Here is a 55,742-nt window from a genome sequence, read left to right as displayed (position 1 = left end):
AATTCGCATACATCGAAGTGCGTGATGACGGACGAGGCCTTGATCCGGAAAGAATAAAGGCCAAGGCGCTGGAAAAAGGCCTTGCCGACCCGGATACCGAATACACCGAAGATGAAATTCTCCAATTCGTGCTCATGTCCGGGTTCAGCACTGCGGAAAAGATCACGGACGTGTCCGGCCGCGGCGTGGGCATGGACGCGGTGGTCAACGCCATCCGCGTATCCCTTGACGGCGACATCACCATCGAAAGCACGCTGGGCAAGGGCGCGGCGTTCATCATCAGCATTCCGCTCGACCGCTCGGCCAATGAAGGCATCGTGGAAGCGCTGGTATGCAGGGTCGGTGGAGAAACCTTCATCATACCCAGCCGCGACGTGGTGGAAATCTACGTGCCCAACACCAACGAAGTGGTTGAGCTTCCCGACGGACGCGAAACCGTGGACGTGCGCGGGGAAGTGCACTCCCTGCTGCGCCTCGGCGACCATCTGGGCATCGTTCCCGAGATTCAGGACGTGGACAAATCCCAGACCGTGGTGGTCCGCACCGGCGACTACAAGGCCGCCATCATGGTAGACGACGTGATCCGCCAGCAACAGGTGGTCATCACCCGCTTCACCGTGCCCGTGGAAGAAGTCTTCGACGTACCCCTGCTCGGCTACGGCATGATGGGCGAATCCGACGCCCTGGTGGTGGATACCGAAGAATTGCTGCAAAAGATGGATGAACGTTCCTCGTAACTTGACACCGTTCACCCCCCTTGAATACAACGGCTCTGCTTCAGGTGTCCGCAAGGACTTGATAGGGAATCCCGTGTGAATCGGGAGCGGTCCCGCCGCCGTAATCCTCGACAACCTGTTTTCTTCGTATGCCACTGGGGTTTCCCCGGGAAGGCCGAAAACAGGGAGGGAAGCCGGAAGACCTGCCCGAAGCCTGTCCGAGGAGAGTTCGACGGCAACGGGGCAATTGCCGAACGGACACATCAGTGCAGGCGCAGTCTTTACGCCTTTTCCTTATGCACACTTCATTCAACCAGCCCCTCCCAACAGTCGGAGGAATCAATGCACAACTCATGCAAACGGCTTCTGGTCACACTGATGGCTCTGAGCCTGCTGCTGGCGGCTACTGCGGCAAACGCAGGCCACGGCAACGAAAAAGGCTCTGGCAAAAAAGCCATTGTTCTTACGGCATTCGGAACTTCCTACCCCGAAGCCATCACTTCCATTCTGGCCATTCAGAAAGCCGTGCAAAAGGCTTTTCCCAACGTGCCGGTCAAGCTGGCCTTCACCTCCAACATCATCCGCAAAATCTGGATCGAACGCAGCCAGGACAAGGCGTGGCAAAAGACCAACCCCGGCATTCCGGCCGAGGTGCTGCACGTGAGGACCCCGCTGGCCACCATTGCGGACCTGCAGAACATGGGCTACCGCGACATAACGGTCCAGTCCCTGCACGTTTTTGCGGGCGAGGAATTCCACGACACCGTGACCCTGCTGGCTGGCCTGCGCTCCATTCATGCGCTCAAGCCCCGACACACCCCGTTTGCCCGGCTGGCACTGGGCAGACCGGCACTGGGCATGCCTGGTGAAGGCCACCCCTACAAAACCGACCTGGCCGTGGCCGCCAAAGCCCTGAAAACCGACGTGGAACAGGCCAGAAAAATGGATGCCGCACTGATCTACATGGGCCACGGCAACGACTTCTTCTCCACGGGCATTTATGCCGAGTTCCAGTCTGTCCTGCAGCAGGAATACGGCTGGCCCGTGATCATCGGCTGCGTGGAAGGATTCCCCGGATTCGACGAGGCTCTGGCCGCACTCAAGGCTACGGGCAAGAAAAGCGTGCTCATGAAACCGCTGATGATCGTGGCCGGCGACCATGCCAGCAACGACATGGCCGGAGCCGAGGACGACTCCTGGAAGGTCATGCTGACCAAGGAAGGCTTCGACGTGCACACCGAGCTGCGCGGACTGGGTGTTGTTCCCGAATGGGCGCAACTCTATGTGGAGCACCTCAAGGACGCCATGGCCCGATAGGCCATTCCAGAGGACAATGCATATGACCGCTCCCTGCATCGCCGCCGGAAAACCCGTATTCTGGGTCGCCGTCCTCTCGGGTACACTGCTGTGCCTGATGGTGGCGGCCACGGGCATGGGCTTCATCCCCGTTGAACCGGCCACGGTTCTTTCGGTGCTGGCGGAACGCGTGTGGGGAGCGGAACCCTTTTCCAACCCCATGATTTCGGAAGTGATCTTCAATGTGCGGCTGCCGCGCATCATCACGGCGGCAGCCGCGGGCTTCGGCCTTGCCGTTGCAGGAACAGCGTTTCAGGGCGTGCTGCTCAATCCGCTGGCCGAACCGTTCACGTTGGGCGTTTCCTCGGGAGCCGCGTTCGGCGCGTCGCTGGCCCTGCTGCTGGGGCTGGATTTCGCGGGAGTATGGTCCGTGGGCGCATGCGCCTTCATCGGTGCCGCCACCACCCTGCTGGGGGTCATGGCCATTGCCGGCAGCACCCACAGGCTTTCACCCACCAACCTGATTCTTTCCGGCGTCATTGTCTCGGCCATGCTCTCGGCGGGCATCAGCTTCATGAAGTACATGGCCGACGAGCGGGTTTCCGTGATCATATACTGGCTCATGGGCAGTTTTGCGGCCAAAACATGGGCCGAGGCGCTGCTGGCCGTGATCGTGGCCGGGGTCGGACTTGCGGCCTGCCTTTTCCTGGCCCGGGACATGAACATCATGTCCATGGGCGACACCACGGCCCGCTCGCTGGGCGTGAATACGGAAATGACGCGTGCCGCGCTGCTGGGCATCGCCACGTTCATGGCCGCGGCCTGTGTGGCCGTATCCGGCATCATCGGCTTCGTGGGCCTGATCGTGCCGCACCTCATGCGCCTTGCCTGCGGCCCGGACAACCGACTGCTGCTCCCGGCCTCAGGGCTGGGCGGGGCCATACTGCTGCTGGGTGCGGACACGCTGACCCGCGCCGTGCTCCCCCATGAAGTTCCGGTGGGCGTGCTCACAGCCCTCATCGGCGGCCCGGTGTTCTGTTTCATATTCAGCCGCAAACTGGCCCGGAGATAACATGAACGGTCCCGCCTATACCATCCGCGGTCTGCACTTCGGCCACGGGCAACCGCTCTTTGACGGGCTGGACCTGACCATTGCAAGCAAAGCGTTCACAGCCGTGGTCGGCCCCAACGGCAGCGGCAAATCCACCTTGCTGGACCTCATGACCGGACAGCGCAAGCCGCAATCCGGCTCCATAACCCTATTCGGTTCACCCGTGTCGGCCATGAACCCCCTTGAAATGGCGCAACGTACCGCGCTCATGCCGCAATTCCACAACGTTTCCTTTCCTTTCAGCGTACGCGAAACAGTATTCATGGGGCGACACCCGCACATTCCACGCTTTATGACCCCGGACTGGACCGATCAGGCACTGACCGACGAGGCCATGCAAACCATGGACGTCGCCCAACTCGCTCAGCGGCGCATCACGGACCTTTCGGGCGGCGAACGCCAGCGCACCATGCTGGCCCGCGCACTGGCACAGGACACGCCGGTCCTGCTGCTGGATGAACCCACGGCCAATCAGGACATCCGCCACACCCTGCGCACCTTGCAGGCCTTGCGCACATTGGTCCGCAGGGAAGACAAAACCGTGGTGGCCGTGCTGCACGACCTCAACCATGCGGCGGCCTTTGCCGACAACATCGTGTTTCTGCACAACGGATGCGTCCATTCGTCCGGGCCGCTGGCTCAAACCCTGACCACGCAGGCCGTGCGCGAAGTCTTCGGCGTGGACTGCCGGGTGTACCGGGACGAATTTTCCGGCTCGCTGGCCGTGTCCTTCAAACAAAAGGCTACGCCATGATCCGTATGCGCGTGGCAATTCTTTTTCTGGTGGCCATACTGCCGATCATGGTCGGAGAGGCACGTGCGCACACCGTGGTCACGGACTCCGTGGGCAGAACAATCGCCGTGCCCAAGCCGTTTACACGCATCATCTCCCTGTACGGCGCACACACGGAAAATATCTGCTCGCTGGGACGCGCAAACGCGCTCATCGGCATATCGCGCAGCGACGACTATCCGGCGCAAATCACCACGCGGCCGCGCTTCAACGCCCGCGACGGCATCGAACGCTTTCTGGCCGCCCGGCCCGACCTCGTGCTGGTGCGGCCCATGCATTGGCGTGCCTATCCGGCATTATGGCAAGGACTGGAAAAAGCGGGCGTGACCGTGGCCGCGCTCCAGCCCATGGGCATGAAGGCCACCTACGACTACTGGCGAACCCTCGGCACGCTTACCGGGGCAAGGCAACAAGCCGAATCCATGGTCACAAACTTCAAGACCCGGCTGGCCGATTTGAAAAAAGCCACTGAAACAATCCCCATGCAACAGCGGCCCACAGTCTTTTTCGAATCCATCCACCGCAAGCTGAGCACTTTTTCACCGGATTCCACGGCCATGTTCGCCCTTGCCGCGGCCGGAGGCATCAACGCGGCACAGGATGCAACGCCGAGACATGGCACCAACATCGCCGAATACGGTGCCGAACGGATCATCGCCCACGGCGCGGATATCGACGTGTATCTGGCCCAGACCGGAACCATGAACAGGACTTCATCAGCGGACATAAAACAAACGCCCGGGTTCGCAGCGGTCAAGGCCGTGCGCGAAGGACGAGTATATACGGTCAGCGAGGACATCGTGTCGCGCCCCACCATGCGGCTGCTTGAAGGCATCGCCACTCTGCGCTCCCTGCTGCGCCTGCCCGCCAAGACCGAACAATGAAAAACATCACACTCCCTGAACAAACAGGCATAAAGGACAAACCATGACAAAGCCCGGCATGCTGCACGGCATCGGTGTCGGCCCCGGCGACCCGGAACTGCTGACCTTCAAGGCAGTCAGAATGATCCACAACGCGAATGTGGTATTTGCGGCCGCATCCACCAAGAACGATTATTCCACGGCCCTGAACATCGCCCGCCCCCACATGCGCGAAGACGTGCGCGTGGTGCAACTCGGCTTTCCCATGACGCGGGACAAGGCCGTACTGCAAAGCGCGTGGGAAGCCAACGCCCGCATCGTGGCCAGGGAGCTGCATGCAGGAAACGATGGGGTTTTCCTTACCCTGGGCGACCCGCTGACATACAGTACCTTCGGCTACCTGCAAAACATGCTCAAACGGCTGGAACCCGACCTGCGCATCGGCGTTGTTCCGGGCATCACCTCCTATCAGGCAGCAGCGGCGCGCGTGGGGTTCGTGCTGGCCGAGTCCGAGGAAAGCCTTGTGCTCACATCGGGCGTGTGCAAAAAGGAACGGCTCAAGGAACTACTGGACAAAGCGGACAATGCCGTTATCCTGAAGGCCTACAAGAACTTCGCTGAAATACGCGACACATTGAATGAATTGCGCCTGAACGACAGGACCGTGCTGGTTTCACGCCTGGGCATGGACAACGAATCCATACTCATGGACATCAAGGACGCCCCGGAACGGCCGCACTATTTCAGTCTGGCGCTGGTACGCAAAAATACGCATGAATAACGCCATAATACTTGCCTCGTATGGTTCGCGCCACCAAAACTCGGTGGCCGCACTCGACCATATGGTCGAACGCGTCCGGACCGCATGGCCGGGCGTACCCGTACTCAAAGCCTACACATCCCGGACAATACGCGGACGCATGACTCGAGCAGGCGAACAGGCCGACTCCGTGGCCGAAGCACTGCAACGGTTACTGCAGCTGAATGTGCGGCGCGTGGCCGTGCAGTCCCTGCACATGATCCCGGGCTCGGAATTTCACGACCTGCTGCCACTGGCCAGCAAGTTCATGCTGCGCGAAAACGGCTTTGAACGCGTGGAGGTGGGCTTTCCCCTGCTGGCCGGGGAAGAGGACATCGAACAGGTGGCCGGGGCCATACTCTCGGTGCTGCCCGCGCACAGGAAAAAACGCGAGGCCGTGCTGCTCATGGGGCATGGGACCCTGCACCCCGGCAACGTCTACTACGAAGGGCTGCATCACTGTATCCAGCTGCGCGACCCGGACGTGTTCGTTGGCGCGCTGGAAGCCGAGCCGGGTATAGAAAAAATACGCGACACCCTGCTGGAGCGCGGTGTGGAAAAGGCGTTTCTGCTTCCCTTCCTGTTCGGCGCGGGGCATCACGCATCCAAAGACATGGTGGGCAAGGCCGACCATTCATGGAAAAACGTGCTGGAGCGGGCCGGAATCGCCTGCGAGGCAGTGCTCAAGGGAGCCGGGGAATACGATGTTCTGGCAGATATCTGGCTGGCCCATCTGGACGAAGCCATGAAGCGACTGGACCGGCGTTAGGAATACATCCTGCGGCGCTGTATGGGAGCGCCCGCCACAAGACGGCGGGTCACGATGCGCTGCAGGGACTGGGCCTGCCCACGGGTCAGGTCCACATAGGAACAGCGGGCGTACCCCTTTTCATAGTGCACCACCTGCACGCGCAGGTTGCTGGCCACGGGCACTTCGCCGCGGAAGATATACACGCTGAACTGCATGCCCACGGTGAGCCTTCCCTCAACGGACAACCCGAGCGATTCCACGGAAATATCGCGCACGCCAAAGGCTACATCCTGATTCGCAACCTTGGCATACAGGTGAAAACGGGTGGCACGGTACAGCCCCTGCCGATCATCGTGAATATCTTTCATTTCCGGCCTCTCAGAATGGGGTATTTATCACCACTTCTATATTATTCCAAGACGTTTTTGCGAATCGCAAAGTTTACACCCTGTACAGCTTGCTGTAGCATACCTGTTCAGGCTTCAGGCAGGGAAAAGAATGACTGATATATCAATAACCACCGCCAACGGCGAGATGATGACCACCCAATGCGTGCCGCATGTCTCGCTGGCCAGAACCATCTTTTTGCTTGGCCTGTGGCAGGATGTTCCCCTGTGCTCCGGTTTGGGAAAATGCGGCCTGTGCGCGGTGCGTTTTCTGAGCGAACCACCCACCCCGCACCCCGAAGAACACAAACGCTTTTCCGGGGAGGAACTGGCGGACGGGTGGCGATTGGCCTGTCTGCACGATTCCGTCCCCTGCTCGCTGGAACTTCCCCGGCCCCGGACAAGCCCGGCCACAAAAACACGCACAGGGCAATCCGGCGGAAATTTTCTGCTGGCCGTGGATCTGGGCACCACCAGCATCCACTGTTCAGCCCTTGTGAATGGGAAACGAACCCTGCTCCAGACCGGGCTGAATCCGCAAACCGGATTGGGCAGCGAGGTCATGTCGCGCCTTGCCCTTGCCGCCGACCCGCAACACGCCCGAACCCTGCGTTCGTTGGTGATTCGCCGCCTTGAAGAATACGCGGCCTCGGCCCGGAAAACATTGGGGGGCCAGTGTATCGGCATGGCCATCTCCGGCAACTCGGCCATGACCTACATCCTGCTGGGGCTGGAAACGGCCACACTGGCCCATGCGCCCTACTCCCTGCCCTATGCGGGCAATGACACGCGCACCATATCCCCGAACCTGCCCCCGGCCTTCATCCCCCCGTTGTACGCGCCCTTCGTGGGGGCAGACATCAGCGCCGGGCTGGCGGCCATACACTTTTCCGAAAACGAGACCTTTCCGCACCTGTTGGCGGACATGGGCACCAACGGCGAGTTCGTGCTCAGCCTTTCCGAAACCGAGCGTATCTGCGCCAGCGTGCCCATGGGACCGGCGCTGGAAGGCGTGGGCCTGCGCCATGGGCAAACGGCCGGTCCGGGTGTGATCTCCGCATTTGCCGCCACTCCGGCGGGCATTGCACCGCAACGCATCCCGAACAGCGAAAACCCCGGCGACACCACGCCGCACAAGGCCATGACCGGCACCGGGTATCTTTCCCTCGCCGCCCTGCTGCTTGCCAACGGCGTGCTTGACGAACACGGGCATTTCCGGTCAGGGTGCACACCGCTCGCCATGAAGCTCAAAACACGCCTGACCCAACTGGGCGACGAGCCAGCATTCGCGGTCATGCCCGGATTGATCGTACCGGCCTCGGACATGGAGGAAATCCTCAAGGTCAAGGCCGCGTTCAATCTCGCTGTGAGCGAGCTCCTGCAAAATGCAGGACTGGCTCCGGGCGACTTGGCCGCCGTGCATGTTGCCGGTGCCATGGGCGAGCATGTTTCCCTTGATGATCTCGAAACCCTCGGATTCCTGCCGCATGACGCGTGCGCCCGCACAACACGAGCGGGCAACACCTCGCTGGCCGGAACCGAACTGTTGCTGACCCGGCCCGAGGCGCGCCTCTGGCTGGCCGAAACGCCCGAATCCATGCGGGTGCTGGACCTGACCGACGATCCGTCCTTCGGCAACCGATACGTGGAAAGGATGCGTTTTACCCATGTTGATTAAAAATCTGTTCCCCCGCCCGGAAAAGGACACGCTGGCCATGCTGGACCGCTTTCACGCGACCCTGTCCAAGACGTTTCCGCTCAAGGGCAAACACCGGGAAGTGCTGCACAAAAACGTGCGAGACCTGTCAGACAGCCTGACCTCGGACCGCGAGTCACTGAAAAAGGACTATATGGGCGACGCCCGGCTGCTGGGCGCCTACCTGCACTATTTCCTGCCGTGGAACCTGTATCGCATGTCCCGGCTGTTCAGTGGCATAAACCCTTCGGTGCGCGACAACGGCACCATCATAGACCTCGGTTCCGGCCCGATGACCGTGCCGTTGGCCATGTGGATGTCCATGCCCGCCCTGCGCGATCGCAAACTGACCTTCGTATGCGTGGACCGTGCGCCCAAGGTCATGAACGAAGGCCGCAAGCTCTTCGACCGTATTGCCGGACCCAAGGCTCCGTGGCGCATCGTCACGGTCAAGGGCTCGCTGGGCATGAAGCTGCGCGAAAAGGGCGACCTTGTTGTGGCGGCCAACACCCTCAACGAACTGAACCTGAGCGCGCGCGGCAAGCAGCAGGACCCCATGGGCAAGCTGGCCCGCACCCTGCGGCAATACATGGCCGAAAACGGTCGCCTGCTGCTGATCGAACCGGGCCTGCGACGTTCCGGCGAAACCCTTTCCGCCCTGCGCGGCTTGTTGCTGGAGCAGAGGCTGAGTCCGCTGGCCCCGTGCACCCACGCCGGGGAGTGTCCCATGACCGGGCTGGGCAAGTCGCCATGGTGCCATTTCAACTTCGGCATTGAAGGTGCGCCCGGAAAACTCATGAACCTGACCCGCCGGGCGCGACTGACCAAGACCGGGCTGAGCCTGAGCTTCCTGTATATGACCGAAGGCGAAGCCGAGCATGCCGAGGCCGTGCGCGTGATCTCCGAACCCTTCCCCCTGCCCGAGGGCCGGGGCCAGTACGGATGCAGCGACCGCGGCCTGACCCTGCTGCACTATCCGGCGACTGGCCCGCTGCTCTATCCCGGCCAGTTCATCGTGCCGCAATGGCCCGAGGAAACCGCAACCGACGCCAAATCCGGGGCCGTGGTGCTGCCGGTGGCCATCAAGCAGGGCAAGAAAAAATGAATATCGTAGACCTGGGACTCATCGACTATAAAAAAGCCGAAGCCCTGCAGCTGGAACGCTTGCAGGCGGTCATCGACGGCCGGGAGGACAACACCCTCTTTTTGCTGGAGCATCCCAAGGTCATCACCTACGGCAGGCAGGGCGGCGGCGAAAACCTGCACGTGGGCGAGGAATTTCTTGCCCAGCAAGGCATCACCCTCGCCCAGACCACCCGGGGCGGCAACATCACCTGCCATTTTCCGGGCCAGCTCGTGGGCTACCCCATCTGGCGGGTGGAAAAACGCCCGGGCGGCATGCGCGCTTTTTTCCACGACATGGAAAGCGCGGTCATCAACACCTGTGCCCGCTTCGGGGTCACCACCGCCCGGCGCGAGGGGCATCCCGGCGTATGGGTGGACCACAGCCGCAAAATCTGCTCCATGGGCATCGGCGTCCGCAAATGGGTCACCTATCACGGGTTGGCCCTGAACGTGGGACCGGACGTCAGTCTCTTCAACCTCATTACCCTGTGCGGCATTCAGGGGGCCTCGCCCACATCCCTGAGCATGGAGGCCGACAGGGAAATCACCGTCCGGGAAGTAAAAGATGTCTTCCGAGAAGAATTTGAAAAAGCCTTTGCGCATACCGCCGTGGCTGCGCATTAAACTGCCGCGCGACGCCACGTTCGCGGGAACCCGCGACCTGCTCAAGGATCTGGAACTCAACACGGTCTGCCAAAGCGCCAAATGCCCCAACTGCTGGGAATGTTTTGGCAATAAGGTGGCCACATTCCTGATCATGGGCAACGTGTGCACCCGCAACTGCGCGTTCTGCAACATCACGCCCGGCATCACCGAGCCGCTGTCCGCCACCGAGCCGGACCGCGTGGCCGAGGCTGCGCGCAGGCTGGAGCTCAAGCACGTTGTCATCACCTCGGTGACGCGCGACGACCTGCCCGACGGCGGGGCCGCGCATTTCGCGGCCACCATCGAGGCCGTGCGGCGCGTGCAGCCCGGTTGCAGCGTGGAAGTGCTCATCCCCGACTTTCTCGGCGACCGCGACGCACTCAAGACCGTGCTTGATGCCAAGCCCGACATCCTGAACCACAATCTGGAGACCACGCACGAGCTGTACGATGCGGTCCGGCCGCAGGCCGACTACCGCCAGAGCCTCGACGTACTCGTCAATTCCAAGCAGATTGATCCGTCCATCCCCACCAAGAGCGGCATCATGGTGGGCCTTGGTGAAAACGACTCGCAGGTATTGCGCGTGCTGGATGACCTTGCCGCCGTGAACTGCGACATCGTGACCATCGGCCAATACATGCAGCCCTCGCGCCAGCATCCGCCGGTGCAGCGCTACGTGCCACCGCCGAGCTTCGACGAATACGCCGCAGCCGGAAACGCCAAGGGCATACCGCACATGTTCAGCGCCCCGCTGGTGCGCAGCAGCTACAATGCCGAACAATTCGTAAAACGCTGATCGGAGGCTTTCATGGACATTCTCTTTTCCGAATCCGCCGCAGACCAGCGGCAAGCACCGGCCCTGCTCGTTTTTGCCACGCAAACGACCGAACCGCTGGCAGCCCTTGCCGCCGACTCCATGCCGGACTGGCTGGCAGCCCACCCCGCACTCAGGGATTTCACCGCCGCCAAAAACCAGACCGTGATCCTGCACGGGCCTGCGGAATCGCACATTCAACGGATCATTGCCGTTGGGCTCGGCAAGCCCGAAAAAATGGATGCCCAGCGCATGCGCCATGCAGCAGCCACCGGGGTGCGTTGCTGCCGCTCGCTCAAGCTGGAATCCTGCGCCGTGGCATTGGAAAACCTGACCACAATCGGCGATGCGCTTTCCCCGGAACAACTTTGCGAAGAAATCATCTATGGCTCCCTGCTCGGTCTGTACGCCTATGACCAGCTCAAGACCAAAGACAAGGACCCGCAGCCGCAGGAACTGACGATCTTCACCCCGGCCTCGCCCACGCAGGCCATGCAGGACGCGGCCCTGCGCGGCGAAGCTGCGGCCCGGGGCGTCATGCTGGCGCGGGACCTTTCCAACGGCCCGGCCAACATCGTCACCCCGAGCCATCTGGCGGCAACGGCACAGGAGCTTGCCGAGCACTACGGATTCTCCACAATCGCCTTCGGGCGCGATGAAATCGCGGCCATGGGCATGGGCGGGCTGGAATCCGTTGCGCGCGGCGCAGAGGAAGAGCCGAAATTCATTGTTCTGGAGCACGCTCCCGAGGGCACCGAAGATCACAAGCCCATCATTTTCGTGGGCAAAGGCATCACCTTTGACACGGGCGGCATCTCCCTGAAGCCGAGCGCCAACCTGCATGAGCTCAAGGACGACATGGCCGGGGCCGCCGCAGTGCTGGGCCTGTTCGAGGCCTTGGGTCGCACCGGCTATGAACGGCGCGTCATCGGCATCATGCCCTGCACGGAAAACATGCCGGACGGCCGTGCCTACCGGCCCGGCGACGTGGTCACCACCATGAGCGGCAAGACCGTGGAAATCATCAGCACGGACGCCGAAGGGCGCATGGCCCTGTGCGATGCCCTGACATGGGCGCAGCGCGAATACGATGCCGAGGCCATTTTCGACCTCGCCACATTGACCGGGGCCTGTGTGGTTGCGCTGGGCCACGAGGTGGGCGGCGTTTTCACAAAGGACGAGGCCCTGAGCCGACAGGTTTGCGAAACCGGGCAGGCCGCAGGCGACCGCTTCTGGCCCCTGCCCATGTGGGACCTTTATTTCGAAGGGTTGAAATCGGACGTGGCGGACATGAAAAACTCTGGAGTACGGCCGGGAGCCGCATCCAGCGCAGCCCAGTTTCTGGACCAGTTCATCGAGGACGGCACACGCCATGCGCATCTGGATATTGCCGGACCTGCCAGCGGAGCCAAAAAAACGCCGGTGTACGATGGTGGTGCCACCGGATTTGCCGTGCGCACGCTTCTGGAACTGGTGCGCACCGGGGTGGCAAAACAATAGCTTTGCCTCCGGCGGCTCAAGAACCTTTTTGGAAAAAAGGTTCTTGAGCATCTCCCAAAACTTTTGGCGCTGCGGCCCGCCCTGCTCTCGCAGGCCGGGCCGCAGTTATTTTTGGAGTATCTCTTCCAAAAAGATGGGACCAAAGAAAGAGTGGAAAGCAAAGCGCAAAATGAAAGCGACGAGCGGCCCCGTGTATTTTCTCACACATTCTTACCGCCCCGCATCCAAAGAATGCGGGACAAAAAAGGGTCAAGGGACGTGTCCCTTGCCGCCGGAGGCGAAATCCTGTTGATCAATGCCGCCGCAGGCGGTCACAAGCTTTGTCCTTCTCAACAGACTGAGGCCGGACACAATGTCCGGCCTCAGCCACGTTGGAGGTGGAAAACCCGTTAGGAGGACGGGAATCAGTTGCAAAGATAATCGCTGAACACCACGCGGTCCGTGTATTCGGCCTGCTTGCCCTTGTTCCAGCGGGAAACCGGGCGGTAGTAGCCCACGATGCGGGTATAGACCTCGGCTTCCTTGCCGCAGGTGGGGCATTCGAAATGCTCGCCCTGAATGTATCCATGTTCCTTGCAAATGGAGAAGGTCGGCGTGATGGACACATAGGGTATCTTGGTCTTGGTGAATGCCTTGATGATAAAGCTCTTGAGCGCGGCAATATCCGTGACGGCCTCGCCAAGGAAGGTATGGAATACCGTGCCGCCCGTATACAGGGGCTGCAGATTGTTCTGGTGTTCAAGGGCGTAGAGGACGTCGTCGGAAATGCCAACGGGCAGGGCCGTGGAGTTGGTGTAGTACGGCGTGCCGTTGCCCTGTGCCTGAATGTCCGCATACAAAGCCTTGTCGATCTTGGCCAGACGGTAGCTGGTGCCCTCTGCAGGCGTAGCCTCAAGGTTGTAGAGGTTGCCGGTCTCTTCCTGGAAGCGGGAAGTGACCCGGCGCAGATGGTTCAGGGCGCGACGCATGAACCGGATGCCCGACTCGGTTTCAATGCCCTTGCCCAGCATGTTCAGGCAGGCCTCGTGGCCGCCGATGAGTCCGATGGTGGAGAAATGGCCCTTGAGGCCGTTCTTGAGGTAGCGCCGCGACCACGGGAACATGCCCTTTTCCAAATTGTCCGTGACCACCTTGCGCTTGAATTCCAGCGAATCCTTGGCCAGCTCGGCGTACTCGGTGAGCATGTCCAGGAACTCGTCCTCGGACTGGGCCAGGTAGGCCAGCTTCGGCAGGTTCAGGGTAACCACGCCGATGGAGCCGGTCAGGTCGCCCGCGCCGAACAGGCCGCCGGTCTTGGTGCGCAGTTCGCGGATGTCCATCTGCAGACGGCAGCACATGGAACGCACGTCTTCCGGGTTGAGGTCCGAATTGATGAAATTCTGGAAATAGGGAACCCCGTACTTGGAAGTCAGCTTGAGCAGCAGCTCGCCAATCTCGGAATCCCACGGAAAGTCCTCGGTGACGTTGTAGGTGGGAATGGGAAACGAGAAGATGCGGTCATGGTAGTCGCCGCCGAGCATGACTTCGATGAAGGCCTTGTTGATCATGGCCATTTCTTCTTCAAAGTCGCCATAGGTCAACTCGTCGTGGAACTTGCCGCCGATGATCACCGGCTCCTTGGCGATGTGCTTGGGGGCCACAAGATCAAAGGTCAGGTTGGTAAACGGCGACTGTCCGCCCCAGCGCGAGGTGGTGTTCAGGTTGAACACGAATTTCTGCATGCACTGGCGGACCTGCTCGTAGCTCAGTCCGTCGAACCGCACCAACGGTGCCAGATAGGTGTCCACGTTGTTGAACGCCTGCGCACCGGCCCATTCGTTCTGGAGCGTGCCCAGAAAATTGTTCATCTGGCCGAGCGCGGTATCAAAATGCTTGGCAGGCCCGGCCGAGGCTCGGCCTTCGAGGTTGAACCCCTCCAGCAAAAGGTCCCGCAGTGACCAGCCCGCGCAATATCCGGCAAGGCCGAAAGAAAGGTCATGAATATGGAAATAGCCATGCTCATGGGCCAGCCGCACTTCTTCGGGGTACTTTTCCAACGAATAACGGGCCTGAACCGTGCCGGAAAGATGCAGCATCATGCCCTGAAACGAATGGGTCATGTTGGCATTTTCATTGACGCGCCAGTCGGCCTTGCCGAGGTATTCATCAATGACGCCCATGACGTCCAGCACGGCCTCGCGCTGGGAACGAATGGCGCGGCGCTTTTCGCGATAAACGATGTATTTCTTTGCCACATCGTATTGCCGCGCTTCCATGAGCACCTGTTCAACGGTATTCTGGACGTGCTCCTGCTCGGGAATGTCCACGCCATCGAGCTTCTGCTCGACTTTTCTGCCCAGACGCTTGGCCAGGAGCGGGTCCTTGATGCCGTTGGCGTTGAGCGCTTTGAAAATGGCTTGGGCGATGCGGTCAGTCGACCACGTTTCCAACCGCCCGTCGCGTTTCATTATCTGGCTGGGCATCCTCGGTCCTCCTTCTGGGTGGCACAAAATCCTGAAGTTTCAACTCAAAACCTTCCGGCAGGTAGCTGCGGGCCTCTTCAATGTCGGCATCCGTAATGCCGGGCACTTTCGTCAGCCGGAAATAAAATGAATCCGGATGCTGGCGAGCCATGGCAAATATTTCTTCGAGCCGGGTGCGTGCCGTCACTTCGGACACCGCATGGCCGGTCAATTCAGGGTATTTCGAATATGGTCCTTTCACATCCACGGCAAAGACGTCTGCAAGGCCGGCATCGAGAATGTCGCGCACGACTTCGGGCCGCATACCGTTGGAATCCATCTTCACCGGCAGGTCGAATTTCCTGATTTCATAAAGGAGTTCGCCAAGACCGGGTACGCAGGAAGGCTCCCCGCCTGTAACGGTCACGCCGTCAAGCCACTTGGCCCTGTCGCGCAAAAAGATGCGCAGGTCGTTTTCCGGCACCACGGGCACTTCATTCATATGCCATGCGAGCTTGTAATTATGGCAGGTGGGGCAGCGAAGATTGCAGCCGCCAAGAAAAAAAACACAACTTGTTCTACCGGGCCAGTCACACAGGCTGAAATGCTCAAAACCGCGGACATAATCCCATACGCTGGATGTAGTACCCATCATTCCCTCGTCCGCAAAAACACGCGCGGACAAACGTCATTTTGAAGTTATGGATGATCGAATGCAGACGAGGCCGGGGGCACCGGCCGAGCCGTCCGAAACAGTCGCGTTCTCTGCCCAGAATCACACTGTTGCGTGCGGTCGTCCGTATTCGATTTTCGAGTGCAATCGCCGCCGTGAGGCAGCGTCCGAACCATGAGGGGCACCATAAACCACCACCTGTTTTTTGTACAGGGGGCTCTCGGTATTTTTTTGCAAACTTCGTCTTAAAATGGCGATTAGAGACAACTAGAGGTGTTTATCGACAACACAAAAACTTTTTCCACAATTATAATTCTGACATATCCGTGAAAATACAGTGCTTTTTCTAGAGCAAGTTTAGAAAAAAAATTGCATAACTCTAGACCAAGGTATGTTTTCGACAACAGGGGGGATTGAAAGAGAAAAAAAACGGTGTGACAATCGAGTAAACTCTTGTAGCACAAGGGCCTCTGATTGAAAACACAAATCATCCAATATTCCACACAAAAAACCGGGACTTTCTCCCGGTCGGCCCCAATGCCACCGCAAAGCCCCGCCAGTTCGGGCTTGACGGAAACAGGCGAAAAAAACAAGCGCCCCCCGCGCATGGCCCAACCACATCAGCCACCTGATTTCATTCATCACAAATGAAGAAATGAACACACGTCGACAGCCCGAAAAAAAGGGACGGCCTCATTGACCGTCCCTTTGCAAAGCTTTGTCCGACCTTTCGGCCGCAACTAGTACTTATCGAACTCGTCTTCGGCCTCCAGAGCAGGAACAGCCTGTTGCCCCACCGCCCGGACATTCGCCGCACGCAGCGCCCGCCGGGCCTCTCCGGAATCCGTATTGAAGAAGTCCATGGTCTGGCTCAAATGAGCGGCCTGCGCTGCAAGCTCTTCGGACGTGGACGACATTTCCTCCGCAGCAGAAGCGATCTGCTGAATCACCGAGTCGAGCTGCTGGATGGCCCTGTTTACGGTATCAGCGCCGGCATTCTGTTCATTGGTTGCGGCTGTAATTTCCTGAATCAGTTCAGCGGTCCGACGGATGTCGGGCACCATGCGGTCAAGCATCTCTCCTGCGGATTCTGCCACAGACACACTGGAATCCGAAAGCTCACTGATCTCCGCAGCGGCCAGCCCCGAACGCTCTGCCAACTTGCGCACCTCCGCGGCAACCACCGCAAAGCCCTTGCCATGTTCACCGGCACGCGCCGCCTCAATGGCCGCATTCAGGGCCAGCAAATTGGTCTGGCGGGCTATCTCCTCGACCACCGAAATCTTTTCGGCAATCTGCTTCATGGCGTCCACGGTTTCCCGAACAGCCTTGCCCCCTTCCTGTGCGTCCTTTGCAGAAGCCAATGCCGTTTTTTCGGTTTCTCTGGAATTTTCCGCTGTCTGCCGGATGTTGGACAGCATCTCCTCCATGGACGATGAGACCTCTTCCACATTGGCGGCCTGTTCCGTGGCCCCCTGTGAAAGCGTCTCCGCAGTGGAGGAAAGCTCTTCCGATCCGCTGGCCACGCCGTCCACGGCAGTACGGACCTTTCCGACGACATTTTGAAGCCTGCCGCCCATTTCACGCAGGTCTCCGGCCAGCATGCCGACCTCGTCCCTGCCCTGGTGCTGTATGTCTGCGGTCAGGTCACCCTGAGCAATGCGCTTGGCAAACATGCCGCTCTCCACGATGGGCGTGCTCATGGAAGAAGCTACCCGCCATCCGGCAATACCGAAAAGCACCGCAACGATCAGACCGATACTCACGGTACGCAAGGTGGCTGAATGGGCGGGCCCCATGATTTCATCCCGTTCACTCAGCGTGACCAGCTTCCATCCGGTATTCTTCGAGACCAGTACGCTGGCCATCATGTCCTTTCCATCAACCGTCAGGTCCGCAACAATCCCCCCTTCACTGGAGGCCACAGGGGCAAGCATGCCGCCGCCCACTTCGCTGACGTTCTTGAACAGGTAATCCTCATGCAACGGATCGGAAAGAATGGTTCCGTCCCCCTGCACCAGCATGGTATACCCGGTCCGCCCCAAGCGGATGGAAGAAGTAAGCTCGGTAAGCCCCGCAAGGCTGATGTCGATGGCGGAAACACCGATTATCTTGCCGGAACTGTCTCGAATCTTGGCTGTCACGCCCGAGTCGGGGACGCCTTCAGTCGTGATGTATGCCGAAAGCAGGACCACATCATCCGCCGAGGCCATGGTTTCCTTATACCACGGCCGCTTGCGGGGGTCATAGCCCTGCATGCCATCGGCACCGGGCGCCTGGTCATATCCGCCGTCCTCCAAACCGGCATACACATAGGCATAGCCGGGATGCGCCTTAAGCAAACGGGTGAATGTATCGTGTACGCTCATTTGTTCGGCAGACATGGTGTCATTGGGAATGTTTACTTCGCCTACCTTGTCGTAATAAACCGGCCAATTCCCCATCCCGTTGCGGGAGGCGGGCAACTCCGCCACATAACGCGCCGTGGCCTCTGCCTCCTTGAATATTTGCGTCACATAATCGTCAATTCGTTCAAGCTGCTGTTGCGAGGCATCCTCGAACAGATTCAACACGGTGTCCTCGTATTGGATGTACACGGCTGTCGTTATGATGCCCACGGAAATAAACACGGGCAACAGGATGGACAGCATAAACTTGGTCCGTATGCTCATTTGGCTCCCCCTTTTTTATGAATAGCCTTCATTTCTTACCACGTGAGATGAAACAAATCTTTTATTTTGACTGCTGCAACGGAATTGGCACAATCCGCAACATGACTGAAAAAAAACTCCGCCCACAAAAGATCAAACACACTGCCCGCCCCTAAATTGTCCTTGCATTTACGCCGATGAGTCTCGTACCATGCCCCCTTTACGCAAACCGCCGCGGCGGAGACATAAAACGGCATGAAATTCACGGAATACATAAAACAGGAAGGCTACACCCGTTACCGGGGTGCAGTCGACGACAGCGTGTACGAATACTTTCAGTGCCCGAACCCGGAAAAAGCCACCTGGTACTTCAAGAAAGGGAGCTACCAATGTACGGGATGCAAGGAACAATGCGAAACAGACAGTTCCGAAGGCTTTCAAATGTTTCTTTTTACGGAGTGACAACCATGAGATTTCTGGCCGCCCTCCTTCTCGCCCTGTTCATGCTCGCGCCCACGCAGGCGCGCAGCGATGAAATCGATACGATGAACATCGAGCTGTGCCGACAGGTACTTTCCCGCATGCTGTGCAAGGATCCCGTGGAACTCAACATGGTGGCCAAGGTCAAGGACGGCCTGTATCTGTTCAGCACCTTTTATGCGAAAAAGGAAACCCAGTTCTACTGCGGTGTGGGAGGCGGATACATCCGTATCGAAGGCAAGGAATTCCACAGGATCACGCACACAATTCCTTACGTCTTCGACATGCCATCCAAATGCAGTGTGGTGGAGTATTTGAACCCGGAATGCCCCAAACGAAGCAAAATCGTGGTTTGTGCGCCCAAGACGCTGGACGAACAGTCGGCGGAAGATTTCTGGAACCGGCCCATTCCCGACCTTCTGGACGAAGACCTGAAGCGGGCGCTGGACGACCTGAACGGCACCGAAGCCGAACAACCGGCTGACGCTCCCGCGGCCGCAGGCCAATAGCCTACAACCGGCGCACCACAACCAACACGGCCACAACGGCCATGACGGCATACAGGGGCCACCACAGCCCGGAAACGGCTGAAAACGCTACGGCGGCCACCACAGCCAACGAATAGGCACAGGCTTCGAACATGCGCATCAATTCGGCCCGCCGCTCCGGGGTGATATGCGAGCGCATGGGTTCAAGTTTTTCCCACTGCGCGGAAGGCCCGGGCGCAGGCCGTATCGACGATTGAAGCTTATGGCCGCAACGCTTGCAGCGCCGCGCCTTGTCGTCATTGGGATTCCCGCAACGGGTACAAACTATCATCATGGACTCCATCAATCAGATTCGCCATCGGACAAAACGCTGCCGAAAGCATGGCGGAACAGCTCCCGCCGGCACGACCCTAGCTCAGAACCGCCCCTGATTCCAGAAAATACACGCAAGCAAAAACGGCAGCTTATTGCCTTGAAGAAAGGTTTGCGCTATTTCATCATTTGGAACACGGAAATCACGACCTCCAACGGCCAAAACGGATATCAATGACCCAAAACAGTTCATCAGCTCAAGGCAATCAGCAACTCTCACGAGAGCAACGATATGCCGCCTACCGCAAAAAACTCCTCGAACTCAAGGACGGAGCCGCATTGCGCGAGGTTCTCGAACGGGAAATGCTGCTCGAATTCGTGCGCATCAACCACGGGAACATCAACGAATTTCCCCTGCTCAAGGCGCAGCAGAACAGCGTCATCGAGCTGATGTGCAACCGGGGCCAACATCCCGGATACGATTTCATCCAGAAAATGGCCGGCATTTTCATGACCCTGGTGACCCGCTACGACAAGGCCCGGGCCAACGATGACAAAAAGGCCATGGACGTTGTCGGCGCCCAGCTCCACAACACCGAGGTCATCCTCATCAAATGCGTGCAGGGCATCGTTTACGGAATGGCCCTGATCACGGACAACTTCGAAGAAATGGTGCTGCGCTACTTTGGACAGGAATCCCTCAACGACTACAGCGCCCTGATCGAGAAATATGAACTGGACATCAATTTCTGGCATGCCTTCGTGCAGCATTTCGTGGCCAGCCGCGTGGAAAATGCGCACAAGGAAATTCTGGCCGAACGCAAATACAACCTGTCCAAAGAGCGCTCCTTTCTGGTCATCCGCTTTCTCTTCGATGACATTCTGGCCCAGTTGAACCCCACCTCGGCCACCATCGAAAAAACCCGGCTGCAAAAGACCTATGAGCTCAGCGAAGCAGGCTTCAAGGAACGCCGCAGGGCCAAGATCGTGCAGAACACGCTGTTACGCGGTCTCTCCTTCATGCCCGAGGGCTTTCTCAAGGAAGGAGACTACCTGAACGCGGCACGCATCGTATGCATTGACCCCATATCCGAGGACTTTGCCCGGGAATACCAAAACCGAATCGTGAACAAGAACAAGGTCGAAAAGGAAGAGGGGAACAGGGAAAATTCATTTGAATTCCTGCTCAATCAGGTGGTGGCTTTGGGCGTTGGGGCGACGTTGGCCATCGGCATGACCAGCCGCAATTTCTTTTCCGCACTGGAAAAATTCATTCCCGGGGAAACCAAAAGCATTGTCCCGCTCATGCGCAACTTCAACACCGCGGCCCTTGAAAAAGTGCTCTTCTTCATGCTGGAGCACCACTTCATGCACATCCTCCGGGAGATCGGCATGGACGAGGGCGGCAAGATCATGGTGCGCAGTGCGCGGGCCCGAAGGACAACCGAGGCAGAGGTCGACCAGTTGCCGGGCATCAGTAAAATCCGCAAGGCAAAGCTGTTTGCCGTCGACAGCACCAAGAAGGAATACATGCTCTTCCGGGCCAAACAGCCCAAACAGCTGGGCCAGATCCTGAACGCGCTTCAGGTGGAACCGGAATTTCTCGAAGGCATCAAGACACTTTGGGGGACCCCCCTGTTCCGTGTGGACATCATGGTACTGGTCAACCTGGAGCAGGTATCCCGCACCACCACGAACCTGAACGCCAAGCTTGCAGAAATACTTTCCAAATACGGAGTCTCGGCACCCAGATCAGCCAACACTCCAGCCGAGAACGCGACCCGATCCTGAATACGGCCGCAACCAAACGCCGACACCCGGCCCACGCAGTCGTTAGCGCTGAAACACAACCGTCTTGTTGCCATCCACGATGACACGATCCTCCACATGCCAGCGAACGGCACGTGCCAAAACGTGGCGTTCAACGTCCGCACCGCTGGATTTGAGGTCGTCGATGCTGTGGCTGTGCTTCACCCGAATCACGTCCTGCTCGATGATCGGTCCCTGATCCAGTTCTTCGGTCACGTAATGGGCCGTTGCCCCGATGAGCTTGACCCCGCGTTCCGCAGCCCGGCGATACGGGTCCGCGCCCACAAAAGCGGGCAGAAAGGAATGGTGAATATTGATGACCTTCATCGGATACCGCTGCACGAACTTCGGTGACAGAATCTGCATATACCGGGCAAGCACGACCACATCGGCCTGGCCTTCGAGCATATCAAGAATCCGGGCCTCGGCCTCGGCCTTTTCCTCGGGACTGCGCCCCACGGGCACGTGATGGAAGGGAACAAAGGTCTCGACCGGCTCACGCAGGTCCGGATGGTTGCTGACCACCATGGTGATATCCGCGTAGATTTCATCGCGCGCCCAACGCCACAGCAACTCCATGAGTGCATGATCATACCGGGAAACCAGAATGGCCATTTTCTTGCGCACCCAGGCGGGGTTCATGCTCCAGCAACGCATGCCGAACCGCTCGGCCACTTCCCTGGAAAACTCCTGCTTGAAGGCCTCCAGGCCGTCCATGTCCATACCGGGCAGGTAAAATTCGTTGCGCATGAAAAACATGCCGCCCTCGGCATCCGACGAATGTTGGTCCGAATGGATGATGTTGGCCCCACGTGAGTGGAGGAAGCCGGAAACCGCAGCGACGATCCCGGGTTTGTCCTGACATTTGACCACAAGCCGAGCTACACCCTTCCTGGATTCACTGATCATTTAACTCTCCGCATATATATTTGAAAAATAACGACTTTGATTAGAAAAAGCGTTGTAAAAGCACACACATTTCGCGTTCAAACGCCTCAACGGTGCCATCGGCCCGTCTAGCGCAAATCAAATCGAAACAAAAGATTTTTCTTGCGCGCGCCCGGGAAATCGGTACATCAGCCCACAACGCGTTGCGCGAACCCCCTGTTTCCGATACGCTTCGCCTTGCATTGCAATCGTCACGAAACACAGCCCTCACGGGAGAATGATAATGTCCAAAAACGCATTGAAAAAGGTCATGGACCATGCCCAGGCCGGGATCACGGCACGCCAGAAGTTCTTTGACGAACGGGCGGAGTCGCTGGTGGACATCGCACGGACCATGGCAGTGAGCCTTGCCAACGGCGGCAAAATCATGTTTTGCGGCAACGGCGGCAGCGCTGCCGACAGCCAGCATCTTGCGGCCGAGCTTGTCAACCGCTTCAAGATGGAACGCCCGCCACTGCCCGGCCTGGCATTGACCACGGACACCTCGGCCATAACGGCAATCGGCAACGACTACAGCTTTGACGAAATATTCGAGAAGCAGGTCATGGCGCTGGGCAACCCGGGAGACATTCTGGTCGGGCTGTCCACCTCCGGCACCAGCACCAACGTGATCCGGGCCATGCGCGAAGCACGCAAACGCAACGTCATCACCGTGGGCATGGTAGGCCAACACGGCGGAGAAATGCTCCCGGTCAGCGACTACCTGATACTCACACCCAGCGACGACACGCCCGTGATTCAGGAAATCCACATAGCCGCGGGGCACATGCTCTGCCATCTGATCGATCATTTCCTGTTCGAGGAAGTGGCGGAACTCACGCCCTATCTCACGGGCCAGCAGACCTAGCGGCCTTCATGAGACATAATGAAAAGGGCCGGTCCATGAGGACCGGCCCTTTTTCTTTTCATATCTTTTCCGGACGAACCCGTATGGTCAACCCTTTGGTGCGCAGCTTTTCGGCAACCCGTTCGGCCCGCTCCCTGTTGGGCAAGGTGGCGACCACCAGTTGCGCCACGCCGGCCTCATCCCAAACCCACACATGCTCCGCCAGAATGACGCCGGAATCAGCCACCTTCCGCCGCAATTCATCGCGGACCGCGTCGCGGCTTCGGAAATCGTCCGGGTCGAGCTTTTTGCCGCAGGCGAGCACCCACCAGCCGAGAGCTTCCCGGCCCGGGTCTTCGCCAAAGCTGCGCGCAACCTCACGCGCAAGGGATTCCCGAACCGTTGCGGTCATGCGCAAAATGCTTTGCTCTATGGTATCTATGGTACAATGATTCATTGAATATTCCCGGACCGCAGGCGGCCGGAGTGGATTGTATTCAGCTCGACGCAAAAAGCAACCGTTTTCACAAGGGGTTGGAACTTGCGACTCTTCTGCTTGCAGGCTATTGTTCAGCCATGTTCGGAGACAGATACCACAAAAGCGGCCCCCCGCGGACCAAGGCTGTCCGCATCATGCGCATTGCCCTGGGCTTTGCAGGAACGGCCCTGATCATATGGGCCTTGAGTTCACTGCCCTACGACACCTTCCGCGAAGAGCGCATTCGCGCACTGGGCGAACATTCGACACGGGGTGTTGTTTTTTCCAAACGCACGGAACCTGATTCGGACGGCCCCCTGTACCTGATCACCTACCGCTATTCCGACATGGAAGGCATCGAACACGTGGGCATGGCCAACCTGCCACGGGACAGATGGCAACGGCTCAACAAGGGCGACCGCATCAAGGTCTTCTTTGCCCGGGCGAACCCTGCCCTGTCCCGGGCCCAATTCATGATCGAACCCGCCTTTCAGATCAAGCTCCGGCAATGGATACGGGGCGACTAGCACTTCCCTGCCCGTGCTGGCAGCAAAAATGACGCAAAAAAGGCCACCGAGGCGACCGCAATGATGGCCGCACCGGAAGTGATGTCCATGGCATAGGATATCCACAAACCGACCACACAGAAAAAAACGCTCAGCAAGCTGGAACGCAGCATCATGCCGCCCAGTGAACGCGAACGCCGTTCAGCCATGAACGGGGGAATGGTCAGCAGCGCAATGACCAGAATCAACCCCACGATGCGGATGATCATGACAACGGCAAGGGCGATGAGCCCCAGCAGCAAGAAATGCAGGAAATCCACAGGGACCCCGCGGGCGCGGGCAAAATCCTCGTCAAAACTCATGACCTGAAAACCCCGGTAGCAGGCCAGGGTTACGCCCAGGACAACGGCGGCCAGAACCGCCATAGGCCAAAGATCCGCGCGCGGCACGGCCAAAATGCTCCCGAAAAGGTAGCTCATCAGGTCCACGTTGTAGCCGGGGGTGATATCCAGCAGGATGATACCCAAGGCCATGCCAGCGGCCCAGAGAACACCCACAACGGTATCGGCCCTTTCCTTGCGGTGCAGGGTCACCCAGGCCATGATCATGGCTGCGCCAAGGGCAAACAACGTGGTCACCGGCAGAACGGGCAGGCCCAAAAAAAAGGCCAACCCAACGCCGCCATATGAGGCATGAGCCACGCCGCCGGAGAGAAAGACAATGCGGTTGACCACCACGAGCGTTCCGATCACGCCGCAGATGATGCTGGCCAAAATCCCGGCCAGCAGGGCATTTTGCATGAATTCGAGATGCAGCATTTCCATGATCAGTCATTATCCTCTGTATGATGGTGTTCCAGCACCCGGTGCGGAATGTCGCCATGCGCCACCAGCTCCACGGGACAACAGCCCCCCTCTTCGCCATAGGCCATCTTGAACATTTCGCCGGTTATCAGCGGGGCGTTGTGGAAATGCAGGGTCCTGTTCACACAGGCCACGGATTTGACACTCTTGGCAATGGTGGAAATATCGTGACTGACCATGATGATGGTCATGTTGCGGTTCAGTTCCCTGAGCAAACCGAACAGGCTGACCCGGTTTTCCTGATCCACGCTGGCCGTGGGCTCGTCCAGCAGCAGCAGATCGGGATCGGAAACAATAGCACGGGCTATGAAGACCCGCTGCCGTTGCCCTCCGGAGAGTTCTGCTATGCAGCGCCCTGCCGAAGTCTCAAGCCCTACGCGTTCCAAGGCCCCGAGCGCCTTGCGCATCGCATCCCTTCCGGGTCGCAATCCGGCCACGCCCGCAAACCCGGAACGCACCACGCCCATGGAAACCACGTCCAGAACCGTGATGGGAAAGGAACCGGACACGTTGGTGTACTGGGGCATGTAGCCGATGCGGTCACCGCATTCGCCGGGAGAACACCCAAGCACGTGCACGGTTCCCTGCTGCGGGGAAATCAGCCCGAGCAACAATTTTATCAAGGTGGATTTGCCCCCGCCGTTGGGGCCGAGAACGGCCACAAAATCACCGCGCTCGATTTCGAGATTCACATGCTCGAGAACAGGCGTGCCGTTGTAGGCAAACGTCACGTCCTGCAAGGAAACAACATGGTCCGCCACCATGCCCTCCTGCTGTTAAAAGATGATCCAGACCAAGAAAGAATACAACACGCCGCCAACAATGCAAACCATGCCAATCATTAGCAGGAAACAACTATCCAGGCGACGATTATCATGAGAAGGCACAACCACGCAGCGAATCGATCAACTGGTCGGGCCAGCGGTCCGTGCGAGCGCACGAACAGGCCCAGCGGCAATCCCGTGACCAGTCCGGAGCAAAAGCCGAACAAATGCGCGCCCAGGTCGGTATTCTCTCCGCCCGAACCGAGCATGGCCAACAACCCCAACCCCGCGGCCATGGGCACGAAAAAGGAATGCATGCCCCGGAACAGCCATGCGCTCACATTCACGGGTCCGGCCCTCGCCACCGTGCCGGCAACAAAAGGGTGTACCGAGGCCAACAGCCCGGCCGTTCCGAAAACCGCCGTGGAAAAACCTATGGAATCATGCGGCGGTCCCAAAACAACGGCATTGATCATATTGCCCGCAACCCCACAGGCAAGACTTAAAAACAATGCCAGTCCCGGTCCCACCTGCCTGCCCAGAATGACCAGGAAAGTCCCTCCCACAACCGCATTGCCCAGCACGTGCGCGGCGTTACCGTGCAATGTCAGGGCCGTGACGGCACGCCACCACTCCCCGGCCAGCATGCGCTCGGCATGGGCGCTGCCAAGCGGCTCCCAGTGGCCCGGAAAAATCCCGACCACGGGAAAGGCCATGGTGGTGCACGCATGAAAAAGAATCATCAAACACATGAAACCCAACGGCAGGGAAACCGCCCCCGGAGCCCGTAACGGTTCTGCCGGAAGAACAACCGGATCGTCGCGGTTTTCACGAAGATACAAACCGATTTCCTCTGCGGCGCGTCGGGCAAACCACGCCGGAACAACAAGCTTGCGAACGCCATGCTCCCGATCCGTACGAATGCGGCAGGGGATGTTCCGGGCCAGCAGCACCAGCCGCCAATCCTGCAATGTCCGTTCGCCGGGATTCCCTGCATGCGGAAAGTCGTCGCCGTCTCGACCGGAAACCAAGGGGACAACGTTTGTCCATGCCGGATGCAGCAGGCGGCGCAAGAGGGTGGGACGGGGCGGTTCGATCCTCATGCCTTTTGATAAACCGTTATGCCCCGTTCGTGAAGTGTCACATGCAACAGCTTCACATGGCAGGGGAAAGGATGTATCTCCAGCCCATGAAACAGATCACTTCCTCCTGCACCGTGCTTGCGACGCTGCTCCTGATTGTCATGACGGTTCCGGCAACGGCTTCTCCCCTGAGCCGGAAGGACGCCCGGCAGCTCGAACGCATGGCCGGCCAGATGCTCATGATCGGATTCCGCGGGTATGACGTAAACGCAAACTCCCCGATCATGCTCGACATCAGGGAACGCCACCTCGGCGGCGTGATTCTTTTCGATTACGATGTGGCTCTGCACAAGCCCGAGCGCAACATCAAAAATCCGCAACAGGTGGCCCGGCTGACCCAGACACTCCGCGACGCGGCCGAGGTGCCGCTGCTGGTGGCCGTGGACCAGGAAGGAGGACGGGTCCAACGCCTCAAGGCCCGATACGGCTTTGCGCAGACACCTTCTGCTCAGGCCATCGGGGCCACTGGGGATACCCGGCAGGCACTGCTGGCCGGGGAAAAGATCGGAGCCATGCTGCGTGGCGCAGGGTTCAATCTGGACTTCGCCCCGGTGGTGGATGTGAACGAAAACCCGGCAAGCCCGGCCATCGGCGCCATCGGGCGCAGCTTCTCATACCGGCCGGACCGGGTGGCCGCATTTGCCGGCGAATTCATCAATGGACTGCACGCTCACGGCGTACTTTCCTGCATCAAACATTTCCCGGGGCACGGAAGCGCCGGCAGCGACAGCCATCTCGGAGTCACGGACGTAACCGACACATGGAAACCCGAAGAACTGACTCCCTACCGCACCCTCATCGCGCAAAACCGCGTGGACATGATCATGACCGCGCACATCTTCAACGCCAAACTGGACCCTGACCACCCGGCAACCCTTTCGCCCCGGGTCATCAACGGTCTTTTGCGCAAACAACTGGGGTGGCAGGGCGTGGTGGTCACCGACGACCTGAACATGAAGGCCATCAGCACACAATACGGTTTTCGCGAAACCATCCGGCTCGCAATCGCCGCGGGCGCAGACATGCTGCTTTTCGGCAACAACCTGAGTTACGATCCCCGGATTGCCGTCAGGGCAATGGCCGTCATCCGCTCTCTTGTGGAAGAAGGCGCCGTGTCCATGGAACGCATCCGCGAATCGTACGGCCGAATCATTAAACTCAAAAAAAATCTCATCAAATAAACAATATTCCAAGAACATACTATTTTTTTGTTACCCATGTAACCATACCCGCTTCCCCTGCGAACAAAGGGGCATAACCACCTTTTCAGGGGAATACATGAAAAAGAAACTCATTGTTGCGGGATTCCTGCCGCTGCTCATCATCATGGGAGCCTGCACACAATTCACGCCGCAACCACGAACCAACCCCGAGGGCAGCCTGCCTGCGGCCTATTCCTTGTATCCCGAGGAACCTGCCACCCCGGACCGTTGGTGGCAGAATTTCGACGACGACGAACTGAGCGGACTGGTGGAGACTGCGCTCACGGCAAACATGGACCTGCTTCAGGCATGGGCGCGACTCAAGCAGGCCAACGCCTCGGCAGTCAAAAGCGGTGCGGCCAAATACCCCAGCCTTGATGCATCCGGCGACTATTCGCACACGCGCACACGCCCGGAAAGCGGCGGCCCGGCATACAATACCGAGACCCATGAACTGGGGCTGGCCGCCAGCTACGAACTGGACCTGTGGGGCCGCATCAACGCCACCACCATGGCCGACACGCTGGAAGCCAACGCCACCCGGGAAGACATGGCCGCCACCGCCATGACCGTGGCTTCGGAGGTGGCCTCTCGCTGGCTGGAAATCAAGGCACAGCGTGAACTGGAAAAACTGGTACGCGCCCAGATCAAGACAAACGAGACCTATCTCGAACTGATAGAACTGCGTTTCGAAAATGCCCTGTCCACGGCGCTGGACGTCTATCAGCAGCGCGAGGCCGTGGCCAGCGCCAAGTCCAAACTCCCGCCCATACTCCTCAAGCAGCAAACCCTGCACAACCAGCTCAACCTGTTGCTGGGAAAACCAGCCGGGAGCACGATAGTCCTTGCCGAACGTCCCCTTCCGGACATGCCTGCCCCGCCTGCTTCGGGATTGCCGGCAGACCTTCTGGCAAAACGACCGGACGTGCGTGCGGCCGGACTGCGCCTGCACTCTGCGGACTGGAGCGTGGCTGCTGCGCGGGCGGACCGCCTGCCGTCATTGAGCCTGACCGGCAATGGCCAGTTCAACGGCGCACAGCTGGCCACCCTGTTCGACGGCTGGATGTACGCGCTGGCCGCATCCATCACCGGCCCCATATTCGACGGGGGCAGCCGCAGGGCCGAAGTGGAACGAACCCGCGCCGTGGCCGAGGAACACCTCTACGCCTACCGGGAAACCGTTCTCACGGCGGTCATGGAAGTGGAAAACGCCATGGCCGGGGAACAATGGCAACGCAAGTACGTTGCGGCCCTGCAGGCGGAACTGGATGCCGCGCGCAACAACTTCAAGGAAGCGCTGGCCCGTTACGTGGCCGGGCTCACGGAATATCTGGACGTGCTCAGCGCATTGACCAGCGTACAGAATCTTGAAATCTCGCTGGTCACCAATCGACTGGAATTGCTGCAATACCGCATAGGTCTGTACGAGGCCCTCGGCGGCGACTGGATGCATGCCCTCCCTCTTGCCGAAGACCAAAAAGACGAATCTCCGAATGAAGAACAAGGGTAAAACCATGACCAATAGGGAAGCACCCAAAAAGAAATACTCTGCTGTGCTCAAATTCCTGCTGCCCCTGCTTATTGTGGCGGCCGCAGTGGCCGGGGCATGCGCCATGATCGCCACTGCGCCCAAGCCCCAAAAGGCCAAGCCCAAACGTGTGCTGCCGCTGGTAACGACGGCACCGGCACAGCTGAAGGGGTATCAGGTCTGGCTGCCGATCATGGGTACCGTGACAGCTGCCAAGGAAGTCACCATCGGCTCGCAGGTGAGCGGCCGGGTGCAATCCGTAACCCCGCACTTCAAGCCCGGCGGTCATGTCAGCGAGGGCGAACTCCTGGTGCAGATCGAACGGGAGGAATACGAACTGGCCGTAAACGAGGCCAAGAGCACGGTGGCCGAAGCCCGGTACGACCTGCGCGTGGAAGAAGGCTATCAGAACGTGGCCAAAAAGGAGTGGGCTGTTCTGGGCACCAAGCCCGCCACCAGCAAGGAGGCGGAATTGGCCCTGCGCAAGCCGCACCTGCTCAAGGCGCAAGCCGCGCTGGCCGCAGCCGAGGCAACCCTGCGCGACGCGCGCCTGAACCTCGAACGCACGACCATCAAGGCTCCGTTCGCTGCCATCGTGCAGGAAAAGAATGTGGACGTAGGGTCCACCCTGTCCACCAACGACACCGTGGCCACCCTTGTGGGCACGGACGAATTCTGGGTCGAGGCCTCCATTGCTTCCGACCGTCTCGGCTGGGTAGCCATTCCCCGCCAGGGACACGAAAACGACGGATCACCGGTGCGCATCACAGTGAAAAGCGGCGGCCAGACGTATACCCGCACCGGGCGCGTAACCAGCCTGTTGCCGTCTCTTGAAACGGATAGCCGCATGGCCCGAGTACTCATTACCGTGAAAGATCCGCTGAACATGAAAGGGGAAAAGGATACACCGCCGCTATTGCTGGGCACCTATGTACGGGCAAGGATTCAAAGCAGGGAACTGGACGATGTGGTGGTCATTCCCCGCACAGCCTTGCACGACGACAGCTCAGTGTGGATTCTCGGCGAAGGCAACAAACTGGAAATCCGCAAGGTGGACCCGGTCTGGAAAGACGTTTCCAACGTTGTCGTCCGCAACCAGATAAAGCCCGGAGAATCCATCATCACCTCCGACCTTTCCGCACCGGTACACGGCATGACCGTACAGGTGGCCGCCGGAGGCCCGGATGAAGGATAACGGGAAAGGGCCCATCGCGTGGATGGCCGGCAACACCGTTGCGGCCAACCTGCTCATGGCCGTGCTCATGATAGGAGGACTGCTGTTCCTGCCGCAAATCAAGCAGGAAGTCATGCCCGACTTTGAGCTGGACTGGGTCATGGTCTCGGTTTCCTACGACGGCGCCAGCCCGGAAGAGGTGGAAAAAGGCATCATCCTGCCCATCGAGGACGCGGTGCGCGGACTGGACGGGGTCAACGAAGTTTCATCATCGGCTCGGGAACAGAGCGGCACCGTGACCGTGGAAGCGGTCAGCGGCTACGACCTCATGAAGCTCAAGGACGAAATACAGTCCGAAGTGGAGCGCATCACCAATTTTCCCGAGGACGCCGACGACCCTGAGGTGACGACCATATCCCGAAGTCACGAAGTGCTCCAGATCATGGTGCACGGCAACGTGCCGGAAACGACCCTGCGCACCCTTGCCGAGCAGGTTCGCGACGACATGACCCTGAGCCCCCACATCACCAAGACCGAACTGTCACTGGTGCCTGATTACGAGATATCCATCGAGATCCCGCAGGACAAGCTGCGCGCGTACGGCCTCACCCTGCAGGACGTGGCCAACAAGATTGAAGCCGCGTCCGTGGAACTGCCCGGAGGCAGCATCAAGGCCTCGGGCGGCGAAATACTGGTACGCATGAAGGAACGCAGGGATTACGGCAGCCAGTTTGCGGCCACTCCGCTGCTGACAACGTCCACAGGATCACAGGTGCTTGTGGGCGACATCGCCACGGTCATCGACGCATTCGAGGATGAAGACATCATCACCACCTACGATGGCGAACCCGCCATCAAGGTGGAGGTCTACCGGGTCGGTGACCAGACGCCCATCGAGGTTTCCGACGCGGGCAAGGAATACCTCGCGCAACTGCGAAACCAGCTTCCGGAAGGCGTGTCCGTGGAAATCCTCAACGACCATTCGGACATGTTCAGAAGCCGCATGGAACTGCTGCTGAACAACGCCTACCTCGGCCTGGGGCTGGTGTTCATCCTGCTCGGCCTGTTCCTTGAACCGCGTCTGGCATTTTGGGTGGGGCTGGGCATTCCCATATCCTTTTGCGGGGCATTCCTGTTCATGCCCGCCACGAACGTGAGCATCAACATGCTCAGCATGTTCGGCTTCCTGATCTCGCTCGGCATCGTGGTGGACGACGCCATCGTGGTAGGCGAAAACGTCTACTCCAACATGCAGAAAGGCATGAACGCGAAGCAGGCGGCCATTACCGGGGCGCGTGAAGTGGCCGTACCCGTGATCTTTTCCGTGCTGACCAACATCGTGACCTTCATGCCCCTGTTCTTCATCCCCGGAGTCATGGGCAAATTCATGGTCAATATTCCGGCCGTGGTCTGCGTGGTTTTCGCCATTTCACTGATCGAGAGCCTGTTCGTGCTGCCCGCCCACCTTTCCCATGTACACGGCAAGGGCAGCCCGCTGCTGCAACCCATCGTCAGGATACAACGCCATGTGGACCGATGGCTGCAGGGCTTCATCAACAGGGTATACAGGCCGTTGCTGGCCAAATCCCTGAACGCCCGGTACATGCTGCTGGCCTCGGCCGTGGCCGTTCTGCTGCTGACCGGGGCCTACATTGCCAGCGGTCGCATCGGCCTGACCTTCATGGAGCGCACGGAGTCGGACTACGCATACTGCCTTGCGGTGCTGCCCTACGGATCGTCCGTTGAGGCCAGCAAAAAAGTTCGGGACCAGCTCCTGAAATCCGGAGAGGCAGTGGGTGCGGCCAACGGCCAGGACACCCTCTGCAAGGGATATTATGCCCAGATAGGCGGCAACGCAGACAACTCGTCCGGCTCCCACGTTGTGGAGGCATTCTTTTATCTCACGGATGCGGAACAGCGGCCCATGTCCACATTCGATTTCGTACAGGCATGGAAAAGAAAAACCGGTAGAATTCCGGGGCTGGACACCATCACATTCAAGAGCGACAAGGGCGGCCCTGGTTCGGGAAAATCCTTCACCGTGGAGCTTCGCCACAAGGATGTGGATACGCTCAAACTCGCCGCTGCAGAATTGGCCGAAAAGCTGGGCACTTATCCCAATGCCAGTGAGATCGACGACGGTTTCCTGCCGGGCAAGCGGCAACTCGACTTCACGATACGCCCGGAGGCCAAAAGTCTCGGCCTGAGCGCCGAATCCGTGGCCCGGCAGGTGCGCGCCGCATATTACGGCACACAGGCCACCAGCTTCCAGCGCGGCCGCAACGAGGTTTCGGTCATGGTGCGTCTGCCCAAAAGCGAACGCATGACCGAACAAAGTCTGGACGACTTCGTACTGCTTACGGACGAGGGCAAGGAAGTGCTGCTGCGCGACGCCGTGGACATGGCTGAAGGACGTTCCTACACCTCCATCGACCGACGCGACGGCCAACGCATCATCGAGGTTACAGCGGACATCCGGCCTGAAAGCCAGACCGACCGCATACGTGCTGATGTGGTGGCCAACGTGCTGCCGGGTCTCATGGCCAAGTATCCGGGCCTGAGCTATGGCTTTGAAGGCAAGCAGGCCGACATATCCGAAGGCATCTCCTCACTCTTCACCGGTCTGCTCATGGCCATGCTCGGCATTTTCGCCCTTCTGGCCATTCCGTTGCGCAGCTATTTCCAGCCAATGGTAATCATGACCGCCATCCCCTTCGGCATGGTGGGCGCCGTGGCCGGGCACCTGATCATGGGCTACTCGCTTTCACTCATGAGCCTGTTCGGCATCGTGGCCCTCACCGGAGTGGTGGTCAACGACTCGCTGGTATTCCTCGATCGCATCAACGGACTGCGGGCAACCGGACAGGAAGTGCACGATGCAATCATTGAGGCCGGCACGCAACGATTCCGTCCCATCGTGCTGACAACGTTGACAACGTTCTTCGGCATCATGCCCATCATCTTCGAAACCTCTCGACAGGCCAAATTCATCATTCCCATGGCCCTGTCCCTGGGATTCGGCATCGTCTTTGCCACGACAATAACCCTGGGCATCGTGCCCTGCCTGTACATGATCCTGCACGATGCGCAGACATTGCTGCAGCGCGGCAAGGACCGGCCGCCGGAAAGCAGGCAGCATCATACTGCCGGCGGACACAAGGCATAAAAAAACACGGAATCCGGCAACCGGATTCCGTGTTTCTCTTTTTTCACCGATGCGTCAAATCGTCTACAGCATGTCCTGCTGAATGCCGGCCTCTTCGGTCAGCCGCACGATATCACGCAAAATTTTCAAAGTTTCCCGGGCTTCCTGCGGGTCCAGCTTGCGCAAGGCAAAACCGGCATGGACAATAATCCAGTCGCCGACATCAACCTGCTCGTCCAGAAGCATCAGCGAAGTCTGGATGGTGGCATCCCCTTCGCCAACCCGGCCGGTGGCCATATCGTCTTCGATTTCCAAAATCTCAATTGGCACTGCGAGGCACATAAATCTTCTCCCCTGAAGGATTATCCGTCGTGCGCTTTTTCCAGGACCCGCCAACGGCTTCGATTTCCTTGAGCATTATACCGACAACCTCCGGCAGGCGTTCTTCCAGTTCAGGAGAAAGCGCCGTGGACATGGTCTGGTAATCCCGGGGCTCAACCCCGATGAGCACCACCTTGTCCGCAGCCGGACATTGCCCGATCAGCTTACAGTTTGCAAGCACGTCAAGCAAGTCCGTCTGGTGCATGGAATTCTTGAAGGCAAGACATTTGCTGAGGTCGTCACCCATGAGACGATGAATATCACCGGGCTGGCCGTCGTTGAGCACGATGTCAACGATGACCAACGCGTCACATTCCATGATCGGCCCCATGAGCTTGGTGCCAAGTGTGCCGCCGTCCATAACCGTGACGTGCGGGGGGAACTCGTAATTCTGCTCCAGATCCTCCACAACGCGGACACCGAAGCCTTCGTCCGTGTAGAGCACGTTGCCAACGCCGAGAACGAGTATGCGTGTTTCTGTGTTTTCCATTGATTTCAATTAAAAGACGGGAACCCGGAGGTCAACCCCGGATTCCCGCCAGTGTTGGTTGTGTTTCCCGTCAATTACAGGATCTTGAACTTCTGGACATTACCGGTCTTGTTGTCGATGACATGCACGCCGCAGGCGATGCAGGGGTCATAGGAGTGAACGGTACGAAGGATTTCGACCGGACGCTCGGGATCGAAGATCGGAGTGTTGTCCATGAGGGCTTCTTCCACAGGGCTGGCCAGGTCGTTGTCGCAACGGGGGCCGAGGTTCCATGTGGAGGGGACGACCAACTGGAAGTTGTCGATCTTGCCGCCCTTGATATCGAGCCAGTGAGACAGGGCACCGCGCGGAGCGTTGACAAAACCCACGCCCATGGCGCTTTCGGGCATGTCCCAATCCTTGCAGATGTCGACTTTGCCCTTGGCCACGTTTTCCTTGAGGTCTTCAACCCACTCGGCAGTCTTGAGTGCGATGATCAGGCACTCGATGCCGCGTGCGCCGGTACGACCCAGCGTGGAGAACAGAGCGTCGGGGCCGACTTCCAGCTTGTCCAGCACGAAGTTGACGTACTTGACGAACTCGGGCTGACCGAGACCGAAGTTGACCAGACAGTGAGCCAGCGGTCCCACTTCGATGCTGCGACCGTCGTAACGCGGAGCCTTCATCCAGCTGTAGCGCTCGTTGTCGTCCAAGCTTGTGTACTGGGGTTCGGTGACACCTTTGTACGGATGCTTGGGATCGCCCGGCTTGTACCAGCTGTGCTTGACGTGCTCTTCGATCTTTTCGGGATCAAAGGCTTTCACATTGCCGATCTTGCGATCGTAAATGACGCCAGGCTTGATGTAGCGGGAGTTGAGATCGGCTTCGCCGCCCTGTGCGGGGAACTCGCCGAAGCTCAGGAAGTTGGTGGTTCCGCCGATGGCGGCCCAATCCTTGTAGAAACCGGCAACAGCGATCAGATCCGGGATGTAGTAATCCAGGATGAAGTCCTTGACCTCTTCGTACAGGCCCAGGAAGTCGTTGATGTACTTGTCGGTGAGGCCTTCGTAGCAGGTCACGCCGCCCATGACGGTGAACTGGGTGTGCGGGTTCTTTGCGCCGTACACGGCCATCATGCGCGCTGCCTTGACCTGCAGGTGCAGAGCCTTCAGGTAGTGGCAGGTGGCGATCAGGTCCACTTCCGCAGGAAGCTTGTAGGCGTCGTGTCCGCCGGGCTTCAGGAAGTAGGCGTTGGTGAAGATGCCCAGACGACCGGAATCCACAATACCCTGAACGGTATCCTTGGTCTTCTGGAGGTCTTCCTTGCTGGAGAAGGTCTTGGGGGTGCGAACGGTTCCGGCAACAGCCTTGGCCAGTTCGGCAGCCTTGCTCACGTCGGCGTTCAGGGCATTGGCGACGTTGACCCAGTCCAGGGCATGCAGATGATAGAAATGCACGATGTGGTCGTGCATGAACTGAGCGGCCATGACCAAGTTGCGGATGATGGTGGCGTTGTGAGGCAGAACCTTGTCAACACCGACAGCATTGTCAACGGCGCGGGTGGATGCCAGTGCGTGCACGTAGGTGCAGACACCGCAGGAGCGCTGGGTGAAATGCTGAGCATCGCGCGGATCGCGACCTTTCAGAATGATTTCAAGTCCACGGAAAAGCTGAGAACTGCTTTTCACGTCAATAATCTTGCCGTCTTCGACGATGGCTTCAACGCGAAGATGGCCCTCAATGCGGGTAACCGGGTCGACAACAACCCGTTCGCCCTTGCCCTCGGCCCATGTCCAGGCGGGAGCGGCTTTAGGAGTGCAACCAGCCATATCGTTTCCTCCTTGCTTCGTCTAACTCGTCTACTTTGTTAACGAAACGCTGAACTGTCCTAGATTTCGGTCAAATCGGCATACATGTAATTGATGCCTTCCCAGTTCTCTCCGTCCCAGAATCCGGGCTCGGAGCAACCGATGCAGGGGTGACCCGCCTGAACCGGCCAGTTGATCTGGTTGAACTTGACAGTGGGGCAGTTGTTGTAGGTTTCGGGACCGCGGCAGCCGAGCTTGCGCAGGCACCAGCCCTTCCTGGCTTCTTCAGAGCCAAAGGAGGGAGCAAACTGGTCGTTGTCGAAGAATTCCTGACGCGGGCAATTGTCGTGCACGCTCTCGCCGTAGAATGCGACCGGGCGCAGGACTTCGTCCAGCTCGGGCAGACCCTTGGTAAGATAATGAACGATGGTGCCGACCAGGTTGAACGGGTTCGGCGGACAGCCGGGCACGTTCACGATGGGAGCGCCGGGAACCACTTCGCTGACGCCCTTGGCCTGGGTCGGGTTCGGAGCGGCAGCCTGAACGCCGCCGTAGGTGGCACACGTACCATAACAGATGGTAGCCTGCGCGCCCTTGACCACTTTCACGGTGGTGTCCAGCATTGTGTGGCCGGAAACCTTGCCGTGAGCGCCGGGCTCGTTGTTCACGCCGGCAACGGCGGTGGGCACTGCGCCTTCCACCACTGCGACGTAACCCTTGGGATCCTTCATGGTGTCAACCAGGGCCTTTTCGGCCATTTCACCGGCTGCGGCCATGATGGTCTCATGGTAGTTAAGGGAAATCACATCGAGGATCAGAGCATCGATGTACGGCTCAACTGTACGCAAAATGGACTCGGAACATCCGGTACACTCCGCATTGTGAAGCCAAATGACATTAGGCCGATTGTCTGAGGTCAGAGCCTGAGCCACTTTCGGAGCGAAAGCAGGGCCCATGCCCATGACAGCGGCAACGGTTCCGCAGAACTTCATGAAATCACGGCGAGAAACACCCCGCTTCTCCAACCGTTCCACAGCACCGTCTCTGCCATGACCTACGGAAATTTTCATAGAACACCTCCGTAAAAAGTATGAGTCTCTTATGGCGTAAATACGCCGTTTATCCACTCATAAGATACCGGGCAATTGCCCGAACGCACCAGCCACCCATGTGACACGAATAATATTATCGTGTCATTATTCACATATCAATCTTTCAAAAGTGTCATAACCTCTCGGAAAGATTAATTAACCACTCACTACCCGCCTTTACAAACAAAATCAATAGCAGGTGTCAAAAAAGTTTCAAAGGTGACAAGCCCATGCGACAGCAGACGTCACTTCGTCACTTTTTTCGCAATGCCACCCAGCTGCTGGCGCGCCCTGTCGGAACAAGCCAGCCTTCCCAAACAAATAGCTTTTGGTTATTACTACATACATGAAAACACCCATCAGGAAAAGCCCGGAAAACAAAAAAACACGTTTCGTTCTCGAAAGAGGGGCTCTGTCGCCCCTGCCGCTCCAGATGGACCTGCCCGCAGGGCTGGTTCAGATAGCCGATATCCTGCCCGCACTGTTTGACATCGCGGACATCGCCTTTGGAAGAACGGTCATGGAATACGAGGCAAAAGGACTCACGCTTGCCTGCGGCCCCGGGTGCGGTCACTGCTGCAAACAACTCGTTCCGGTCAGCGACCATGAAGCACTGCATCTGACGCGCGTGGTGCGCAGCCTGAAAGGCGCCCTGCGGCAGCAGGTCATGGCCGGGTTCGAATCGGGACTGGACAAGCTCCGCTCGGCAGGGCTGTTGGAATACATGATGGATTTCTTCCGCACCCGCGTCCACGACACGCCCGGCTATAGGGAAATGCAGAGAAAATACTGGGAACTGGACATTTCCTGCCCGTTTCTGGTGGACGATTCATGCTCCATCCATCCGCAGCGCCCCATTACATGCCGCCAGTACTCGGTGACAGGATCACCGAAGAACTGTCGCAACGTCTTCACTCCCGGCGTCGAGGTCGCCGAAATCCACCAGCCCGTGGACCTTGGCGGCGCACTGGCCGGTTTCACGGGGGCGGGCGCCAGAAAGAGCCGGGTGGTGCCGATCATCCTTTCGTTGGCCATGGAAGAGGAGCTGAAAGATACTGAACTGCCGGAGCTTCCGGCAGAAAACATGATGGGACGTTTTCTGGACTATGCGTCCATGTGCTATTGCAGCAAGGAATAAAAAAAGAGGGGAAGGCCGCAAATCCTTCCCCGCTCCTCGTATGAAATGCCACTCCCTACGTCACCTCGTGGATGCGGCAATCGTGCTTATTTGTCAAAAAGGTCCGCTGTTTCTAGCCAAACAGCCCCATCATGTCAATAAGGATCAGCGTTTTTATCGCAAAGGAGCATACTATGAGTGTAATTCTGGAACTTTCCATATTCCCCATGGACAAGGGCGAGAGCGTCAGTCCGCATGTGGCCAGAGCCGTAAAAATCATCCGCGAATCCGGATTGGCCCACGAATTCGGCCCCATGGGCACCTGCATCGAAGGCACGTGGGACGACGTTTCAGCCGTGGCCGGGAGCTGCCTCGCCGCAATGCAGGAATCCAGCGAACGCGTATACATGTCCATGAAGGCCGACTGGCGCAAAGGCCGCGCAAACGGTTTGACGGCCAAGGTTCAAAGCGTAAAGGACAAAATCGGATAATTCGTGTATGCAATGACCAGAATCATTGCCACGCCTGTACTGCAAACAGCACGGAGACACGCATGCCCCTGCTCGGACAACAGCCCACAATGCCTCTGAAGCGGGTTTCGCAAGGCAACTTCCTTTCCCGCACCATGCTCAAGCACAACGTGGTCTTCCATCAGGGATCACGGGGCGACGCTGCCTACATTCTCATACGCGGCAAAATCGAAATATCCGGCACCGTGGACGAACGCAAAAAGGTCTTCGCCATCATCAACCCCATTTCCATTTTCGGTGAAATGGCGCTTTTTCTGGACGACCAGACCAGAACCGCTACAGCCACGGCCCTTGAGGACTCCGAAGTCATCGTGGTTACCCGCGACGATCTTGACGACTACATGCGCACCGCACCGCAGGTCATCTCGTCCATCCTCACGGTGCTGGTCAGCCGTCTGAAGACCACGACCAAAAAAGCCATGCGCGTCCCCAGCGTACCCATGGGCATCGTGCGCACGCTGGACCTGTTCGCTGCCAACGGATGCATGGACCTCGAGCACGGCCACGCGGTGCGCACGCTCATGGAAACGCTGGTGGCCCCGAGGGAAAAAGTGGAAGGCTACATCGCCAACATGGCATCGCAGGGTTTTTTGTCCCTGGCAAAAAACGACAAGGGCAAGCTCATGATCCACATCAACCACGTGGACCTGCTCAATCAGGTCATCAAAAAAAGCACCAGGCAGGACTAACCCACGGCCACCAGCTCCAAATCGCCCCACGCGGCCACAGATTGACCGCACTGGGCAAACACGCCTTCCAACCCGGCCGGGACCAGTTCCTGCGCACGGTCCAGAACACGCTGCACATCGTCACCGTCCCGTAGCAGATTGCACAGGGCCGTTGCCGCGGCATCGGCAAAGGCAGCGTCTTTGGAAAGCACGGTCACCAGATCCCCGCATCCGAGGCTCAGGGAATGCCCGATCCTGCCGGACGACGAACACACGGCCAGCGGGAACCTGTCCGGAGCAATGCGGATGCCCACGCGGGAGCCGCCCTTCGGGTCGGGCAGCAGGGCCACCACCCGCTCGCGGGATGAATGCAAAAAAACATCGCCGCCGTTTTCCACCACCACGTCCCCGCGCCCTTTGTGCAGGGCTTCGGCCACCATCTGGGCCACGGTCCCGGCCACCGCGGCCATGGGACCGACACCGCACAGCTCCCCGGCCCGCGCCATGCGGCGCACGACCTCGGGGCCAGAATCGGAAACGGAAACCGGCACAAGACTCTCGCCGAAACCGGGATGCAGCAGCATGTGGTTCTTGATCTGGCCGCGCAGTTCGCGCACCACGTCCACGGCCTCGCGGCTCAGGTCTGCCGGAGCCAACACGAAAAGGTCGGATTCCTCCACAACGACCTGAAAACTCACCTCACCGGCGGCAGGTCGGACCGTCTCCCGGTACGTGCGGCCGACCGCATCATGCGCCATGATTAAAAGCCCATGTCCTCGTTGACCAGAATCACGTGAATGCGCCCCTTGGGAAAGGACTTCTCGGTCACGGTCCACACGTTGCAGATGCGGTCCGGGCTGCTACAGTCGTGACACACGCCGGTCTTGCTGCACGGCGTCTTCTTGTTCAGGCGCATGGCGTTGACCGGGGCCACGTAATCCTTGATGCGATCAATGGCCTGTTCTAGGCCGGGCACGATCTTGTTGCGCCCCACAATGATGACCACATTGCGCGGCCCGAAATTGATGGCGCCGACCCGGTTCCCGATCATATCCAGGTTCACCAGCCAGCCGTCCTCGGTCACGGCGTTGGTTCCGGTGATGAACAAATCGCACAGCAAGGCCTGCCGCCTGCGTTCCACCATGGCGTCCGGGGCAAGGCTCTTGTCGTAGGTATCGATGACCTCGAAATCCGGATTGTCCTTGAGCGCCTCATACACGCCCGAACCGACCACGGTCAGGGAACCGCCCCAGGAAACGGATTTCGGAGCCACGGAGGGCACTATCTCCTCCAGCACCACACGGCGCGCTCCTGCCCCGTCCTTGACGACGGAAGTCGTAAAATTGTTGTCTTCCAGAGCCTGGGCAACATCTTGCAGGCGCAATTCCCAGTAATGTGCAACGGCATCGCTCATGACAAACTCCCCGGCGAAAAAAAAACGCCGAATTAATAATGATCGTTTGGCTGGCGGGCGCCACTTCCGGCATACGGGCATGGGCCGCTCGCGGTCAGGGCAAAAAAACTCCCGTTTTTTCACTCGCATTTCATCAAAAGTTCATATATCAGAATCCCCCGTCGGCGAAAAGCCGACAACAGGCGGCAATCGCGAAAAGCATCGGGCTGGCCCTTGACGGACACCGTACTTCCCGCTATATGCTTCCGTTCGACGTTGCCAACAACGACAATTCTACTCTCAGGAGATCAGATATGAAAAGAACATATCAGCCCAGCAAGACTCGCAGGAAAAGGACCCACGGCTTTCTGGTGCGTTCCCGCACCAAAAACGGCAGGAAGGTGATTGCCCGCCGTCGCGCCAAAGGACGCAAGAGATTAGCCGTCTAAGCTGGCCAAAGGAACGCCGACTGCTTCGTCGGCCCCAGTTTACGGCTTGCTTTGAGCGTGGCGTCAAGCATCATTGCAGGTATTTCATAGTCTTTGCCCTGCGCAGGGACACCACCGAGCCCGGCATCCGGCTGGGCTTGGTGGTTAGCCGTAAGGTGGGCCCGGCAGTTGTGCGCAATCGCGTTAAACGGGTAGTGCGCGAGTTTTTCAGACTGCATCAACATGAAATCGACCTGCCGCTGGACCTCGTCATAGTGCCCAAACGCAGGCTTGATCCCGGGCAGCTGGATATCACCCTCGCAGAAGAGGAGTTCGCCCCACTGCTTTTCCGTGTTCGGGAAGCAGCCTGCAAGAACTCCAATGAGAGGAAATGATGCGCTTCATTTGTATGGCGCTCATTCGCTTTTACCAGTATTGCATCTCTCCATTGAAACCCGGTTGCTGCCGGTTCACTCCCTCGTGCTCTGAATATGCCCTGGAGGCATTCTCCACTCACGGTGCCCTCAAGGGTTTCGTGCTGACGTTCTTGCGCCTTGTCCGCTGCCAGCCTTTATGCAAGGGGGGCTATGACCCCGTCCCCTCCATCTGGCCATGCCCCAAACCCAAAAGTGAGACAAACTGATGGACAACAAACGCCTTATTCTTGCCGTTTCCCTGAGCATGCTCGTGGTCTTCGCGTGGCAGTTCTTCTTTGCCCCGCCGCCGCCCGCGCAACAGCCCGAGCAGGCCAATCAGACCGCGAAAACGCACAAGGCAGCCTCCATGTCCGAGGCGGCTCCGGCAACACCTGCACCCAGCCCGCAGGATTTCAAGCCCACCGAAGGCCGCAAGGTCACGGTGGAAACCCCGCTGTATACCGCAATTTTCAACACTGACGGCGGCATCCTCGAATCCTTTGTGCTCAAGAAATACAAACAGACCATTGACGCCGATTCCCCGGATGTGGACCTTGTCGGTGCCAAGGCCGTTGCCAAGGGCCCCATGGGCGTTATCCTGACCCGAAAGGGACAGGAACTGCACACCTGGCTCGGCGGCAAATGGGCTTTTTCCGGCACGGACCTGAATCTCGAGGAAGGCAAGCAGGCGCTGGTGTTCACCGGCCAGGCCGGAGACTACCGCCTTGAGCGCCGCCTGACCTTTGACGCCAAGACCTACCTCATCGAGGAAGACCTGACCGTCACCAACATGAGCGCCACCGGATTCGAAGCTTCGGTATCCTTTACCGCTGCCGCCCAGTCCATGACGGCCAAGGACGACCGTTACAACCCGACCCGCATTTCCTGGCTCAACGACTCGGGCCGCGACGAGGAAACGGACCGCGATGACCTCAAGGAACAGGGCGTGACCGCCGGAAACTTGCTCAAGTGGACCGCCATCCAGTCCAACTACTTCCTTTTCTCCATTATTCCGGATGGACAAAATGCCATCATGTACTCCGGCGTGCAGGACGACATTTTCCGCATGGCCGTGGAAGAGCCCGCCACCCTGCTGCCCAACGTGGCCAAGACCATGAAGGCATCCTACTATGTCGGCCCCTGCGACCGCGGCATGCTGGCGACCATGCCCAACGAGCTGGAACGCACCGTGGACTTCGGCTGGTTCGACGTACTGGCCAAACCGCTGCTCGTGGTGCTCGACTACCTGTACCAGTACGTGCACAACTACGGCATCGCCATCATCATCCTGACCATCATGATCAAGATCGTGTTCTGGCCGCTTTCCCAGAAAAGTTACGAATCCATGGAACGCATGAAAAAGCTGCAGCCCATGATCACCAAACTCAGGGATAAGTACGGAGACGACAAGCAGCGCCTGCAGCAGGAAACCATGGCGCTGTACAAGACCTACAAGGTCAACCCTGCTGGCGGCTGCATGCCCATGCTGCTCCAGATTCCGGTCTTCTTCGGCCTGTACAAGGCCCTGCTCGGCGCCATCGAACTGCGGCACGCACCGTTCATCGAATTCGTGCCCTTCACCAAGATCGTATGGCTGGCAGACCTTTCCGCCAAAGACCCCTACTATGTCACGCCCCTGATCATGGGTGCGACCATGTTCCTGCAACAACTCATGACCCCCACGGCCGGTGACCCGACCCAGAAGAAGATCATGATGTTCATGCCCCTGGTGTTCACATTCATCTTCCTGAACTTCCCGTCCGGATTGGTGGTTTACTGGCTGCTCAACAACCTGCTGTCCATCGGCCAGCAGTGGCTCATGATCGCGAAGAACAAGAAAAAAGAGGCCCAAAACAACGCTGCGTAACCAAGAGGCAGGCCCCCTCGAAAGGATCAAGGAATCACATATGAGTGAATTCAAGGATTTCCAGGGAAAAACCCTGGATGAAGCCATCGAAACCGCTTGCGAGCACTTTGCTCTGAAGCGCGACAAACTGGAAATAGAAATCGTCAAAGGCGGTTCCACGGGCATATTCGGTCTCATGGGTGTGAAAAAGGCCGAGATCAAGGCCCGCCCCCGTGTGACCATGGATGCAGGAGACCTGCTCAACGGCAACCGCAAGAAGGCTGCCGCCAAAAAGGACGCTCCCAGGCAGGAAGAAAAGCCCGCCAAAGCACCGCGCAAGGACGAGGGCAAAGACGAACGCAAGGACGAGCCCAAAAAGGAAAAGAAAAAGGCCGCGCCCAAGCGTGAGCAAAAGCCCAGAGCACCGAAGCCGGAACCCAAGGCCGAGCCTGCGCGCGAACAAGCCGCACCGCAGGCCGAGGCTCCGGCCCCGGAACGCGCGCCTCAACCGGCTCCGGAGCCCAAAGAGGTGGTGGACGAGTTCGCGGACATGGACAAGGCCGAATTGGAAGCCATTGTCCGTGAAGTGACCGGCAAGCTGCTCTTCCCCATCGTGGGCGAGACCAAGCTGGACGTCACCTTTGATCCGGACCGCATCAAGGTCTTCATCGACGACGAGGAAAACAGTGGGCTGATCATCGGCCGCGAAGGCCAGACCCTGTCTTCCCTGCAATATCTGACCAACCGCCTTGTGTCGCGCCGCATGGAAACCTCCGTGCGCATCCAGATCGACACCGGCGAATACCGCGAGCGTCAGGACGAGAAGCTCAGGCAGATCGCCCAGCACCTCGCGGACAAGGCGAGCCGCAACGGCCGCACCCAGAGCACCAAGCCCCTGAGCTCCTATCACCGCCGGGTCGTGCATCTGGCCCTGCAGGACAGCGACGGCGTCTTTACCCGCTCCAAGGGCGACGGTCCCATGAAGCGCGTGCTCATCGTACCCAAGCGTAAAAACAACCGCCGCAACCAGCGGAACTAGTTGTTTTATCCGATTGCGCCGGCGGTTTCCGTGGGGGAAGCCGCCGGCCCCCCCTATTCCCGCGTGCTGACGCGGACATCACGAGGCGACCCATGACCCATGCCGCGCACAGAAAAGACACCATCGCAGCAGTGGCAACGCCCTCCGGGCAAGGCGGCGTGGGCATCATCCGCCTGAGCGGCGCGGCTTCCCACGCCATTGCCAAGCGCCTTTTTCACGCATCTTCCGACAAATTTTCCGATTTCAAGCCCTACACTCTGCACCACGGCCAACTCAAGGACGCCGACGGCAATGTGCTGGACGACGTGCTCACGGCTTACATGCCCGGCCCGGACTCTTTTACCGGCGAAGACGTGGTGGAGTTCAACTGCCACGGCGGGCAGGCCATCCTCGCTTCGGTGCTGGAGGAATGCCTGAACGCGGGCGCGCGCCTCGCCCAAAAGGGCGAATTCACCCTGCGCGCTTTCTTGAACGGCCGCATGGACCTGACACAGGCCGAAGCCGTGGCGGAAATGATTCATGCGCCCACCCGCGCGGCAGCGCACATGGCGCAAATCAAACACTCCGGCCTGCTGGGGGCGACCATCGCCGAACTGCGCACCCAGCTGGAAGGCCTGCGCAGCCAGCTCTGCATTGCCGTGGATTTCCCGGAGGAGGAGCTGGAATGCCTCTCCCCGGAACAACTGGTCACGCAAAGTTCGCAGGTCCGCGCACGCATGAATGAACTGCTGGCGGCCGTGGAGCGCACCAAGGCCTGGCGCGAAGGCGCGCTGGTGGTGCTGGCGGGCATGGTCAACGCAGGCAAGTCCAGCCTCATGAACGCCCTGCTGGGCCGTGACCGGGCCATTGTCACGGACGTGCCCGGAACCACGCGGGACTACATCGAGGAAACGCTGGACCTGGACGGGTTGCGCGTGCGCCTTGCAGACACCGCAGGCATGCGCGAAAGCGACGACACCGTGGAGCTGGCAGGTATGACCATCAGCCGCGAACTCATGGAACAGGCCGACCTCGTGCTCTTTGTGGTGGACAACTCCGCCACCATTGCGGACGAAAACGTTGACGCCTGCCTGACGCTGGACCCGGGCAAGACCATCGCGGTCATGAACAAGGTCGACTGCATCGCGGCAGAGCCGCAGCCGTGGAAGATTTTCAAACGCTACATGTTCGAGCTGGTCAAGGTTTCGGCCAAGACCGGCAAGAATCTGGACAAGCTCACCGCAACCATGCGCGCCCGATTGCTGGCCGGTCAGGAACAGCCCGACCCGGACGAACTGGTTCCCAATGCACGGCAGGCCGCAGCTTTGAAACAAGCCTGCACCGAGCTGGAAGCCATGGAAACGGACGCAACCGGGGGCGTGCCGTACGACCTTTTGGGCGTGCGGCTGGAAACCGCCTGCAGCAAACTGGATGCCATCACCGGAACCATCAGCTCGGACGAAGTGCTCAACGCCATCTTCGACGACTTCTGCATCGGGAAATAGTCATGGAAGACCTCAGAAACGTCATTGATCTCAAGCATGTCACCTGCGGTCTCGTGCCCGCCATCGTCACGGAGCTGGAAAAACGGACCGAAGACGAAGTGTGCGTATTCGTGCGTCAGGGCATCCGCGACGAGTTGTGGAACAGCTTCGGCTCGGGCGGTGAATGGGAGATCGAGATGAAGGACGGCATGTTCCACGACGAAATCGTTTTCCGCCGCGTCAGGTCCACCCAGCTGGACCCCCTCAACCTCATGGATTTCTAGCTGCCGTGCCGGCCTTCGGCACATCCGCCCCGCCATTGCCGGTCCCTTGCCGGAGCCCAAAAACCTGTTTGCCTTCTGCGGCGCACAGGCATAAATATTTCCCTTTGCACCCTGTATGGCAATTCCCGATACACAAGGAGCCGTCATGAGAAAAGACGTGACACGGGAGCAACCCGTGATCAACGACATACTGGACCGGGCCGAGGTGCTCTGGCTGGCCTTTCACGACGAGGAAGGCCCCTGCTCCATGCCCGTGAACTTCGCGCGCAATGAAGACGCCATATACATCCACTCCGGCCGCCGGGGACGCAAATTCCGCGCCCTGAGCACAGGCCTGCCCGTGGGCTTTTCCTGCGTGGTGGACATGGAGCCGAAGACCGGCCCCGGGGCCTGCGATTTCAGCTACCGCTTCAAAAGCGTCATGGGCACGGCGACCCCGGCCCTGCTGCCCGAAGACAAGACAATCCAAGGGCTGGACGCCATCACCCTGAAGCACGCGGGCGAACAACTGCCCTACAAGGACAAGGTCGTGCCCAAGACCGCGGTCTTCGCCCTGCGCATCACCGATGCCACGGCCCGCGTCAAGCAATAGGCAAACCGCTCCCCTTCACTTCAACCCAACGCTAAAACATCATGACATCGAACACCACGGCATCAGACGATTTCAAGCTGCGCTCATTCGCCAGCGACAACAATTCCGGCGCGCACCCGGCCATCATGCAGGCCGTGGTCGAGGCCAACCACGGCTACATGCGCGCCTACGGCGAGGACCCCATCAGCGAACAGGCCGACGCCAAGCTCAAGGAGCACTTCGGTCAGGACGCGCGCATCCATTACGTGACCACGGGAACCGCCGCCAACGTGCTGGGTCTGCGCGCCGTGACCCGCACCTACAATTCCGTGATCTGCTCGTCCATGGCCCACATCCACATGGACGAATGCGGCGCGCCCGAGGCCTTTGGCGGCACCAAGCTGGTGACCATCCCGTCCGAGGACGGCAAGCTCACGCCGGGCATGATCGCCCCGTATCTGGGCCATGTGGGATTCGTGCACGCCAGCCAGCCCAAGGTCATCTCCATCACCCAGACCACGGAAGAAGGCACGCTCTACACCCCGGACGAAATCGAGAAGCTGGTGCACTTTGCCAAGGACCACGACCTGCTGGTGCACATGGACGGCGCACGGCTGGCCAATGCCTGCGCTGCGCTGGATTGCTCGTTCTTCGACCTGACCACCGCGCTGGGCGTGGACCTGCTCTCGTTCGGCGGCACCAAAAACGGCCTGCTCATGGGCGAGGCCGTGGTCTTCCTGAACCCGGAGATCGGCGAGGGCTTCCAATACCTGCGCAAGCAGGGCATGCAGCTCGTGAGCAAGATGCGCTTTGTGGGCGCGCAGATGCTGCGCTACCTGCAGGACGACCTGTGGCTGCAAAACGCCCGCCACGCCAACGACATGGCCAAACGGCTGGCGCACAAGGCCGGGGAGCTGGAGCACGTGACCATCAAGGGCGAGGTGCAGAGCAACGGCGTATTCGCCCAGATCCCGCCCGAGGCCACGGAAATTCTGCTGGAAAAATACTATTTCTACGTCTGGGACGAACACTCCCACACCCTGCGCTGGATGACCTCGTGGGCCACCACCGAGGCGGAAGTGGACGAATTCGTGGCGGACATCAAAAAAGCCGTGGAGCAGGTCAAATGATCATCGAACGGGTATGCGTGTTCTGCGGCTCCAATCCGGGCAATTCCCCGGAATATGCCGAAGCCGCCCGGCAACTGGGAACCACCCTTGCCGAGCGCGGGCTGGGCGTCGTGTACGGCGGCTCCAGCGTGGGCCTCATGGGCCGGGTGGCGGACGCCGCCCTTGCCGCGGGCGGCGAGGTCGTCGGCGTGATTCCCGAAAAACTGCGCGCCAAGGAAATCTTCCACAAGGGACTGACCAAACTGCACGTTGTGGACTCCATGCACGAACGCAAGGCGCTCATGGCCAAACTCTCGGACGCGTTCATCGCCCTGCCCGGCGGCATCGGCACCTTCGAGGAATTCTTCGAGGTGCTGACATGGAACCAGCTGGGCTACCACGCCAAGCCCTGCGGCCTGCTCAACGTGAACGGCTACTACGAACAACTGACCGCGTTTCTGGACAACGTGGTGCAGCAGGGCTTTCTGGTGCAGGAACACCGCAACATGGTGCTGGCCTCGCACAGCCCGGCCGAACTGCTTGACCAATTCCTCACCTACACTCCGCCGCAGGTAGAGAAGTGGATCGAAAAAAAGAAAGGGTTGTAGCAGGTAACAACATCCGGTTGTCATATTTTTGGGGAGCCTGTACGGTTACTGGTAAACCGAGGAGGCTTCATGCGCTGGACGAACGGAACACGGCTCACGCTCATTCTTTTTTGCCTGATCACATTGACCGGCTGGAACACGGCTTTGGCATGTACCGGTATCCTGCTGAAGGGAAAGGATGGTACTGTTGTCTTTGGCCGCACCCAAGAGTGGGGCAAATTCGATCTCAAGCCCCAAATAGCGATCTACCCTCACGGGACGGAATTCCAAGCCATCATGTCAGACGGCAGTGGTGGAAAATCCTGGAAATCCGAGCATGGCTTTGCCGGGGTTCTGCTTATGGACCGCGTCATCAACACAGGCATGAACGATGCCGGACTGGCCGGGGGCATGTTCTATCACAAGGGTTTTGCGGAGTATGCCAAATATAATCCGGCCTTGGCAGACAAATCCATCGCGCCCAGCGACTTGCTCGCCTACATTCTCTCCAGCTGCACCAATATTGATGAAGTGAAGGACAAGGTGGATGCCGTGAAGGTTGTCCCGGTAGTGGACCCGACACTCAAAGCCCCCTTTCCCCTGCACGGCATGATCGTCGACCCGAAAGGTAACAGCATTGTTATCGAGTTCCAAAAAGGCAATGCAACCTACATCGAAAAAACAGCGAATGTCATCACCAACAATCCTACCTACGACTGGCACCTGACCAACCTGCGAAACTATGGCAAACTCAGCAGCGCCCCCTTCCCCGACACCAAGTGGGGAGACTTGGACATTACTCCTCTGTCCGGAGGTTCCGGTCTTATCGGCCTCCCCGGTGACTATACCTCGATTTCACGATTTGTGCGGGCCGTCCTGCTTCTTCAAACGGCCCGGCAGACCAGCGGTGGAGAGGATACGATACAAGAGACATTCCGAATTCTAGACAGCTTCAACCTTCCCGCCACCCAGTCCGAAGGGGCACAAGGTTCAAAGGGCAAGACCCCCCTGCTGTCCGGAACCCAGTATACGATTCTTACTGATACCAAGAACAAAACCCTCTATTACCATACCATGCGCAACCGTCGTGTCCGAAAAGTGGACTTGCAACAGATAAACTTCGACCTTAGAGCCCCGCGCATGATGCCGCTGGACAAAGCCAATGACAATGGCATCCAGGACGTGACTGACTCATTGCGATGAACTTTTGGCGACACAACGAAAAAAACCGTTTATGGCATTTTCCCTTCAGGGCGGCGTTGCGTTTCTTCCATGGAACCAGCTCGCCCGAACTGCTGGACAGCTTCACCGACTACCGCGCGCCCGAAGTGGAAAAATGGATTGAGAGGAAGAAAGGGTTGTAAAACCGCTTCCAATTCGTAAATATTATTTTCAACTTAGATGGTTATTAAAACTTTTACATTTAAACTTACAGGAGCATGCACATGGCAAAAGCATCTGCCCGCCATCTTTTGGTTAGTGATGAACAAACCTGTCTGGACCTGAAAAAACAAATTCAAGACGGCGCAGATTTTGGTGAACTGGCAAAACAACACTCCACCTGCCCTTCCGGACAGCGTGGCGGCGATCTCGGTCAGTTCAGCCCCGGCGATATGGTCCCGGAATTTGACACTGTTGTGTTCAACGAAGCAGTTGGCGAAGTTCATGGCCCGGTAAAAACCCAGTTCGGCTACCACCTGCTGGAAATCACAAGCCGCGAAGACTAAACATCTTTTCACCGTTGCAATAAAGGCCCTGCTGTTTTCAGCCAAGGCGCTTTCCATAAATGTTGATAAAAAAGGCTCCGACGAACTCGGAGCCTTTTTTTTGGTAGCTACAGTATGCCCCGCCACAAGTGGCAACGTGGGTATCGCTAGCACCGAATACAAGCCGCCTCAGGCAAGTGGACTTGCCTAAATCTTCAAATCAAGGCGAACACCACACTTATTTCGCAACTCTGAACTCAGCCAAGTGAAAAAACATACACCCTCCCCGCCGCAGGCCATCCCCTTGCGCTCCACGGCATACCCGCTTATACACCTAGCCGCATCTGAACGGATTTGACGGATTGAAAGCAACCAAGGCCCATGATTCCGGGCCGAATATCGGAGACATACAGATGAAATGCGCCACCTGTGACGACAGAAAGTGCGTCACCGGACGAAACTGCTCGAACCTGCGGCCCCACATGGTGGAGCTGTACCAGAACGACGAAAACGCCTCGGCCATGCTCAAGGCCGCGGAGGCCGCATCCGGCGGCAGGCCCGCCACGCGGGTGGAACAGACCCTGTCTTTCATCAAACATATGGGATACAAAAAAGTCGGGTTGGCCTTTTGCGTTTCCGTTGCGGACGAGGCCAAGAGCCTGCACCAGCTTTTGGTGGACGCCGGGCTGACGGTATCCTCTGTCTGCTGCAAGCTGTGCGGCATTGAAAAGCACGAGGTGGGCACCGCGCCCGAAACCCCGGGCCGCAAGCGCATAACCTGCAACCCCGTGGGGCAGGCGCGGACCCTGAACCGCGACAAGACCGAGCTGAACATCATGCTGGGCCTGTGCGTGGGGCACGACGCCATGTTCACGCAGGAATCCGAAGCCCCGGTGACCACCCTCGTGGCCAAGGACCACGTCCTCGGGCACAACCCGGCGGCCGCCCTGTACACCACCTATTACAAGCGCAAGCTGCAAAGGAAAAAATCATGAGCAGGACAGTACTGGTTCCCCTTGCACAGGGTTTCGAGGAAATCGAGACCCTGACCATCATCGACGTGCTGCGCCGCGCCGGAGCGGACGTGACCACCGCGGCAGTGAACGCAAACGGCAAACAGGTGACCGGCGCGCACAACGTGACCGTGCTGGCCGATGCGCTCATGGACGACTGCGCCGGACCGTTCGACCTCATTGCCCTGCCCGGCGGCATGCCCGGCGCGGCCAACCTTGCCGAATCCGCCCGGCTCGTAGAACTCTTGCGCGAACAGGACGAAAACAACAGGCTGACCGGAGCCATCTGCGCGGCCCCGGCCGTGGTCCTGCACGAAAAAGGATTGCTGGAAGGAAAAAAGGCCAGTGCCTACCCGAGTTTTGCGGACCGGCTTGCACCCGGCGCACACACCGGACAGCCCGTGACCGAGGATGGCACGGTCATCACGGGTTCCGGACCGGGAACGGCCATGGCCTTTGCCTTGGCACTCGCGGAACGGCTCATGGGCGAAGACGCGGCAAAACAGCTTCGGGAAGCAATGCTTGTGGATTAGATTGTATCGGTATTTGCATGAAGAGGCCCGCTTCCGGCGGGCCTTTCTTGTATCGTATTCACTCCACCAGCGCGGGCAGAATCTCCCCGGCCTTGCCGTGCAGGGCAAAATCCATGAAACCGGTGTTGGGCGTTGCTTCAAGGTTGACCTCCACACACACCGCGCCGGCGCGCTTGGCAATGTGCGCGAACGAGGCCGCAGGCTGCACAAGGCTGGACGTACCCACCACCAACAGGATGTCTGCGCGGGAAACGGAATCCAGCGCAGCGGACAACACGCCGCGCGGCAATGCCTCACCGAACCAGACCACGCCGGGCCGCAACAAATTGCCGCAGCGCGGGCATTCCGGCAAGGGCGGCAGGGATTCGCGGTTTTCCTCGAAATATGTGCACTGCGTGCAGTGCAGCCGCCACAGGCTGCCGTGCATTTCAATGACGTTCCGGCTCCCGGCCTGTTGGTGCAGGCCGTCCACGTTCTGGGTGAGCACCATCATTTCCGGCACGCGCCGTTCCAGTTCGGCCAGCGCACGGTGCGCGGGGTTGGGCTCGCACCCGGCCACGGTCGCCCGCCGCCAGTTGTAGAATTCCCAGACCCGCTCCGGCTCGCGGGCAAAGGTCTCGGGCCGGGCCAGTTCCTCGGCCTGCTCTCCCTGCCACATGCCGCCGTTGCCACGAAACGTGGGGATGCCGCTTTCCGAAGAAATTCCCGCTCCGGTCAGCACGGCCACATGGCGCGCGCCCGAAAGCAGCGCCTTGACCGTCTCCATTTTCGCTATCAAATTTTCTGCAATCATATGTGCGGATTACCTATCACCATTTTCGTCGAAGCCAAAGCCCTTGCCTTACCCGCCCGGCCACGGCTATAGTGCGTTTCCATTTTTGCGAACGCAACACGCCGCATCACATCGCCACCCGTAAGGAGGTCGTCTTGGCCCAAAAGACAGTATACTACATTGAAGGCGACGGCATCGGCTCCGAAGTCTGGAGCGCAGGCCGCCCGGTCCTGAACGCCGCCGTGGAAAAAGCCTACGGCAAGGAAAACGCGCTGGACTGGCAGGAACTGCTGGCCGGTCAAAAAGCGTTTGACGAAACCGGCGAATACCTGCCGCAGGCCACCATGGACGCGCTCAAGGGCGCGGAACTGGCCATGAAAGGCCCGCTTCAGACCCCGGTGGGCAAGGGCTTCCGCAGCCTGAACGTGACCATCCGCCAAACCTTCGACCTCTATGCCTGCATCCGGCCCATCAAGTATTTCAAGGGCATCGAATCCCCGGTCAAGCGTCCCGACCTCGTGGACATGGTCATCTTCCGCGAAAACACCGAAGACGTCTACGCCGGAATCGAATACGCCTCCGGCACCCCGGAAGCAAAGCGACTCATCGCGTTTCTGCGCGACGAACTGGGCGCCAACGTGGACATGGCCGCGGGCGTGGGCATCAAGCCCATGACCGAGCACGGCTGCAAGCGTCTGGCCAAGCGCGCCATCGACTTTGCCATTGATCAGGGCCGCGATTCCGTGACGCTGGTGCACAAGGGCAACATCATGAAGCACACCGAAGGCGCGTTTCGGGCATGGGGCTATGAACTGGCCGAGCAGGAATACGCGGGCAAGGTGGTGCGCGAAGGTGAAGGCGACGGCCCGGTCATCATCAAGGACCGCATTGCGGACGCCATGTTCCAGGAATGCATCATGCGGCCCGAGCAGTATTCCGTGGTGGCCACCACCAACCTGAACGGCGACTACATCTCCGATGCGCTGGCCGCACAGGTGGGCGGGCTCGGGCTTGCCCCGGGCGTGAACATGGGCGACAAGCTGGCGTTTTTCGAGCCGACCCACGGCACAGCCCCGACCATCGCGGGCAAGGACATGGCCAACCCCGGCTCCCTGATCCTTTCCGGGGCCATGATGCTGGAACACATCGGCTGGCACGAGGCCGCCGCGCTCATCCACGCATCCGTGGAAAAGGCCGTTGCCGAAAAGAAGGTCACCGTGGACCTCGCCGGGCAAATTCCCGGCGCAACGCAGGTGGGCTGCGCCGAATTCGGCGAAATCCTGCTTGCCAACCTGTAGCATTCAACGGCCCCGCCGGTTGCACGTCTTCCGGCGGGGCCACACATATCCGCCATGTTCGACACAACGCAATTGCTCATGTTCATCGGCGCGTCGCTGGTGCTGGCCATCACGCCGGGGCCGGACGTGCTCTACGTGCTCACCCGGGGCATAACGCAGGGCCGCAAGGCCGCGCTGTTCGCAGCCTGCGGCTTCAACATCGGCGTTATCGCCCACACCCTGTTCGCGGTGGTGGGCCTCAGCGCCATTCTGCGCACCTCGGCCGTGGCCTACCAGTGCGTCAAATACGCCGGGGCCGCCTATCTCATCTACATCGGCATCCAGACCATCCGCAGCCGCAAGGGAGCGGACGCCGAGCAGAAGGTGGACGTAATCAGCCCCAAGGCCATCTTCAAGCAGACCATCATCGCCAACATCCTCAATCCCAAGGTAGCCCTGTTCTTTCTGGCCTTCCTGCCCCAGTTCGTCACGCCCACCGGGGCCAGCCCCGAATTGCAGATGCTGGTGCTGGGCGGCCTGTTCATGGCCTCGGGATTTGCGGTCTTCAGCATGGTGGCCCTGTTCTCGGGGTTGATCGGCGACAAATTGCGCAGCAATCCGCGCTTTGAACCGCGCATGAAAACAGCGGCGGGCAGCGTTCTGGTGCTGCTGGGCCTGAGTCTGGCCCTGCCGGAAAACAATTAGCGAATACTCATGAAACGCCCGGTCGGACGCATACTGCACTATCTGCGCTGCGCCCCATGGCCCCACGGAACGGCGCTGGGTTCGCTGCTGCTGGCGCTTTTTCTGGGCGCAAACGCGGTCATATTGCTCAATCAGGGCCATGAATACGAGGCGGCCATGCTTGGCCTGTGGTGCGCGGGCTGGCTCGTGGTCTGCGGGTTCGCCCTTGCGGACGGCCTTGCCCGGCACCGGGAATACCGCCGCATCAAAACCCTTTTGGCCCGGCACGGCTGCGACACACGCATCCTGCACCAGCTGGCCCGATCCCGCTGCCAGCGCGACGCCGCACTGCTGGCCGCCCGCGAATCCGGCTGTTTCCGGCAGGCCTGCGCCTACTATCGTGCGCTGGGCTACCGTTGGTACCACATCCTGCCGGACAGCGTGCTCCGCAATCCGTTCATTTTCCTCTCGCCCCGCTTTCTGCGCAATTCGTTCATGCCCGGCAAGCGCTGCAGGAGATGATCTTCCCCGTTTGCCGCGGCCTCTTGCGTTGACCGCCTCAAGGATTTACCGTATTTCCACTCAACGATTTTCGATACATCCAGCTGCGCGACGCCGCAGAAGAACAAGGA

58 protein-coding genes and 1 riboswitch (1 of these 59 cut by a window edge) are annotated in these 55,742 nt (G+C 59.1%); of the genes, 41 read left to right on the top strand and 17 right to left on the bottom strand.

Going from position 1 to position 55,742, the window contains the following annotated elements; all coding sequences use genetic code 11:
- The 7 genes from F8A88_RS07515 to F8A88_RS07485 all read left to right on the top strand — a co-directional run.
- Positions 1-737 carry the 3' end of a chemotaxis protein CheA gene (locus F8A88_RS07515; protein ID WP_151150512.1) on the top strand. 922 nt of this gene lie to the left of the window's left edge, so 737 of the gene's 1,659 nt are visible here — the last part of the coding sequence; the start codon falls outside the window, past its left edge; it ends in the stop codon at positions 735-737.
- Positions 738-762: 25 nt separating this feature from the next.
- Positions 763-941: riboswitch (cobalamin riboswitch) on the top strand.
- 117 nt (positions 942-1,058) lie between these two features.
- Positions 1,059-2,033, top strand: coding sequence for a sirohydrochlorin cobaltochelatase (locus F8A88_RS07510; protein ID WP_151150511.1), 975 nt, complete (start codon positions 1,059-1,061; stop codon positions 2,031-2,033).
- A gap of 22 nt (positions 2,034-2,055) precedes the next feature.
- On the top strand, positions 2,056-3,084 hold the full coding sequence (locus F8A88_RS07505; protein ID WP_151150510.1) for a FecCD family ABC transporter permease: 1,029 nt from the start codon (positions 2,056-2,058) through the stop codon (positions 3,082-3,084).
- A gap of 1 nt (position 3,085) precedes the next feature.
- Positions 3,086-3,877, top strand: a complete 792-nt coding sequence (locus F8A88_RS07500; protein WP_151150509.1) for an ABC transporter ATP-binding protein — start codon at positions 3,086-3,088, stop codon at positions 3,875-3,877.
- A complete protein-coding gene (locus F8A88_RS07495) occupies positions 3,874-4,800 on the top strand; it encodes an ABC transporter substrate-binding protein (RefSeq protein WP_241667384.1) in 927 nt (308 codons plus the stop codon). The genes F8A88_RS07500 and F8A88_RS07495 overlap by 4 nt, the downstream gene beginning before the upstream one ends.
- 43 nt (positions 4,801-4,843) lie before the next feature.
- Entirely contained in the window at positions 4,844-5,560 is a 717-nt protein-coding gene (gene cobI / locus F8A88_RS07490) for a precorrin-2 C(20)-methyltransferase (RefSeq protein WP_151150508.1), read from the top strand.
- Complete coding sequence (locus F8A88_RS07485) at positions 5,553-6,347, top strand: sirohydrochlorin cobaltochelatase (protein ID WP_151150507.1); 795 nt, start codon at positions 5,553-5,555, stop codon at positions 6,345-6,347. The genes cobI and F8A88_RS07485 overlap by 8 nt, the downstream gene beginning before the upstream one ends.
- On the opposite strand, the gene F8A88_RS07480 is transcribed toward F8A88_RS07485, so the two are convergent.
- Positions 6,344-6,697: a hypothetical protein gene (locus tag F8A88_RS07480; protein ID WP_151150506.1), complete on the bottom strand. Its 354-nt coding sequence runs from the start codon at positions 6,695-6,697 to the stop codon at positions 6,344-6,346. The genes F8A88_RS07485 and F8A88_RS07480 overlap by 4 nt on opposite strands.
- Before the next feature lie 130 nt (positions 6,698-6,827).
- Here F8A88_RS07480 and F8A88_RS07475 point away from each other — a divergent pair, with 130 nt between their 5' ends.
- The 5 genes from F8A88_RS07475 to F8A88_RS07455 are packed head-to-tail and all read left to right on the top strand — an operon-like array spanning position 6,828 to position 12,495.
- Positions 6,828-8,393 (top strand): ASKHA domain-containing protein, encoded by a 1,566-nt coding sequence (locus tag F8A88_RS07475; protein WP_151150505.1) that lies wholly within the window; start codon positions 6,828-6,830, stop codon positions 8,391-8,393.
- Positions 8,383-9,516 (top strand): small ribosomal subunit Rsm22 family protein, encoded by a 1,134-nt coding sequence (locus F8A88_RS07470; RefSeq protein WP_151150504.1) that lies wholly within the window; start codon positions 8,383-8,385, stop codon positions 9,514-9,516. The genes F8A88_RS07475 and F8A88_RS07470 overlap by 11 nt, the downstream gene beginning before the upstream one ends.
- Complete coding sequence (lipB, locus tag F8A88_RS07465; RefSeq protein ID WP_151150503.1) at positions 9,513-10,160, top strand: lipoyl(octanoyl) transferase LipB; 648 nt, start codon at positions 9,513-9,515, stop codon at positions 10,158-10,160. Before F8A88_RS07470 ends, lipB begins: the two co-directional genes overlap by 4 nt.
- Complete coding sequence (lipA, locus tag F8A88_RS07460; RefSeq protein WP_151150502.1) at positions 10,102-10,977, top strand: lipoyl synthase; 876 nt, start codon at positions 10,102-10,104, stop codon at positions 10,975-10,977. The genes lipB and lipA overlap by 59 nt, the downstream gene beginning before the upstream one ends.
- Positions 10,978-10,989: 12 nt before the next feature.
- Entirely contained in the window at positions 10,990-12,495 is a 1,506-nt protein-coding gene (locus F8A88_RS07455; protein WP_151150501.1) for a leucyl aminopeptidase, read from the top strand.
- Between the two features lie 404 nt (positions 12,496-12,899).
- Here F8A88_RS07455 and F8A88_RS07450 read toward each other — a convergent pair whose 3' ends face one another.
- The 3 genes from F8A88_RS07450 to F8A88_RS15970 form a co-directional block, all read right to left on the bottom strand.
- Positions 12,900-14,957, bottom strand: a complete 2,058-nt coding sequence (locus F8A88_RS07450) for a ribonucleoside triphosphate reductase (protein ID WP_151150500.1) — start codon at positions 14,955-14,957, stop codon at positions 12,900-12,902.
- Positions 14,905-15,588, bottom strand: a complete 684-nt coding sequence (locus tag F8A88_RS07445; protein WP_151150677.1) for an anaerobic ribonucleoside-triphosphate reductase activating protein — start codon at positions 15,586-15,588, stop codon at positions 14,905-14,907. The genes F8A88_RS07450 and F8A88_RS07445 overlap by 53 nt, the downstream gene beginning before the upstream one ends.
- A 761-nt stretch (positions 15,589-16,349) precedes the next feature.
- Positions 16,350-18,281, bottom strand: coding sequence for a methyl-accepting chemotaxis protein (locus F8A88_RS15970; RefSeq protein WP_151150499.1), 1,932 nt, complete (start codon positions 18,279-18,281; stop codon positions 16,350-16,352).
- 234 nt (positions 18,282-18,515) lie between these two features.
- On the opposite strand from F8A88_RS15970, the gene F8A88_RS07435 reads away from it, so the two are divergent.
- Both F8A88_RS07435 and F8A88_RS07430 read left to right on the top strand, forming a co-directional pair.
- Positions 18,516-18,722 carry a DNA-binding protein gene (locus tag F8A88_RS07435; protein WP_151150498.1) on the top strand — a complete coding sequence of 69 codons (207 nt, stop codon included), beginning with the start codon at positions 18,516-18,518 and terminating at the stop codon, positions 18,720-18,722.
- Between the two features lie 5 nt (positions 18,723-18,727).
- Entirely contained in the window at positions 18,728-19,249 is a 522-nt protein-coding gene (locus tag F8A88_RS07430) for a hypothetical protein (protein ID WP_151150497.1), read from the top strand.
- 1 nt (position 19,250) lies between these two features.
- Here the strand turns inward: F8A88_RS07430 and F8A88_RS07425 are convergent, their stop codons facing one another.
- Positions 19,251-19,562, bottom strand: coding sequence for a zinc-ribbon domain-containing protein (locus F8A88_RS07425; protein WP_161598357.1), 312 nt, complete (start codon positions 19,560-19,562; stop codon positions 19,251-19,253).
- Positions 19,563-19,774: 212 nt separating this feature from the next.
- Here F8A88_RS07425 and F8A88_RS07420 point away from each other — a divergent pair, with 212 nt between their 5' ends.
- Positions 19,775-21,331 (top strand): hypothetical protein, encoded by a 1,557-nt coding sequence (locus F8A88_RS07420; RefSeq protein ID WP_151150495.1) that lies wholly within the window; start codon positions 19,775-19,777, stop codon positions 21,329-21,331.
- Between the two features lie 42 nt (positions 21,332-21,373).
- Here F8A88_RS07420 and purU read toward each other — a convergent pair whose 3' ends face one another.
- A complete protein-coding gene (purU, locus tag F8A88_RS07415) occupies positions 21,374-22,258 on the bottom strand; it encodes a formyltetrahydrofolate deformylase (protein ID WP_206666397.1) in 885 nt (294 codons plus the stop codon).
- Between the two features lie 262 nt (positions 22,259-22,520).
- Here purU and F8A88_RS07410 point away from each other — a divergent pair, with 262 nt between their 5' ends.
- Positions 22,521-23,144 carry a D-sedoheptulose 7-phosphate isomerase gene (locus F8A88_RS07410; protein WP_151150494.1) on the top strand — a complete coding sequence of 208 codons (624 nt, stop codon included), beginning with the start codon at positions 22,521-22,523 and terminating at the stop codon, positions 23,142-23,144.
- A 58-nt stretch (positions 23,145-23,202) separates the two neighbouring features.
- Here the strand turns inward: F8A88_RS07410 and F8A88_RS07405 are convergent, their stop codons facing one another.
- Entirely contained in the window at positions 23,203-23,580 is a 378-nt protein-coding gene (locus F8A88_RS07405) for a hypothetical protein (protein ID WP_151150493.1), read from the bottom strand.
- Positions 23,581-23,699: 119 nt separating this feature from the next.
- Here F8A88_RS07405 and F8A88_RS07400 point away from each other — a divergent pair, with 119 nt between their 5' ends.
- Positions 23,700-24,128: a DUF3592 domain-containing protein gene (locus F8A88_RS07400; protein WP_151150492.1), complete on the top strand. Its 429-nt coding sequence runs from the start codon at positions 23,700-23,702 to the stop codon at positions 24,126-24,128.
- Here F8A88_RS07400 and F8A88_RS07395 read toward each other — a convergent pair.
- The 3 genes from F8A88_RS07395 to F8A88_RS07385 all read right to left on the bottom strand — a co-directional run bounded on the left by F8A88_RS07395 (position 24,125) and on the right by F8A88_RS07385 (position 26,837).
- Positions 24,125-24,931, bottom strand: coding sequence for a metal ABC transporter permease (locus tag F8A88_RS07395; protein ID WP_151150491.1), 807 nt, complete (start codon positions 24,929-24,931; stop codon positions 24,125-24,127). The two genes, F8A88_RS07400 and F8A88_RS07395, sit on opposite strands and share 4 nt — an antisense overlap.
- Before the next feature lie 2 nt (positions 24,932-24,933).
- Entirely contained in the window at positions 24,934-25,734 is an 801-nt protein-coding gene (locus F8A88_RS07390) for a metal ABC transporter ATP-binding protein (RefSeq protein ID WP_170283782.1), read from the bottom strand.
- A gap of 77 nt (positions 25,735-25,811) precedes the next feature.
- Complete coding sequence (locus F8A88_RS07385) at positions 25,812-26,837, bottom strand: rhomboid family intramembrane serine protease (protein ID WP_151150490.1); 1,026 nt, start codon at positions 26,835-26,837, stop codon at positions 25,812-25,814.
- An 86-nt stretch (positions 26,838-26,923) separates the two neighbouring features.
- Between F8A88_RS07385 and nagZ the strand changes: the two genes are divergently transcribed.
- The 4 genes from nagZ to F8A88_RS07365 all read left to right on the top strand — a co-directional run bounded on the left by nagZ (position 26,924) and on the right by F8A88_RS07365 (position 33,946).
- Positions 26,924-28,057, top strand: a complete 1,134-nt coding sequence (gene nagZ, locus F8A88_RS07380) for a beta-N-acetylhexosaminidase (protein WP_170283781.1) — start codon at positions 26,924-26,926, stop codon at positions 28,055-28,057.
- A gap of 97 nt (positions 28,058-28,154) precedes the next feature.
- Positions 28,155-29,588 (top strand): efflux transporter outer membrane subunit, encoded by a 1,434-nt coding sequence (locus F8A88_RS07375; protein WP_151150489.1) that lies wholly within the window; start codon positions 28,155-28,157, stop codon positions 29,586-29,588.
- Positions 29,589-29,592: 4 nt separating this feature from the next.
- Positions 29,593-30,801: an efflux RND transporter periplasmic adaptor subunit gene (locus F8A88_RS07370; RefSeq protein ID WP_161598356.1), complete on the top strand. Its 1,209-nt coding sequence runs from the start codon at positions 29,593-29,595 to the stop codon at positions 30,799-30,801.
- Positions 30,791-33,946: an efflux RND transporter permease subunit gene (locus F8A88_RS07365; protein ID WP_151150487.1), complete on the top strand. Its 3,156-nt coding sequence runs from the start codon at positions 30,791-30,793 to the stop codon at positions 33,944-33,946. The genes F8A88_RS07370 and F8A88_RS07365 overlap by 11 nt, the downstream gene beginning before the upstream one ends.
- A gap of 63 nt (positions 33,947-34,009) precedes the next feature.
- Here F8A88_RS07365 and F8A88_RS07360 read toward each other — a convergent pair whose 3' ends face one another.
- From F8A88_RS07360 to F8A88_RS07345, 4 genes are all read right to left on the bottom strand, one after another.
- Positions 34,010-34,267, bottom strand: coding sequence for a HypC/HybG/HupF family hydrogenase formation chaperone (locus tag F8A88_RS07360; RefSeq protein WP_151150486.1), 258 nt, complete (start codon positions 34,265-34,267; stop codon positions 34,010-34,012).
- Positions 34,245-34,796 (bottom strand): HyaD/HybD family hydrogenase maturation endopeptidase, encoded by a 552-nt coding sequence (locus F8A88_RS07355; protein ID WP_151150485.1) that lies wholly within the window; start codon positions 34,794-34,796, stop codon positions 34,245-34,247. The genes F8A88_RS07360 and F8A88_RS07355 overlap by 23 nt, the downstream gene beginning before the upstream one ends.
- 74 nt (positions 34,797-34,870) lie before the next feature.
- Positions 34,871-36,604, bottom strand: coding sequence for a nickel-dependent hydrogenase large subunit (locus F8A88_RS07350; protein WP_151150484.1), 1,734 nt, complete (start codon positions 36,602-36,604; stop codon positions 34,871-34,873).
- 59 nt (positions 36,605-36,663) lie between these two features.
- The gene (locus tag F8A88_RS07345) at positions 36,664-37,653 is read right to left on the bottom strand and encodes a hydrogenase small subunit (RefSeq protein WP_151150483.1); all 990 of its coding nucleotides are present in this window, start codon (positions 37,651-37,653) and stop codon (positions 36,664-36,666) included.
- Positions 37,654-38,020: 367 nt separating this feature from the next.
- Between F8A88_RS07345 and F8A88_RS07340 the strand changes: the two genes are divergently transcribed.
- From F8A88_RS07340 to F8A88_RS07330, 3 genes are all read left to right on the top strand, one after another.
- The gene (locus F8A88_RS07340; protein ID WP_151150482.1) at positions 38,021-38,812 is read left to right on the top strand and encodes a YkgJ family cysteine cluster protein; all 792 of its coding nucleotides are present in this window, start codon (positions 38,021-38,023) and stop codon (positions 38,810-38,812) included.
- 173 nt (positions 38,813-38,985) lie between these two features.
- On the top strand, positions 38,986-39,282 hold the full coding sequence (locus F8A88_RS07335; protein ID WP_151150481.1) for an MTH1187 family thiamine-binding protein: 297 nt from the start codon (positions 38,986-38,988) through the stop codon (positions 39,280-39,282).
- A gap of 62 nt (positions 39,283-39,344) precedes the next feature.
- Positions 39,345-40,010, top strand: a complete 666-nt coding sequence (locus F8A88_RS07330; protein WP_151150480.1) for a cyclic nucleotide-binding domain-containing protein — start codon at positions 39,345-39,347, stop codon at positions 40,008-40,010.
- Here F8A88_RS07330 and F8A88_RS07325 read toward each other — a convergent pair.
- Both F8A88_RS07325 and F8A88_RS07320 read right to left on the bottom strand, forming a co-directional pair.
- On the bottom strand, positions 40,007-40,747 hold the full coding sequence (locus F8A88_RS07325; protein ID WP_151150479.1) for a UPF0280 family protein: 741 nt from the start codon (positions 40,745-40,747) through the stop codon (positions 40,007-40,009). The two genes, F8A88_RS07330 and F8A88_RS07325, sit on opposite strands and share 4 nt — an antisense overlap.
- A 2-nt stretch (positions 40,748-40,749) precedes the next feature.
- Positions 40,750-41,403, bottom strand: a complete 654-nt coding sequence (locus F8A88_RS07320; RefSeq protein ID WP_151150478.1) for a lactate utilization protein — start codon at positions 41,401-41,403, stop codon at positions 40,750-40,752.
- A gap of 293 nt (positions 41,404-41,696) precedes the next feature.
- Between F8A88_RS07320 and rpmH the strand changes: the two genes are divergently transcribed.
- The 14 genes from rpmH (at position 41,697) to F8A88_RS07250 (ending at position 52,377) form a co-directional block, all read left to right on the top strand.
- Positions 41,697-41,831: a 50S ribosomal protein L34 gene (rpmH, locus tag F8A88_RS07315; RefSeq protein ID WP_151150477.1), complete on the top strand. Its 135-nt coding sequence runs from the start codon at positions 41,697-41,699 to the stop codon at positions 41,829-41,831.
- Positions 41,819-42,205, top strand: a complete 387-nt coding sequence (gene rnpA, locus F8A88_RS07310; RefSeq protein WP_151150476.1) for a ribonuclease P protein component — start codon at positions 41,819-41,821, stop codon at positions 42,203-42,205. The genes rpmH and rnpA overlap by 13 nt, the downstream gene beginning before the upstream one ends.
- Positions 42,202-42,453 (top strand): membrane protein insertion efficiency factor YidD, encoded by a 252-nt coding sequence (gene yidD, locus F8A88_RS07305; protein WP_421958094.1) that lies wholly within the window; start codon positions 42,202-42,204, stop codon positions 42,451-42,453. Before rnpA ends, yidD begins: the two co-directional genes overlap by 4 nt.
- Positions 42,453-44,093, top strand: a complete 1,641-nt coding sequence (gene yidC / locus F8A88_RS07300) for a membrane protein insertase YidC (RefSeq protein WP_151150475.1) — start codon at positions 42,453-42,455, stop codon at positions 44,091-44,093. The genes yidD and yidC overlap by 1 nt, the downstream gene beginning before the upstream one ends.
- A gap of 40 nt (positions 44,094-44,133) precedes the next feature.
- Positions 44,134-45,111, top strand: coding sequence for an RNA-binding cell elongation regulator Jag/EloR (jag, locus tag F8A88_RS07295; protein WP_151150474.1), 978 nt, complete (start codon positions 44,134-44,136; stop codon positions 45,109-45,111).
- Between the two features lie 92 nt (positions 45,112-45,203).
- Positions 45,204-46,595, top strand: a complete 1,392-nt coding sequence (gene mnmE, locus F8A88_RS07290) for a tRNA uridine-5-carboxymethylaminomethyl(34) synthesis GTPase MnmE (protein ID WP_151150473.1) — start codon at positions 45,204-45,206, stop codon at positions 46,593-46,595.
- Between the two features lie 2 nt (positions 46,596-46,597).
- Positions 46,598-46,858 (top strand): hypothetical protein, encoded by a 261-nt coding sequence (locus F8A88_RS07285; RefSeq protein WP_151150472.1) that lies wholly within the window; start codon positions 46,598-46,600, stop codon positions 46,856-46,858.
- Between the two features lie 145 nt (positions 46,859-47,003).
- On the top strand, positions 47,004-47,450 hold the full coding sequence (locus F8A88_RS07280; RefSeq protein ID WP_151150471.1) for a pyridoxamine 5'-phosphate oxidase family protein: 447 nt from the start codon (positions 47,004-47,006) through the stop codon (positions 47,448-47,450).
- A gap of 41 nt (positions 47,451-47,491) precedes the next feature.
- The gene (locus tag F8A88_RS07275; protein ID WP_151150470.1) at positions 47,492-48,559 is read left to right on the top strand and encodes a threonine aldolase family protein; all 1,068 of its coding nucleotides are present in this window, start codon (positions 47,492-47,494) and stop codon (positions 48,557-48,559) included.
- A 2-nt stretch (positions 48,560-48,561) separates the two neighbouring features.
- Positions 48,562-49,146, top strand: a complete 585-nt coding sequence (locus tag F8A88_RS07270) for an LOG family protein (protein ID WP_151150672.1) — start codon at positions 48,562-48,564, stop codon at positions 49,144-49,146.
- Between the two features lie 69 nt (positions 49,147-49,215).
- Positions 49,216-50,328 (top strand): linear amide C-N hydrolase, encoded by a 1,113-nt coding sequence (locus F8A88_RS07265; RefSeq protein WP_151150469.1) that lies wholly within the window; start codon positions 49,216-49,218, stop codon positions 50,326-50,328.
- A 242-nt stretch (positions 50,329-50,570) separates the two neighbouring features.
- Entirely contained in the window at positions 50,571-50,852 is a 282-nt protein-coding gene (locus F8A88_RS07260; protein ID WP_151150468.1) for a peptidylprolyl isomerase, read from the top strand.
- Positions 50,853-51,244: 392 nt separating this feature from the next.
- On the top strand, positions 51,245-51,826 hold the full coding sequence (locus F8A88_RS07255; RefSeq protein WP_151150467.1) for a DUF1847 domain-containing protein: 582 nt from the start codon (positions 51,245-51,247) through the stop codon (positions 51,824-51,826).
- Positions 51,823-52,377, top strand: coding sequence for a DJ-1 family glyoxalase III (locus F8A88_RS07250; protein WP_151150466.1), 555 nt, complete (start codon positions 51,823-51,825; stop codon positions 52,375-52,377). Before F8A88_RS07255 ends, F8A88_RS07250 begins: the two co-directional genes overlap by 4 nt.
- 58 nt (positions 52,378-52,435) lie before the next feature.
- Here the strand turns inward: F8A88_RS07250 and F8A88_RS07245 are convergent, their stop codons facing one another.
- On the bottom strand, positions 52,436-53,143 hold the full coding sequence (locus tag F8A88_RS07245) for an SIR2 family NAD-dependent protein deacylase (protein ID WP_241667383.1): 708 nt from the start codon (positions 53,141-53,143) through the stop codon (positions 52,436-52,438).
- 161 nt (positions 53,144-53,304) lie between these two features.
- On the opposite strand from F8A88_RS07245, the gene icd reads away from it, so the two are divergent.
- Genes icd through F8A88_RS07230 form a run of 3 tightly spaced genes read left to right on the top strand, consistent with a single transcriptional unit; the run spans position 53,305 to position 55,632 of the window.
- Entirely contained in the window at positions 53,305-54,447 is a 1,143-nt protein-coding gene (icd, locus tag F8A88_RS07240) for an NADP-dependent isocitrate dehydrogenase (protein ID WP_151150464.1), read from the top strand.
- Between the two features lie 54 nt (positions 54,448-54,501).
- On the top strand, positions 54,502-55,131 hold the full coding sequence (locus tag F8A88_RS07235; RefSeq protein ID WP_151150463.1) for a LysE family translocator: 630 nt from the start codon (positions 54,502-54,504) through the stop codon (positions 55,129-55,131).
- 9 nt (positions 55,132-55,140) lie between these two features.
- On the top strand, positions 55,141-55,632 hold the full coding sequence (locus F8A88_RS07230; RefSeq protein ID WP_151150462.1) for a hypothetical protein: 492 nt from the start codon (positions 55,141-55,143) through the stop codon (positions 55,630-55,632).
- Positions 55,633-55,742: the final 110 nt, after the last annotated feature.

Origin of the sequence: Pseudodesulfovibrio senegalensis (genome assembly GCF_008830225.1) — a bacterium.
GTDB lineage: Bacteria > Desulfobacterota > Desulfovibrionia > Desulfovibrionales > Desulfovibrionaceae > Pseudodesulfovibrio > Pseudodesulfovibrio senegalensis.
Note: the sequence above shows the minus strand (reverse complement) of the source record. Positions and strands in the feature narration are given on the sequence as shown.

What these genes read in the sequence shown, in the direction of transcription:
- F8A88_RS07510 (WP_151150511.1), top strand. Translation starts at nt 1,059, where the DNA reads ATGCACAACTCATGCAAACGGCTTCTGGTCACACTGATGGCTCTGAGC.
- F8A88_RS07505 (WP_151150510.1), top strand. Translation starts at nt 2,056, where the DNA reads ATGACCGCTCCCTGCATCGCCGCCGGAAAACCCGTATTCTGGGTCGCC.
- F8A88_RS07500 (WP_151150509.1), top strand. Translation starts at nt 3,086, where the DNA reads ATGAACGGTCCCGCCTATACCATCCGCGGTCTGCACTTCGGCCACGGG.
- F8A88_RS07495 (WP_241667384.1), top strand. Translation starts at nt 3,874, where the DNA reads ATGATCCGTATGCGCGTGGCAATTCTTTTTCTGGTGGCCATACTGCCG.
- cobI (WP_151150508.1), top strand. Translation starts at nt 4,844, where the DNA reads ATGACAAAGCCCGGCATGCTGCACGGCATCGGTGTCGGCCCCGGCGAC.
- F8A88_RS07485 (WP_151150507.1), top strand. Translation starts at nt 5,553, where the DNA reads ATGAATAACGCCATAATACTTGCCTCGTATGGTTCGCGCCACCAAAAC.
- F8A88_RS07480 (WP_151150506.1), bottom strand. Translation starts at nt 6,697, where the DNA reads ATGAAAGATATTCACGATGATCGGCAGGGGCTGTACCGTGCCACCCGT.
- F8A88_RS07475 (WP_151150505.1), top strand. Translation starts at nt 6,828, where the DNA reads ATGACTGATATATCAATAACCACCGCCAACGGCGAGATGATGACCACC.
- F8A88_RS07470 (WP_151150504.1), top strand. Translation starts at nt 8,383, where the DNA reads ATGTTGATTAAAAATCTGTTCCCCCGCCCGGAAAAGGACACGCTGGCC.
- lipB (WP_151150503.1), top strand. Translation starts at nt 9,513, where the DNA reads ATGAATATCGTAGACCTGGGACTCATCGACTATAAAAAAGCCGAAGCC.
- lipA (WP_151150502.1), top strand. Translation starts at nt 10,102, where the DNA reads ATGTCTTCCGAGAAGAATTTGAAAAAGCCTTTGCGCATACCGCCGTGG.
- F8A88_RS07455 (WP_151150501.1), top strand. Translation starts at nt 10,990, where the DNA reads ATGGACATTCTCTTTTCCGAATCCGCCGCAGACCAGCGGCAAGCACCG.
- F8A88_RS07450 (WP_151150500.1), bottom strand. Translation starts at nt 14,957, where the DNA reads ATGCCCAGCCAGATAATGAAACGCGACGGGCGGTTGGAAACGTGGTCG.
- F8A88_RS07445 (WP_151150677.1), bottom strand. Translation starts at nt 15,588, where the DNA reads ATGGGTACTACATCCAGCGTATGGGATTATGTCCGCGGTTTTGAGCAT.
- F8A88_RS15970 (WP_151150499.1), bottom strand. Translation starts at nt 18,281, where the DNA reads ATGAGCATACGGACCAAGTTTATGCTGTCCATCCTGTTGCCCGTGTTT.
- F8A88_RS07435 (WP_151150498.1), top strand. Translation starts at nt 18,516, where the DNA reads ATGAAATTCACGGAATACATAAAACAGGAAGGCTACACCCGTTACCGG.
- F8A88_RS07430 (WP_151150497.1), top strand. Translation starts at nt 18,728, where the DNA reads ATGAGATTTCTGGCCGCCCTCCTTCTCGCCCTGTTCATGCTCGCGCCC.
- F8A88_RS07425 (WP_161598357.1), bottom strand. Translation starts at nt 19,562, where the DNA reads ATGATGATAGTTTGTACCCGTTGCGGGAATCCCAATGACGACAAGGCG.
- F8A88_RS07420 (WP_151150495.1), top strand. Translation starts at nt 19,775, where the DNA reads ATGACCCAAAACAGTTCATCAGCTCAAGGCAATCAGCAACTCTCACGA.
- purU (WP_206666397.1), bottom strand. Translation starts at nt 22,258, where the DNA reads ATGATCAGTGAATCCAGGAAGGGTGTAGCTCGGCTTGTGGTCAAATGT.
- F8A88_RS07410 (WP_151150494.1), top strand. Translation starts at nt 22,521, where the DNA reads ATGTCCAAAAACGCATTGAAAAAGGTCATGGACCATGCCCAGGCCGGG.
- F8A88_RS07405 (WP_151150493.1), bottom strand. Translation starts at nt 23,580, where the DNA reads ATGAATCATTGTACCATAGATACCATAGAGCAAAGCATTTTGCGCATG.
- F8A88_RS07400 (WP_151150492.1), top strand. Translation starts at nt 23,700, where the DNA reads ATGTTCGGAGACAGATACCACAAAAGCGGCCCCCCGCGGACCAAGGCT.
- F8A88_RS07395 (WP_151150491.1), bottom strand. Translation starts at nt 24,931, where the DNA reads ATGGAAATGCTGCATCTCGAATTCATGCAAAATGCCCTGCTGGCCGGG.
- F8A88_RS07390 (WP_170283782.1), bottom strand. Translation starts at nt 25,734, where the DNA reads ATGGTGGCGGACCATGTTGTTTCCTTGCAGGACGTGACGTTTGCCTAC.
- F8A88_RS07385 (WP_151150490.1), bottom strand. Translation starts at nt 26,837, where the DNA reads ATGAGGATCGAACCGCCCCGTCCCACCCTCTTGCGCCGCCTGCTGCAT.
- nagZ (WP_170283781.1), top strand. Translation starts at nt 26,924, where the DNA reads ATGAAACAGATCACTTCCTCCTGCACCGTGCTTGCGACGCTGCTCCTG.
- F8A88_RS07375 (WP_151150489.1), top strand. Translation starts at nt 28,155, where the DNA reads ATGAAAAAGAAACTCATTGTTGCGGGATTCCTGCCGCTGCTCATCATC.
- F8A88_RS07370 (WP_161598356.1), top strand. Translation starts at nt 29,593, where the DNA reads ATGACCAATAGGGAAGCACCCAAAAAGAAATACTCTGCTGTGCTCAAA.
- F8A88_RS07365 (WP_151150487.1), top strand. Translation starts at nt 30,791, where the DNA reads ATGAAGGATAACGGGAAAGGGCCCATCGCGTGGATGGCCGGCAACACC.
- F8A88_RS07360 (WP_151150486.1), bottom strand. Translation starts at nt 34,267, where the DNA reads ATGTGCCTCGCAGTGCCAATTGAGATTTTGGAAATCGAAGACGATATG.
- F8A88_RS07355 (WP_151150485.1), bottom strand. Translation starts at nt 34,796, where the DNA reads ATGGAAAACACAGAAACACGCATACTCGTTCTCGGCGTTGGCAACGTG.
- F8A88_RS07350 (WP_151150484.1), bottom strand. Translation starts at nt 36,604, where the DNA reads ATGGCTGGTTGCACTCCTAAAGCCGCTCCCGCCTGGACATGGGCCGAG.
- F8A88_RS07345 (WP_151150483.1), bottom strand. Translation starts at nt 37,653, where the DNA reads ATGAAAATTTCCGTAGGTCATGGCAGAGACGGTGCTGTGGAACGGTTG.
- F8A88_RS07340 (WP_151150482.1), top strand. Translation starts at nt 38,021, where the DNA reads ATGAAAACACCCATCAGGAAAAGCCCGGAAAACAAAAAAACACGTTTC.
- F8A88_RS07335 (WP_151150481.1), top strand. Translation starts at nt 38,986, where the DNA reads ATGAGTGTAATTCTGGAACTTTCCATATTCCCCATGGACAAGGGCGAG.
- F8A88_RS07330 (WP_151150480.1), top strand. Translation starts at nt 39,345, where the DNA reads ATGCCCCTGCTCGGACAACAGCCCACAATGCCTCTGAAGCGGGTTTCG.
- F8A88_RS07325 (WP_151150479.1), bottom strand. Translation starts at nt 40,747, where the DNA reads ATGGCGCATGATGCGGTCGGCCGCACGTACCGGGAGACGGTCCGACCT.
- F8A88_RS07320 (WP_151150478.1), bottom strand. Translation starts at nt 41,403, where the DNA reads ATGAGCGATGCCGTTGCACATTACTGGGAATTGCGCCTGCAAGATGTT.
- rpmH (WP_151150477.1), top strand. Translation starts at nt 41,697, where the DNA reads ATGAAAAGAACATATCAGCCCAGCAAGACTCGCAGGAAAAGGACCCAC.
- yidD (WP_421958094.1), top strand. Translation starts at nt 42,202, where the DNA reads ATGATGCGCTTCATTTGTATGGCGCTCATTCGCTTTTACCAGTATTGC.
- yidC (WP_151150475.1), top strand. Translation starts at nt 42,453, where the DNA reads ATGGACAACAAACGCCTTATTCTTGCCGTTTCCCTGAGCATGCTCGTG.
- jag (WP_151150474.1), top strand. Translation starts at nt 44,134, where the DNA reads ATGAGTGAATTCAAGGATTTCCAGGGAAAAACCCTGGATGAAGCCATC.
- mnmE (WP_151150473.1), top strand. Translation starts at nt 45,204, where the DNA reads ATGACCCATGCCGCGCACAGAAAAGACACCATCGCAGCAGTGGCAACG.
- F8A88_RS07285 (WP_151150472.1), top strand. Translation starts at nt 46,598, where the DNA reads ATGGAAGACCTCAGAAACGTCATTGATCTCAAGCATGTCACCTGCGGT.
- F8A88_RS07280 (WP_151150471.1), top strand. Translation starts at nt 47,004, where the DNA reads ATGAGAAAAGACGTGACACGGGAGCAACCCGTGATCAACGACATACTG.
- F8A88_RS07275 (WP_151150470.1), top strand. Translation starts at nt 47,492, where the DNA reads ATGACATCGAACACCACGGCATCAGACGATTTCAAGCTGCGCTCATTC.
- F8A88_RS07265 (WP_151150469.1), top strand. Translation starts at nt 49,216, where the DNA reads ATGCGCTGGACGAACGGAACACGGCTCACGCTCATTCTTTTTTGCCTG.
- F8A88_RS07260 (WP_151150468.1), top strand. Translation starts at nt 50,571, where the DNA reads ATGGCAAAAGCATCTGCCCGCCATCTTTTGGTTAGTGATGAACAAACC.
- F8A88_RS07255 (WP_151150467.1), top strand. Translation starts at nt 51,245, where the DNA reads ATGAAATGCGCCACCTGTGACGACAGAAAGTGCGTCACCGGACGAAAC.
- F8A88_RS07250 (WP_151150466.1), top strand. Translation starts at nt 51,823, where the DNA reads ATGAGCAGGACAGTACTGGTTCCCCTTGCACAGGGTTTCGAGGAAATC.
- F8A88_RS07245 (WP_241667383.1), bottom strand. Translation starts at nt 53,143, where the DNA reads ATGGAGACGGTCAAGGCGCTGCTTTCGGGCGCGCGCCATGTGGCCGTG.
- F8A88_RS07235 (WP_151150463.1), top strand. Translation starts at nt 54,502, where the DNA reads ATGTTCGACACAACGCAATTGCTCATGTTCATCGGCGCGTCGCTGGTG.
- F8A88_RS07230 (WP_151150462.1), top strand. Translation starts at nt 55,141, where the DNA reads ATGAAACGCCCGGTCGGACGCATACTGCACTATCTGCGCTGCGCCCCA.